The sequence below is a fragment of the Pseudoxanthomonas sp. PXM04 genome, assembly GCF_014851695.1.
Taxonomy (GTDB): domain Bacteria; phylum Pseudomonadota; class Gammaproteobacteria; order Xanthomonadales; family Xanthomonadaceae; genus Pseudoxanthomonas_A; species Pseudoxanthomonas_A beigongshangi.
Map to the genome: position 1 here is coordinate 57351 of NZ_JACVAG010000003.1, position 56299 is coordinate 113649.

Genomic DNA, 56299 nt, shown 5'->3' on the forward strand with positions numbered 1-56299 from the left:
CCCCATGGCAAAGAAGCTCTACAAGGTCACCTTCCTCAACCACAACAAGGTCTACGAGTTGTATGCGGGCCACGTGGGCGCCAGCGGTCTGTGGGGCTTCACCGAAGTGGGCGAGCTGGTCTTCGATCTGCACGACGGGCTGGTGGTGGATCCCACCGAGGAGCGCCTGCGCGACGAGTTCGGCGATACGCGTGTCCTGCACCTGCCGATGCAGAGCATCATCCGGGTCGAGGAAGTCGAGCGCAAAGGCCAGTCGGCCATCCGCGACGCCGCCACCGGCGAGAAGGTGGTCACCCCGTTCCCGCTGCCGGCCAAGCCGCGCTGACCGGCGCCGGCGGGTAACCGCCAGTACGCTCCGCCGTCCCCGCCGACCGCCTATGATGGCGCGTCGAGTCCCGGGGTTGTCTTGATGTCCACGCCGCAGTTGTCCGTCTACTTCTTCCTGCAGGCGGGCATCATCATCCTGGTCTGCCGCCTGGTCGGCCGCCTCGCGCAACGTTTCGGACAACCGCAGGTGGTCGGCGAGATGATCGCCGGCGTCACCCTGGGCCCCTCGCTGTTCGGCGCGCTGATGCCCGAGACCCAGCTGGCGCTGTTTCCCAAGCCGACCCTGGACATGCTGTATGTCGGCGGACAGGTCGGCGTGGGCATGTACATGTTCCTGGTCGGCACCGAGTTCCGCGCCGATCATTTCCGCGCGCGCTACCGCAGCGCGATGGCGGTGTCCTGGGCCGGCATCGCCGTGCCGTTCCTGCTCGCATTCGCGCTGGCGCCCTGGCTGCAGCACGTGCCGGGGCTGTTCTCGGACAAGACCCGCTTCCTGGAAGTCGCGTTGTTCCTCGGCGCGGCGATCGCGATCACCGCGTTCCCGATGCTGGCGCGCATCATCCACGAGCGCGGACTGACCGGAACGCCGCTGGGTACCCTGGCGCTCACCGCGGGCGCGATGGACGACGCCGCGGCCTGGTGCATCCTGGCGATCGTGCTGGCCAGTTTCGGCGGCAGTTGGGCGCAGGCATGGCTGGCGATCGGCGGCGGCATCGCCTACCTGAGCTTCATGTTGCTGGCGGGCCGGCGCCTGCTGGCACCGCTGGCCACGCGCGTGCCGGAGCAGGGACCGCTGCCGTCCTCGGTGTTGGCCTGGGTGATGGCCCTGTTCTTCCTGTGCGCATGGGCGATGGACGCCATCGGCATCCACGCGGTGTTCGGCGGCTTCATCCTCGGCGCCTGCCTGCCACGCGGCGTGCTCACCGAACGCCTGCGCGAACTGCTGCAGCCGATGGTGGTGGTGGTCCTGCTGCCGCTGTTCTTCACCTATTCCGGCCTGAAGACCCAACTGTCGGTGTTCATGGATCCGGCGATGCTGCTGCCGGCCATCGCGATCCTGCTGGCCTCGTTCGGCGGCAAGGCGATCGCCTGCTGGGCGGCGGCGCGATTGTCGGGCGAGCCGCCGCGTGACGCGATGGCGATCGGCGCCCTGATGAACGCCCGCGGCCTGATGGAACTGATCATCATCAACATCGGCCTGCAGGCCGGCGTCATCGAACCGGGCCTGTTCTCGATCCTGGTGATCATGGCGATCCTCACCACCCTGATGGCGACACCGTTGTTCAATCGGATCATGCGCGACCGCCGCGCCGCCAGCCCGCCGATGGCCGGGGATCCCTCGCTGCCCTGACCGTGCGGTTCGCGGGGATGGATGGCCTAGAATCGCCACTCCCTTCCCGCTCCCCGATCGGCCATGCGCAAGGATCTGCACGAAGGCAATCGCCATTCCTGGAATGCCGCCACCGTGGCGCACAACAGCCACAAGCGCGATCAGGCGTCGTTCTTCCGCGCCGGCGGCAGCACGCTGTTCCCGGAAGAGATCGCGCTGCTGGGTGACATCGCCGGCAGGAGGCTCATCCACCTGCAGTGCAACGCCGGCCAGGACAGCCTGAGCCTGGCCGGACTCGGTGCGCAGGTCACGGGCGTGGACATCAGCGATGCCGCGATCGAGTTCGCCCGCCAATTGGCGGGCGACGCGGGCATCCGTGCCGGGTTCGAGCGCGCCGATGTATACGATTGGTTCGAACGGGCACGGGCGGATGGACGGCGGTTCGACATCGCCTTCAGTTCCTACGGCGCGTTGTGCTGGCTGTCGGATCTGGATGCATGGGCAGGTGGATTGGCGGAAGTGCTGGAACCTGGCGGACGCTTCGTCTGCGTCGAGTTCCATCCGGTGGCGATGATTTTCGATCCGCAATGGCAGCCGAAGTATCCCTACTTCGCCCATGGCGAACCGCTGGTCTGGGAGGATGGCGTCAGCGACTACGTGGCACTGTCCGGCGAGGCGCTGGCGCCTTCCGGCAACCAGCCCGGCGTACGGGATTTCCGCAATCCGCATCCGAGCTACGAATTCCAGTGGAGCCTGGGCGAAGTCGTGGATGCGTTGTTGCGCGCGGGGCTGCGGCTGCGCCGGTTGCAGGAGTATCCCTACGCCAACGGCTGGCGTGGATTCGACGGCATGCGCGAAGCGCAGGGCCGGCGGATGTATCCGCCGGCGACGATGCCCAGCCTGCCATTGATGTACGGCCTGGTGGCGGAACGCTCCGCCTGACGCCGCCGGCTCAGCGGCGCGCCGGCGGTGCCTTCGCCGACGTGGCCGGTGCGGACGCGAGCTGCTTCTTCAACTCGGCCAGGGCGGCGGCGATCGGTTTCTCGCCGTCCAGCACTTCGCCCGCGGTATAGCCTTCCTGGCCCTCGTCATCGCCACGCAGGTGACCGGGCAGGGTGGCCTCGCTGTAGTCGATGATCCCGGGTTCGCCGTCTTTCGTTTCCGGATGCAGTTCCACATCCGGGACGATGCCGCGCGCCTGGATCGACTTGCCGCTGGGCGTGTAGTAGCGGGCGGTGGTGAGCTTCACCGAATCGCCGTTGTCCAGCGGCAGCACGGTCTGCACCGAACCCTTGCCGAAGGTGCGGCTGCCGACCACGCGCGCGCGCTGGTTGTCGCGCAACGCGCCCGCCAGCACTTCCGAGGCGCTGGCCGAACCGGCATCCACCAGCACCACCACCGGCACGCCTTCGAGCAAGTCGCCGGGCGTGGCGTCGAAGCGCGAATCGCTGACCACGATGCGCCCGCGGGTGGAAACGATGTTGCCCTTGTCCAGCAGATCGTCGGCGATCTGGACCGCCGCCAGCAGCAGGCCGCCCGGATTGCTGCGCAGATCCAGCACCAGCCCGCGCAGCTTGCCCTTCGCCTTCAGGTCGGCCACGTGCTTCTGGAAGTCCGCCGCGGTCTCAGTCTGGAACGCACTGATGCGCACGTAGCCGTAACCCGGTTCCAGCATCCGGCTGCGCACGCTGGCGATGCGAATGACGTCGCGCACCAGGCTGACGTCGAATGGCTTGGCGGTGCCTTCACGCACGAGCGTGAGGGTGACCTTGCTGCCGGGCTTGCCGCGCAGCGGTTCCATGCCATCGGTCTTCTCGATCGGCTTGCCGTCGATGGCCACGATCACGTCTCCGGCCTTGATCCCGGCCTTGGCCGCCGGCGTGTCGTCGATCGGCGAGACCACAAGCAGGGTATTGTCCGGCTGCTGCAGCAGGTCCACGCCGATGCCTTCATAGGCGCCGGAGGTCTGCTCGTCGTAGGCCTGCGCGTCTTCCTTGTCGAAATAGATGCTGTGCGGATCCAGATCCAGCAGCAGGCCACGGATGGCGGACTGCATCAGCTTGCGATCCTCGACCGGCTCGACATAGGCCTCCTTGACCGCATTGAACACGGCCACGTACCGGCGGATTTCCTCCAGCGGCACCTTCGAGGGCGCGGTCTCGGCGGCGGAGGGATCGTCGCTGGCGCCCACCTCCGGTTCCTTGGCGGTCTCTTGCGCGAACGCGGGCGCGCCGGCGAGGGCGAGCAACAGGGCCAGGGGCAGGAAAGAACGCATCGAAACTCCGTGGGAAAGCGGCGGAACCATGGACCCCGCGCGGTCCACGGAGTTCGCCCGATTATGCGCGAACCGGCGGTGAATGGCGTTCCGGTTCAGCGCCGCTGCAGCCAACTGCCCGGGTCCACCGGCTGGCCGTTGCGGCGCAGTTCGAAGTACAGCGCCGGCGTGCCCTGGCCGCCGGACGTGCCGACCTTGGCCACCGGATCACCACGCTTGACCTGGACGCCGGTGTCACGCAACAGGCTCTCGTTGTGGGCGTACAGGCTCATGTAGCCGTTGCCGTGGTCGATGATCAGGATCAGTCCGTAGCCGGTCATCCATTCGGAGAACACCACCGTGCCGTCGGCCACCGCTGTCACCGTGCTGCCGGCCGGCGCACCGATGAGCACGCCTGAACTGGTACGACCGTCCGGCATCCGCCCGCCATAGCGGGCCAACAGGTTTCCGGACAGCGGCCAGCCCAGCCCGCCAACCTTCAACGCGGGCGCGTTGGCCACTTCCGGCCGTGGGCGCGAAGGGGTTTGCGCGCCTTGCGTGGCGCCCTGGCGGGCCTGCGCGCGCGCGCGCTCCTCGGCCGCCTTGCGCGCGGCCGCACGGCGCTCGGCTTCGGCGCGCGCCGCCGCCGCCCGCAGGTTGGCGAGCAGGCGCTCCAGCGACCGCACATCCTGGCCGAGCGCCTTTTCGCGGTCGGCACGGTCCTGGTAGCGCTGATCGAGATCGGCCACCAGGCGGGCCCGGCTCTGCCGATCCTTCTGCAACTGGTTCATCTGTCCGCGCAGGCGCTGGCGATCGGTATCCAGTTGCGCGCGCCGGCTGGTGATGTCCTGTTCGACCTGCGCCAGCGCCCGCAGCTCGGTGGTCAGACCGTCGATGCGGGCGGCGCGATCCCGCTGCAGGTAGCGGTGATAGGCCAGGGTACGGCTGGCGTCGGCGGCGCTGTCCTGCGACAGCAACACCTTCAGCGGCGCGTCGCCGCCGGTCATGTAGGCCGAGCGCACCAGCGCGGCCAATTGTTCCCGCTGTCCACCCAGCCGCTTCAGCATGTCCTCGCGGCGTTGCTGCAGTTCGGCCAATGCGGCCTCCTCGCGCCGCAGCGAGGATTCGGTTTCGGACAGCGTGCGGCTGCTGCGGCCAACCTGCTCGTCGGCCTCGCGCAGCTTGCGCGAGGCATCGCCGCGTTCGCCCTCCAGCTTGCGCCGCTCCTGGGCGATCGATTTCAGTTCGCCGCGCGCCTTTTCCAATTTCTTCTGCGCGTCGCGCTGGCTCTGCGCCGACACGCCTCCGCTGATCACGCCCAGCGCGATCAGCAGGCCGAGGCCGGTGCGGAGCAGGCGACGCGTCATTGCGCGGCGGCGATCAGCGACTGGCCGGACATCTCGGCCGGTTGCGGCAGGCCCAGCAGATCCAGCAGGGTCGGGGCGACGTCGCGCAACGCGCCACCCGCGCGCAGCCTCGCCGCGCGCTCGCCGACGTAGACCAGCGGCACCGGCCCAACCGTATGCGCGGTGTGCGGCTGTCCGGTTTCCGGATCCCGCATCATCTCCAGGTTGCCGTGATCGGCGGTGATGATCAGCGCGCCGTGCGCGGCGCGCACCGCGGCGTCCACCGCACCAATGGCCTGGTCCACCGCCTGCGCGGCGAGGATGGCGGCCTGCAGATCGCCGCTGTGACCGACCATGTCCGGATTGGCGATATTGCAGATGATCACGTCGAAGCGGCCGGAACCGATCGCGTCGACCAGCTTGGCGGTCAGCTCGGGGCAGCTCATTTCCGGCTGCAGATCGTAGGTCGCGACCTTGGGGCTGGGCACCAGGATGCGCTCCTCGCCGGCGAAGGGATCCTCGCGCCCGCCGCTGAAGAAGAACGTCACGTGGGCGTACTTCTCGGTCTCGGCGATGCGCAGCTGGGTCAGGCCCTGCTCGGCCAGCAGTTCGCCCAGCGTGTGCCGCAGGTCATCCGGCGGGAACGCCACCGGCGCCGGCAGTTTCGCGTCGTACTCGGTCAGGCAGACGAAGCGCGACAGCCGTGGGCGGCGGGCCTGGAACCCGTCGAAATCCGGCGAGACGAACGCGGCCGTCAACTGGCGCGCGCGATCGGCGCGGAAGTTCATGAACACCACTGCGTCGCCATCGGCCATCGGCTGCGCGCCGTCGATCACCGTGGGCAGCACGAACTCGTCGTTCTCGCCGCGCGCGTAGGCCGCCTGCAACGCGGCCACCCCGTCGGCGGCACGGTATTCGCTCTGCGCCTCGACGATGGCATCCCACGCCTTGCGCAGGCGATCCCAGCGCTTGTCGCGATCCATGGCGTAGTAGCGGCCGCTGACCGTGGCCAGGCTGGCATTGCCCAGGCGTGCGCAGACATCCTGCAGCGCGCGCAGGCTGGGTTCGGCCGATTGCGGCGGGGTGTCGCGGCCGTCCAGGAAGGCATGCACGGCCACCTTCGGCACACCGCGGCGATGGGCCAGTTCCAGCATGGCGAAGATGTGGTTCTCGTGGCTGTGCACCCCGCCCGGCGAAAGCAGGCCGAACACGTGCAGGACATGCCCGCCGGCCTTGGCGGCATCGCAGGCCGCCGCCAGCTCCGCGGTGTCGAAGAAGCTGCCGTCCTCGATGGCGGCGTCGATGCGGGTCAGGTCCTGGTAGACGATGCGGCCGGCGCCCAGGTTCATGTGGCCCACCTCGGAATTGCCCATCTGGCCGTCGGGCAGGCCGACATGGCGGCCCTCGGTGTGGATGAGGGTGTGCGGCGCGGTCGCCAGCAGGCGGCGCCAGTTCGGCAGTTCCGCCTGTGCCAGCGCGTTGTCGGTGGGATCTTCACGGTGGCCCCAGCCATCGAGGATCAGCAGGACGACGGGCTTGGGACGCGGGGAGGCGGACGGCGTTGGGGACACGGTGGGGGTTCCGGTGACTTCAGGCAGGTGAAGATTGTAGCGAAGCGTGCTGCGATGGCGGCGTTACCCTGAACGCGGCGGGAGGTCCCGTCGCCAGGCCCGGTTAAACCCTTTGGGCGGCCCCGGCATCCAACCCGTACTTTCGACGAACAGGACTTCACCATGACCCGTACTTCCCCTGCCCTGCTGCTGACCCTGGCACTGGCGGCCACACCCGCCTTCGCCGGCAACGACATCTCCAAGGTCAACGGCTCCATCACCGCCCAGGCCGGCCAGAGCCACGGCGACCTCAGCACCGTGAACGGCTCCATCGTCGTCGAGGACAATGCCACGACGGGCTCGGTCGAAGCCGTCAACGGTTCGCTCAAGATCGGCGATGGCGCCCGCACCGGCGGCATGGGAACGGTCAACGGCGGCATCCGCGCCGGCAGCAAGGTCCAGGTGGACGGCGACGTGGAAACCGTCAACGGTCCGATCTTCCTGGATCGCGGCAGCCGCGTGCGCGAGGGCGTTTCCACGGTCAACGGCGGCATCGGCCTGGTCGGCACCGAAGTCGGCGGCAGCATCGAGACGGTCAACGGCGACGTCACCGTGGGCGTGGATTCGCACGTGCGCGGCGGGCTGAAGGTCGAAAAGCCCAAGGGCAACTTCAACATCGAGCGCAAGCGTCCGCCCCGCATCGTGATCGGCCCGAACGCAACCGTCGACGGCCCGCTGGTGTTCGAGCGCGAAGTGGTCCTCTACGTCCACCGTACGGCCAAGATCGGCCCGGTCACCGGCGCCACCGCACGCCCGTTCGATACGCCGACCGCGCCGGCCGACTGAGCGCCGGGCACATCGCGCGGGACGATCGCATACACTCGGGATTCCTGGATTTGAGGAATCCCGATGTCCCGCAAGCTCCCTCTGGCGGCGGCCGTGCTGGCCGCCACCACCCTGCTCGCCGCGTGCAAGAAGCCTGACGCCGAAGCACCGGCCGCCACCGCGCCCACCGCGCCGGCACCCGCGGATCACGCCTTCGCCCCGGCCATCAACGAGGCCGACTTCGCCCAACTGGTGAAGACGCTGTCTTCCGACGAATTCGAAGGCCGCGGTCCCGGTTCCACCGGCGAGGAGAAGACCGTCGCCTACCTGGAAGCGCAGATGAAGCGCATCGGCCTGCAGCCGGGCAACAACGGCAGCTTCTTCCAGGACGTGCCGATGGTGGAGACCACCGCCGACGAAGGCACCGTGCTGAAGCTGGAAAGCAACGGCAAGACGCGCGAGCTGAAGTTCGGCGTGGATTTCGTTGCCGGCACCCGCACCGGCGAGAAGGAAGTGAAGGTCGACGCCAGCGAGATGGTGTTCGTCGGCTACGGCGTGGACGCGCCGGAACAGCAGTGGAACGACTATGCCGGCCAGGACTGGAAGGGCAAGACGGTCGTCATGTTCGTCAACGATCCCGGCTTCCACACCGGCGACGAGAAGCTGTTCGAAGGCAAGCGCATGACCTATTACGGGCGCTGGACATACAAGTTCGAGGAGGCCGCGCGCAAGGGCGCCGCCGCCGCGTTCATCGTCCATGATACGCCCGGCGCCAGCTACGGCTGGGACGTGGTGAAGAATTCCTGGTCCGGCGCGCAGTACGACCTGCCGGCCAAGGACGATCCCGAGCGCCGCATCCCGGTGCAGGGCTGGCTGACCGCCGACGCCGCCCGCCAGTTGTTCGCTGACGCCGGCCTGGATCTGGACACCTCGTACAAGGCCGCCAATCAGCGCGGCTTCAAGCCGGTCACGCTGAAGACCAAGGCCTCCATCGATCTGAAGAGCACCATCAGCGAAAAGAACTCGCGCAACGTGGTCGGCGTGCTGCCGGGCACCGATCGCAAGGACGAGGCGGTGCTGTACATGGCGCACTGGGATCACCTGGGCAAGCATGAAGGCGAGACCGGCGACAACATCTACAACGGTGCGATCGACAACGCCACCGGCGTGGCGGGCATCCTGGAAATCGCCGACGCCTTCGCCCATCAGGAACCCAAGCCGAAGCGTTCGCTGGTGTTCCTGGCGGTGACCCTGGAGGAGTCCGGCCTGCTCGGCTCCAAGTACTACGTCGCCCATCCGACCTTCCCGCTCGCCAAGATCGCGGCGGTGATCAACATCGATGCGATGTCGGTGGCCGGCAAGGCAAAGGACATCACCGTGGTCGGCTTCGGCAGCTCGGAGCTGGAAGACGTGCTCAAGCCGATCGCCACCGCGCAGGGCCGCACCCTGCACGGCGAGACCTCGGTTCAGAGCGGCTTCTACTTCCGCTCGGATCATTTCAACTTCGCCAAGGCCGGCGTGCCGGCGTTGTATGCCGATGGCGGCGAGGATCTGGTCGAGGGCGGCACCGAGGCCGGCAAGAAGGCGGCCGAGGACTACGCCAGGCACTACCACTCGCCGAGCGATCAGTACTATCCGGAAACTTGGAAGCTGGATGGAACGGTGCAGGATCTGGAAGCGCTGTACGGCGTCGGCAAGGACATCGCCGGCGGCGACAAGTGGCCGAACTGGTATCCGGGCAATCCGTTCAAGGCGGCCCGCGACAAGATGATGCAACCGGCGGCGAAGTAAGCCTCCGCGGCATTGACGGCAACGGCGCTCCAGGGCGCCGTTGCTGTTTCCGGGGTGGGGTCCGACCGGCGAGTACTTCCGATCGGAACCTGTTTCCCACCGCGGCCCGTTCCGCCGCCGAAGCCGGGAAGTACATCGAAGCGCTCCATCGCGCGGGCTTCGGCTAGGCTATGCGGCAATCCAAGGAGGAATCCATGTCCATCGCTTACTGGTGCATCCTGATCACCGCCCTGCTGCCCTATCTGTGGGTCACCATCGCCAAGCGTTCGGGCGAGCGCTACAACAACCGCGCGCCGCGCGAGTGGCAGGCCAGGCAGGACAATCCGCGCTCGCATCGCGCCCACGCCGCGCACCTCAATGGTTTCGAATCCTTCCCGGCCTTCGTCGCCGGCGTGCTGATGGCGCAACTGGCCGGTGTCGATCCCGCCACCATCAACCTGCTGGCGATCGTCTTCACGGTAACGCGCGTGCTGCACGGCGTGCTTTACATCGCCAACCAGGCCGCGCTGCGCAGCCTGGTGTGGGCGGTCGGATTCGCCAGCGCACTGGCGCTGATCGTGATGGCGGCATTGAAGATCGCCTGACCGAACAGCAGCGGAGCGAGCTCGGCTGAAGGGATCGGTCAGCGCAGCGATTCGTCCCAGCCGAACAGCGCGAAGGCGCGGCGGAATTCGGCGTCCAGCGGCGCGATGGCTTCGATTCGCGCGCCACTGAGCGGATGCAGGAACGACAGCCGCACCGCATGCAGCAACATGCGATGCACGCCGTGCATGCGGAAATTGCGGTTGTGGCGGCCGTCGCCGTGGCTGCTGTCGCCTATCAGGTGGTGGGACAGGTGCTTGAGATGCCGGCGGATCTGGCGGAAGCGCCCGGTTTCCGGCCGGCAGCGCAGCAACGCGTAGCGTGAACTTGAGAACCCCGCGGACGGCAGGGGCAATTCGCCGGTCGCCAGCCGGGTAAACCGGGTCGACGCAGGTCGCTTCTCCGGCTTGCCGGGTCCGCCATCGAGCGCATAGTCGAGGTCGATCTGCGGTTCCGGCCACCCTCGGCAGATGGCCAGGTAGTCCTTTTCCACTTCGCGCGACATGAATGTCCGGCCCAGCGCCGAGGCGACATCGCGATCAAAGGCGATCAACAGGCAACCGCTGGTCGCGCGGTCAAGCCGGTGGATCAGGAAGATCGGCCTGCCGAAACGCTCGCGCAGGCGGTCGGCCAGGAACTCGGTCTCGCCGCGCGCCAGCTTGCTGTCATGGACCATCAGTCCCGCCGGCTTGTCGATGATGGCCAGGTCCGCGTCCTGGTACAGCACGCCGCCAATGTCGTGACCGCTCTCACTATCGCTCATGTAACGTCCGGCTCCCGCAAATCTGCGACACTGCGGGTTGCCGTTTACAGGGAGTCCTGCATGCAACCACGCCGCCTTATTCTCGCATTGGGCCTGGCATTGACGCTAAGCCTCGGCATGGCGCCGGCCTCCTTCGCGGATACCGCGCTGCCCCGCGGCGTGATCGCCGGTCCCAGCGTCGAAGGCATCAGCGAGTACCGGTTGGGCAATGGCCTGCGGGTGCTGCTGTTCCCGGATGCGAGCAAGCCCACGGTGACGGTGAACCTGGTCTACGGCGTCGGTTCGGTACACGAGAACTATGGCGAGACCGGCATGGCGCACCTGCTGGAGCACCTGCTGTTCAAGGGCACGCCCACCCACGCCGACATCAGCGGCGAGATGAAGAAGCGCGGCATCCAGTTCAATGCGACCACCGGGCTGGATCGCACCAATTACTTTGCGTCCTTCCCCGCCGACGACGCCACCCTCGACTGGGTGCTGGGACTGGAAGCCGATCGCATGGTCCACTCCAATGTCGCGCGCAAGGATCTGGACAGCGAGATGACCGTGGTCCGCAACGAACTGGAAGCGGGCGAGAACAATCCCGGCGGCGTGCTGTTCCAGCGCATCCGCTCGACCGCGTTTCTGTGGCACAACTACGGCAACAGCACGATCGGCGCGCGTTCGGACGTCGAAGGCGTGCCGATCGAACGCCTGCAGGGCTTCTATCGCACCTGGTACCAGCCGGACAACGCCACCCTGATCATCGCCGGCCGCATCGACCCGGCGGCGACGCTGGCGCGGGTCGCGGCCCATTTCGGTCCGCTGGAGAAACCCGCCCGCGCGCTGCCCGCCTTCCATACCGCCGAGCCCGCGCAGGACGGCGAACGCCAGGTCGATGTGCGCCGTGCCGGCGACGTGCGCATCGTCGCCGCGGCCTACCACATTCCCGCCGCCGGCCATCCGGACAGCCCCGCGTTGAGCGTGCTGGGCAATGTGCTGGGACACACGCCGGGCGGCCGCCTGCACAAGACGCTGGTGCAGCCGCGCCTCGCCGCCGGCAGCGGCGCCGGCAGCGAATCACTGCGCGATCCCGGTTTGTTCACCGCGTTGGCGGTGCTGCCGAAGGATGGCGACGCGGCCAAGGCCGAGCAGGAACTGCTGGCCCAGGTCGAAGGCGTGGCGCGCACGCCGGTGACCGAGGCGGAAGTCGAGGAAGCCAAGCAGCGCATCGCCAATGCCTACGAACTCTATTTCACCGACGTCAACGCGGTCGGCATGGGCCTGTCGGAGTTCCTGGCGGCCGGGGACTGGCGCCTGCTGTTCGTCACCCGCGACGCGATCGCCAAGGTCACCGCCGCCGACGTCAACCGGGTGGCCGCCGAATACCTGAAGACCAGCAACCGCACGCTCGGCCGCTTCATCCCCACCGATCCGCCGGAGCGCGTCACCATCACCCCGCGCCCGGAAATCGCCAAGCTGGTGGACGGCTATGTCGGGCGCCCCGCCGTCTCGGCCGGCGAACAGTTCGATCCCACGCCGCAGAACCTGGAGGCGCGCACCCAGCGTTTCATCCTCGGCAATGGCCTGCGGGTGGCCCTGCTGCCGCGCAAGACCCGCGGCGAGACGGTGGTGGTGGATGCCAACTTCCGCTTCGGCGACGTCGCTTCGCTGACCGGCCGGCAGGATGCCTCCGGCCTGGCCGGCGCCATGCTGATGCGTGGCAGCACCACGCTGAGCCGGGAACAGATCGATCAACGGTTCGAGGCGCTGAAGACCCAGGCCAGCGTCAGCGGCGGCCTGCAGGGCGCGGGGATTTCGCTGCTGAGCCGGCGCACCCAACTGGCCGACGCGCTGGCGCTGGCGGCGGACATCCTGCGCCACCCGGCCTTCCCCGAGAGCGAGTTCGAACAGTTGCGCCTGCAGGCGCTCACCGGCATGGAAGCCTCCCGCAAGGAGCCCGGCGCGGTCGCGGGCCAGGCGTTGGCGCATCATTTCGACCCCTGGCCGAAGGGCCATCCGTTGCACATCGAAACCCTCGACGAGGCCATCGCCGCGGTGAAGGCGCTCAAGCGCGAGGATCTGGCGGCGTTCCATCGTGACTTCTACGGCACCGCCGAGGGCGAAATCGCCGTGGTCGGCGACTTCGATCCGATGGCGGTGCGCGCGCAGCTGGAATCCCTGTTCGCGGGCTGGAACTCGCCGCATCCGTATGCGCCGATCAACACCCGTTACACGCCGGTCGCCGCGACCCACCAGCGCCTGTCCACGCCGGACAAACCCAACGCGGTATTGCTGGCACGCAGCAACCTGTCGCTCAAGGTCACCGACCCCGACTATCCGGCGATGCTGATCGCCAACCGTATCTTCGGCGGTGGCGCGCTCAAATCGCGACTCGGGGATCGCATCCGCCAGAAGGAAGGCCTGAGCTACGGCGTCTCCAGCGCGGTTCGCGCCGACGACAGCCGCGAAGGCACCGACGACAATGGCAGCTTCAATATCCAGGCCATCGCCGCGCCTGAAAACATGGCCAAGGTGGAAGCCGCCATCCGCGAGGAGCTGGCGCGGCTGGTCCGCGACGGCATCACCGGGGAGGAGCTGCGCGATGCCGTGTCCGGCACGCTGACCGAGCGGCGCCAGGGCCGCGCCGAAGACGGCGCCGTCGCCGGCATGCTGTCCGATCAGGCGTACTTCGGCCGCACCATGCAGTTCACCGCCGACCTGGATGCCGCCTACGCCGCACTGACGTTGGAACAGGTCAATGCCGCCATCCGCAAGCACCTCAAGCCGGAAACGCTGAGCGTGTACCTGGCCGGCGATTTCGCCAAGGCGGCCGCGACACAATCCGCCCAGTAGGACCGAAAGCCGGGACGGACGGGACCCTGCCCGGGTCCCTCCCCGCCCGTTCTGCCGTGGGCGGATTAAGACGGCTTTAAAGCGCGCGGTTTACCATCGGTTCCCCTGTTTTTCCGGAACCTCGCCGTGACCCCGATCCTGCTGGTGGAAGACGACCGCATGCTCGGCGACGCCGTGGCCGCCGCACTGCGCCAGGATGGCTGGGACGTCGCCCGCGCCGAGGACGCCGGCGCCGCCAAGACCGCGCTGATCGACCACGCCTTCGCCGCGGTCCTGCTGGATCTGGGCCTGCCGCGCGGATCCGGCCTGGATGTCCTGAACGCGCTGCGCCAGCGCTACGACACCACCCCGGTACTCATCGTCACCGCCCGCGACCAGCTCAGCGATCGCGTGCGCGGCCTGGACGCCGGTGCCGACGACTACATCGTCAAGCCGTTCCAGACCGACGAGCTGTGCGCGCGCCTGCGCGCGGTGGTGCGGCGCAGCCAGGGCCGGGTGGCGCCGGTGCTGTCCTACCGCGACGTGGTCCTGGATCCTGCCGCCCGCGCGGTCACCCGCGGCGGCCAGGCGGTGAAGCTGGGCGTGCACGAGTACCGCACGCTGATGGCACTCATGGAACGCCAGGGCCGGGTGGTGGCGCGCGACGCGCTGGAATCGCTGGTCTACGGCGGCGACGGCACCATCGAGAGCAACACCATCGCCGTCTACATCCACCAGTTGCGACGCAAGCTCGGCGACGACTTCATCACCACGGTGCATGGATTCGGCTACCGCGTCGGCGAGGTGGAATGAGGATGAGGCGCCACCATTCGCTCAAGGGCAAGCTGCTGGCCACGTTGATGGGTGTCAGCCTGATCGGCTGGCTGATCTGGCTGGGTTGCCAGTACGTGCAGGTCTCGCGGCAGCAGAACGGGCATTGGGATCAATCGCTGCGCGAAATCGGCCAGCAGATCCTGATGTCGATGCCGAGCGACGTGGACACCGTCGGTGGTCGTTCGCGCCTGCAACTGCCGGCGGATTTGCCCGCCCAGCCCAATTACAAGTTCGACAAGATCCGTTTCCAGGTCTGGAGCCTACAGCGCCGCGAGAGCATCGTGTCGTCCAATGGCGCGCCGAAGACCCCGCTGCAACCCAGTTTCCGGACCGGACTGGCCAACACCCGCACCGCGGGCGACAACTGGCGCGTCTACGCGGTCACCGACGCCAGCGGACGCGTGCAGGTGCAGGTCGGCATGTCGCGCAAGCAATTGCGGGCCGAGGTTGCCTGGTGGGTGAAGATCACCCTGCTGTCGGCGGTGGCGCTGATGGTGGGGCTGGCGCTGGCGATCTGGGCGGCGATCGGCTGGAGCCTGCGGCCGGTGAATCGCCTGCGCAATCTGATGTCGCAGCGCGATGCGCTGGACCTGGCCCCGCTGCCCACGGCCGGCATTCCGCGCGAGATCCAGCCGCTGGTGCAATCCTTCAATGGCCTGCTGTCCCGGCTGGCCGACGCGATGCACGGCGAGCGCCAATTCCTGGCCGACGCCGCGCATGAACTGCGCACGCCGCTGGCGGCGTTGCAGACCCAGACCCAGGTCGCGCTGCGCGCCGGCAGCGAGGCCGACGCCCGGCAGGCACTGGGCCAGCTCGCCCACGGCATCGAACGCACGTCGCGGCTGGCGCAGCAGTTGCTCGACTCGGCCCGCATCGATGCCTCGCAGCGTCGCCATGACCACGCGACGGTCGAACTCGCCGACGTGGTGACGATGGTGGTGCGCGAGTTCGAGATCATGGCCTCGCGCCGGCAGCAGACCATCGTGCTGAACACCGCCGTCGCGCCGGTGTCCGGTGATCTCGACGACCTGGGCGTGCTGGTGCGCAACCTGATCGACAACGCCATCCGCTACAGCGGCGAAGGCGGCCGGGTGGTGGTGGCCTGTGGTCGCGGCCTGGACGGCGCGTGCGTGGAATTGACCGTCACCGACAACGGCCCGGGCGTGCCGCGGGAAGAGCGCGCGCAGATCTTCGACCGGTTCTTCCGTGGCAGCAACGGCAATGGCGAGCGCGGCAGCGGCATCGGCCTGTCACTGGTCCGGCGCATCGCCCAGGCCTATGGCGCGGAAGTCACCCTGGACGACGGGCTCGACGGACGTGGCCTGTCGATCCGGGTGCGGTTCCCGGATCCGGGACGCTGACGCCTCCGCTCAACGCGGCAGGCGCCACCACGGCGTGAACGCCTGCGGCGCGTCGACCGCGACCGCCTGCCCGATCATCGGCGTGCTCAAGGCCACGCCACGCTCGGCGGCGATCGCGCTGACCGATTCCATCGGCGCGTTCCAGTCATGGAAGGCCAGATCGAAGGTGCCGTTGTGGATCGGCATCATCCAGCGACCGCGCAGATCCAGGTGCGCCTGCACGCTCTGCTCCGGCAGCATATGCACGCCTTCCCACAGCGGATCGTAGGCGCCGCATTCGAGCAGGGTCAGATCGAACGGTCCCAGCCGCTCGCCGATTTCGCGGAAGCCGGCGAAGTAGCCGGTGTCACCACTGAAGAAGATCCGTTGGCGCGGCGTCTCGATGACCCAGGAGGCCCACAGGGTGGGATTGCGCTGGAACGGCGCGCGTCCGGAGAAATGCTGCGCGGGGGTGGCAGTCAAGTGCAGGCCACCCACCCGCACCGACTGCCACCAGTCCAGTTGCGTGATCCGATCCTTGGGCACGCCCCAGCGCGCCAGCAGATCACCCACGCCCAGCGGCGTGATGAAGCGTTCGGCACGCGCGGCCAGTGCCCGGATCGTCGCCTTGTCCAGGTGATCATAGTGATCGTGCGACAGGATGACCCCGGCGAGCGGCGGAAGCTCGGACAGTGCGATCGCCGGCGCGTGAAAGCGCCTGGGTCCCGCCCATTGCACGGGCGAGGCACGCTCGGAGAACACCGGATCGGTGATCCAGTAGCCGCCTTCGAGCTTCAGCAGGATGGTTGAATGGCCGATGCGATAGAGCGTGCCATCCGCGGCCGCGTCCAGTTCCGCACGGGTGATTTTCCGGACCGGCAATGCGGCGGGCGGCACGGTGCGATCGGATTTTCCGAACATGAAGCGCCACCACAGACCGGGGATTTCCCGCGTGGCCGGCTGGCGTGGTTCGACCGGATTGTGGAACGCGCGCTCGCGGTACTGCGGTGACTGCGGATAGGGGACGGTGCTGCAGGCGGACAGGGACATGTAGAGCATTCCGGCGATCAGGAACAGGAAGAAGGCGGCGACGCGCCGGCCGGGGCGCCGCCGGGGGGAGGAACGGCGGCGCCCGCGGCTCATGATGCGGTCGGAGTGGACAGGCGGAGCATGCCGCAGCGGCCGTCGCCGATGCTGGCGCCGCTGAGCTGCAGCGGCGGCAGGCCAGCGCCCTGTTGCCACTGCACGGCGAAGCATCCCAGTTGCACCGCCGTCGCGCTCGCCGAGGCCAGCAGGCGTGCTTCCACGTCGCGGCCATGATGCGCCGGATCCACGTACAGCGATTCCAGTCGCAGGTAGTAGCCGCGCTCCAGCAACGAGAAACCGACGGTGGCGGCGGCATAACCGACCGCGGCCTCGCCGTCGCGCGCGATCCAGGCCCAGGCGCGCAGCGGTGGATCGAACAGCGCTTCCATCAGTTCGAGCAGGCCCGCGGACGTCTCCCGGTCGTCCGCCGCCGGACTCCGGCCGCGGTCGCGCTGCAGGTCGCACAACGCCATCAGCACCTCGATATCGCGACGGGAAACCCGGGCGACGGTGTAACCGGCCGTGGCGGGAAAGGTGGGTGGCGATACACGACCGCGTGGCACGAGAGCGGGGAACAGGTTCACGGGATTCCTCCGGGTGGGGGCTGCACTGCGTCGCGGCGCATCCTGCGCCGGCGGCATTAAAAGGGCTTTAAGTCACCCGCTTCCCGTCGGCACCGGCATGCCGGCGTTCATGAAGTCGGCCGGCTGAACACGCGGCTGGCGCGAATGCGCTTAGGATTCCGGCCTCCCCTCTTCCGGAGCGCCTCCATGCCTGGTCGTGTCGCATCTGCCGGAGGGTGCCTCCTGGCCTGCCTGTTCGCCGTCGCGCCCGCGCATGCCCAGGTGCTCGGCATCGCCCTGGACGGCAAGGCGCGGATGAACAACGGCGAGGTGGAAATACTCGGGACACCCGCACCGGATCGCGCGGCGTTCTACGACACCACCAACGGACAACTGCGCCTGCTCGGCGAAGTCGAGGTGCCGATCAGTTTCCAGGGACCGCCCTCCAGCATCGCGATCAGTGCGGACGGGCGCGAGGCGCTGGTCACCGCCTTCACCCGCGCCGATCCCGAACGCGCCGGCGCCTTCACCGCCAATCCCGCGATGGCGGTGATCGATCTGGCCTCGACACCGATGCGTGTGTCGCAGACGCTGACCCTGGTGGCGGCCCCTTCGTCGGTGAGCCTGCATCCGGATGGCCGCCATGCCTGGGTGCCGCATACCGGCGCCGACAGCGTCAGCGTGCTGGAGAAACGCGCCGGCATCTGGGAAGTCGTCGAGGTGGTGCGCTTCGAAGCGGGCAGCGCGCCAATCGCGACGGCGTTCAGCGCCGATGGCGCGCATGCGCTGGCAAGCCTGCCAGGCAGCCAGCGGATCGCCTGGCTCGCGACGGACCAGGGCCGACCGGTCCTCCCCGCCCGCCACGAAATGAGCGCCGGCGTCGGCCCCACCGCGCTGTCGTTCTGCGGCGACACCGGACTTGCGGTGGTCGCGAATTACGGCAAGGTGACCGGCGATGTCGACACGATCAGCCTGATCGACACGCGCGGCGCGTTGCCGCGGGTCATCGACACCGCCTCCGTCGGCATGTCACCGGAAGGCGTGGCTTGCGCGCCCGATGGCCGCCATGCGGCCGCCGCCCTGCAGAACATGAGCACGCTCCCGCGCTCGCATCCGCTGTATTCGCCGGACAGCCGGCTGGTGGTGCTGGCCATCGAGTCGGGACGGCTGCGACGCGTGGCGGAAACCGGATTCGGCGGTTGGGCGCAGGGCGTCGGATTCCTTGATGATGCACGCACGGTGTTCGCGCAGAGCATGATCGATCGCCGCGTGCACGTGTTCCGGCTGGACGGTGAGACGCTGGTCGCGCAGCCGGGATTGACGTTCACGTCCGGCTCGCCGGCCGCCTATGGCCTGTCCGGCCGCTAGCGCGGATCTTCCGCGCGGGCGGCGACCCGCTTACTCGCCCGTGGACTGTCGCACCAACGACGCCAGGATGCGCAGATCCTCATCGTCCAGCACGTCGGTCTCGGTGCCGCGGAAGCGCCGATGGAAGGCGCGCACGGTGGCGGCGCGATCGGTCAGCGGATAGCCGATCAGGCGCAGCGCGTTCCAGGGATCGAATCCCGCCGGCGCCGGTGGCGCGTCGGCGGCCGGCCAGATGCCGAAGCCGGCTTCGGCCAGCCGCTTCCACGGGAAGCGCGTGCCCGGATCCTGCTTGCGGGTGGGCGCGAAATCGGCATGCGCGACGATCTGCGTGCGCGGGATGTACAGCCGCTCGCACAGATCCTCCAGCAGCACGATCAGGCTGTCGATCTGCCCGGCGGGAAACTCGGATCGCCCGTCGTTGTCCAGCTCGATGCCGATGGACACGTTGTTGACGTCGGTGATCGTGCCCCAGCGTCCGCCACCCGCGTGCCAGGCGCGCAGTTCATCGGCGACCAACTGGTAGCGTTCGCCGTCGCGGCCGATCAGGTAGTGCGCGCTCACCGGCCCGCCGGAATTCTCCGTCCGCAGGGTCTCCAGGCTCTCGGCCACCGAGTTCTGCTCGGTGGCGTGGATGACGATCAGGATCGGTCTGCGCGCTTCATGGTTCGGCGAGGGCGCCCAGTGCGCGAGCGGATTGTGTTCCGGTTTCGGTACGTGCGTGCAGGCGCTGAGCGCCAGGACCGTCATCGCCAGCAATACTTTCAGGAATACCGGTTTCCGCATCGGGTCATCACTCGCTGATTGCCAAGATCGTCATGGAGCAGTTGTAGGAGCGAAGTGAGTCGCGAAAGCGCGGCGGGCATCCGGTCGCGACTTGCGCCGCTCCTACAGGAGAGCCGGTTTCCGGTCACCGGCGCGGCCAGGCCGCCAGCAGCGCCCACAGGCCGCCGATGCCGGCGATCCAGGCCGAGGCCGGCACCGAGAAGATACGCGGGCCACCGGCTTCCAGTCCGTACAGCACCGCCGCCACCAGCAGCAGGCCCACGCCGAGGATGGCGGCGACGATCCGGCGCTGCATGCCGCGCAGTGTCGTCGCCAGATCGGCGAGATCGCGCGAGCGCATCGACAGCTCATGCCTGCCCTCGACCTGCTGGGTCAGCCAGGCGTGCACCAGCCGCGGCATGTCCGGCGCGTGGGTCATGATTTCCGGCAACCGCTTGCGGAATTCCTGCACCGCGCGCTGCGGGCTGTAGCGCTCCAGCAGGATCTTCTCCAGCACCGGCCGCGCCACCGCCCAGATATCCAGGCGCGGATCCAGCTGGCGGCCGACGCCCTCGATGTTGAGCAGGGTCTTCTGCAACAGGATCAACTGCGGTTGCAGGGTCAGCTCGTACTTCTGCGCGGTGCGGAACAGCTTGAGCAGCACCTCGGCCAGCGAGATTTCCGACAGCGGCCGGGTGAAGTAGGGCTCGCACACCGCGCGCGCGGCCGCTTCCAGTTCGTCGATGCGCACGGTCGCCGGCATCCAGCCGGCCTCGACATGCAGCTCGGCGATGCGCCGGTAGTCCTTGTTGAAGATGGCCATGAAGTTCTCGGCCAGGTAGTACTGGTCCTCCGGCGAGAGCTGCCCGGTGATGCCGAAGTCCAGGGCGATGAAGCGCGGATTGGCGCGGCGCGCCGGATCGCTGTCGACCCAGATGTTGCCGGCATGCGCATCGGCGTGGAAGAAGTTGTCGCGGAACACCTGGGTGTAGAACACCCGCACGCCCTTGGCCGCCAGCGCGCGTCGATCCACGCCGGCCGCGTCGAGCGCGGCCACGTCGTCGGACGGGATGCCGTGCACGCGCTCCATGGTCAGCACGCGCTCGCTGGTGTGCGTCCAGATGATTTCCGGTACGTACAGATCGTCGGAATCCTTCCAGAAACGCCGCATCACGCTGGCGTTGGCGCCCTCGCGCTGCAGATCCAGTTCGGCGGCCAGGGTGGATTCGATTTCCGCGACGATCTCGCGCGGGCGGATCTTGTCGGCGCTCGGATGAGCGCGCTCGACCAGCGCGGCGACCGACTTGAGCAGGGAGATGTCGGCGGCGATCTGCCTCTCGATGTCCGGACGCAGCACCTTGACCACGACTTCGCGGCCATCCGGCAGGGTCGCCGCATGCACCTGGGCAATCGAGGCCGACGCCAGCGGCGAGGTATCGAAGTGGGCGAAGGCCTCGCCGATCGGCCGGCCCAGCACCTGTTCGACGATGGCGCGCGCGGCGTCCCCGTCGAAGGGCTTGACCCGGTCCTGCAGCAGCGACAGTTCCTCGGCCACGTCCGGCGGCACCAGGTCGCGGCGGGTGGACAGGATCTGGCCGAACTTGACGAAGATCGGCCCCAGTTCCTGCAGCGCCAGCCGCAGGCGCGCGCCGCGCGGCTGCGCGGCGATCTCGGCGGAGGCGCGCGGCACGAACGGGCGCGCCAGTTTCAGCCAGCGCTCGGCGGGCGTGTCGTCGAGCAGATCATCGAGTCGGTAGCGCAGCAGTACCCGTCCAATCTTGCTGGCGCGCAGCACCGGCCTCATGCGGCGCCTCCGCGCCGGGCCGCCAGCCGCTGCACGCGCGCGGCCAGCCGTTCGACGTCGTCGCGCAGCGCGTCGACATCATCGTGGAAGGCATTCAGTTCCGCGCGCGCGACGACATCGCGCGATTCCTCGGTGAGGTACTCGGCGGTGTTTTCGGCGAATCCGCGCGCGGCGGTGCGCGCCTGGCGCAGTCCGGTGCGAAGGGCGTTGGCGATCTGCACGCCCAGGATGTCGCCGAATACGGCCGTGAAAGGTTGCTGCCAGTCCGGGTCGAAACGCTCGGCCAGCGTCTGCAGGCGGCGCGCCAGATCGGCATCGCCGGAAATGCGCATGCGCCCCACCGGTGCGGCGTTGTCGCGGCGCAGGAACGGCAGCTGCGATAGGACGCCACCGAGGGTGGCGCGCACGGCCAGGTCGGGTTCGTGGACCTCATGGACCGGGCCGACCTGCAGTTCGCCGCCGCCGACCCGGATTTCCATCGCCACCGCGGGCGACTCCAGCGCCAGCGCCACGCGCCGGCCCTCCAGTGGCGCCAGGCCGGCGCGGGTATCGGGATCCAGGGCCAGCGCGCGATTGAGCGCGGCTTCCAGCGCGCGGCCGGCGAAGGGCTTGAGCAGGTCGAAGGGCGAGGCGGACATGCCGCCATTCTACCCATACGCCCGCGCCCGGCCGCGCGCGGGACCGGCGTGCTACACGCTGCGGCCGCGGAACAGGGAGATGATGGCCAGGATCAGGAAGACGACGAACAGGATCCAGGCGATATTGCTGGCGGCGCCGGCGATACCGCTGAAACCCAGCACCGCCGCAATCAGGGCGATAACGAAGAAGATGACGGCATAGCGCAGCATGGGATCTCCTGAAACACGGGCGCGCTCCATTCGGCGCACGTCCATGCTGGAGTCCGCGGAGTCACGGAGAAGTGATGGCGGCGTTGTCGCGGAGTGATGACTTCAGCCGGGTGATGCCTTCGTTAAAAGACACCCTCGGCACATAGCCGAAGTCCTCGCGCGCGGGCGTCATGTCGTACCAGTGGGTGGTGCTGAGCTGCTCGGCCAGGAAGCGGGTCATCGGTGGTTCGCCCTTCAGCGGCAGCACCGTCCACAGTGCTTCGCAGACCCCGCCGATGCGGTAGGCGGCCTTGAACGACAGGTGCCTGTCCACGCCCGGCGCGCCCGCCGCGGCGAGCAGGGTGTTGAGCAGTTCACCCATCGGCTTGGGTTCGCCATTGGAAATGAAGTAGGCCTTGCCGGCGCAGCGTGCACCCGGCGCCAGGTGTTCGAAGGCATCGAAATGCGCCTGCGCGGCGTTGTCGATGTAGGTGGTGTCCACCCGGTTGCTGCCGTCGCCGACGATGCGCAGGCGCCCGGATTTCGCGCGTTCCACCAACCGCGGCAGGATCTGCTGATCGCCCGGCCCCCAGATCAGCCGCGGGCGCAGCGCCACCGTCGCCAGCGCCGGACCGTTCGCCGCCAGCACCGCCTTCTCGGCGATCAGCTTGGTGGTGGCGTAGGGTGCCTTGAAGCCTTCGCCATACGGCACGCTGTCGGCGGTGCCGCCTTCGACCGGATGGGTGGCGCGATGGGTCACGCTGGGTGTGGAGGTGTAGACCAGCCGGCCGATGCCATGATGGCGGCAGGCGGCCAGCACGTTCTCGGTGCCGACCACGTTGGCCTGGTGATAGAGCCGGTAGGCGCCCCAGGCACCGGCCTTGGCAGCGTTGTGGAAGATCGCGTCGACGCCGGCGGCCGCGTGCATCACCGCGTGCGCATCGGCCAGATCGCCCTGCACCTGGCCCACCCCCAGCGCGGCCAGTGCGGGATAGTGGCCTCGGTTGAAGCTGATGACGTGGTGGCCGCGTTCGACCAGCCCCCGGCACAGGGCCTGGCCGAGGAATCCACCGCCGCCGGTGACCAGGATCTTCATGCGCGCTGCTCCAGCTGCTGGGTCGCCCAGACCGCCAGTTTCTCGCGGCCGATCTTGGCGTTGTGGCGGATGTCCACCGGGAAGCCCGGATGGCAGAGGAAGGTCTCGATGCCCGCCGTGTGCGGATGGCGCTGCGCGAGCGTGCGCAGATCGGCGGCCACGACGTCGCGGCGCATCGCCGCGACTTCCGGCAGCAGTTCGAAACACAGCACCGGTCGCTGGCGTCCCGGTTCGCCCACGCCGACCAGCGCGGTGCGACGCACGTCCGGGTGGGTGTTGAAAATCGGTTCGGCCTGTTCGGTGTAGCGCGGTCCCTGGGCGGTTTCCACCCGCTGGGTCTTGCGGCCGCAGAACCACAGCCGGCCCTCGCCGTCGAAATAGCCGACATCGCCCATGCGATGGACGATGCGTTCGCCGCCATCGCCCAGGCGCTCGCGGATCTTGGCATTCCGGGTGGCGGCGTCGCGGTTGAAGTAGGTGTCGGTGGCGGTCGGACCGGCGACGGTGATCTCGCCCACTTCACCTGTGGGCAACACCCGCGCCGCGTCCCAGTCGGCGACGACGCCATCGTCGATGCCGATGATGCGCACCTGGTTGGGCGGCACCGGCCGGCCCACGCAGGTGCCGGCGCCAGCCTCGGTGGCCTCGCGCGTGGCTTCCAGCTCGCGCCCTTCGATGACCGCCACCGGCAGGCATTCGGTCGCGCCGTAGGGTGTCCAGAACTGCGCGTCGTCCGGCAGCAACGCGCGCATGCGCGCCACCGTGTCCGGCGGCACCGGCGCGCCCGCGGAGGTCACCCGGCGCACCGTCGGCAAGGGCTGGCCATGGTCGGCGAGCACCTTCATCAACGCCGGCGAACCGAACAGCTGGGTCACGCCGAACCGCGCGATCGCCGCGTGCAGTTTTTCCGGATCGGCATTGGCCGGCCGGGTCGGATCCATGTCCGGGATGATCGAGGTCAGGCCCAGCGCCGGATCGAACAGCGCGAACGGCGGGAAGGTCGGCAGGTCCACGCCGCCGGGCTGCATCGCGAAGGCCTCGCGCAGCAGTTCGATCTGGGCGACGAAATGGCGATGGCGGTACACCACGCCCTTGGGCACGCCGGTCGAGCCGCTGGTGAACAGGATGCCGGCCACGTCGTCGGGCGCGGTCGCCGCCAATTGCGGACCGGCGCCCCGCCCCGCGCGTTCCAGCCGGGCCAGGGTGGTGCCGCCCCAGCCCCAGCGCGTGCCGACGGTGACGATCCGGCGCGCGCTTCGCGCCCAGCCCAGCAGCAGGCGCGCGAGCTGGGCGAGCGGGATGCCGATGAAGGCTTCCGGCGCCGCCTCGTCCAGGCATTGCTTCAGCGCGCGCTTGTCGATGCCCGGATCCACCAGCACCGGCACCGCGCCGGCCTTGAACAGGGCGAACATCAGCAGGAAGAACTCCGGCGTGGGCCGGACCATGACCACGCTGCGGGTGCCGCGGCCGATGCCGTGGCGGCCCAGGCCGGCGGCGAGGGCATCGCTGCGGGCATCCAGTTGGGCATAGGTGAGTTCGGTGGCATAGCGGCCATCGCGGCCCGGGCAGCGCATCGCGACGCGGTCGGGCTGCTCGCGCGCCAGCCGCGGCAGGGAGGCGGCGATGTTGCAGGGTTCGGTCATCCGCCCATTGTCGCCGCTGGACGGTACTTGCGTCAGCCGAGAGAGGCCTCACAATTCCGCACCCCCTGCCCCCTCCTCGCGCACCGCCCGAGCCTTTCCCATGCATCCCTGCCTGACCTGCGGCGCCTGCTGCGCCTATTTCCGCGTCAGTTTCCACTGGAGCGAAACCGACCCGGCCCTCGGCGGCCCCGTGCCGTCCGAACTGACCGAGCCGTTCGACCCGCATCGCGTGGTCATGCGGGGCACCTGGGAGCAGAAGCCACGCTGCGTGGCGCTGGACGCGGAGATCGGCGTACGTTCGCGCTGCAGCATCCATCCGCAGCGACCGACCGTCTGCCGCGATGTGCCGGCGTCATGGGAATTCGGCGAAGCCAGTCCGCAGTGCGACAAGGCCCGCATCGCCTGGGGCCTGCCGGCGCTGACTGCGGCGGACTGGCGCTGGCGCGACGGCGCGGCCAACGACGACGACAGCAATCCGGACGATCACGACAACGATCCCTCGACGCCGCTGCCGCCGATACGGGCGGCCTGAGGCGGACAGCGGCGCGTAGCCGGCGCTCAGCCGGCCAGCGGGTGCCGTTCCAGGAAGTCGCGGATCAGCGGCACCAGCTCGGCCGCCTTGTCTTCCAGCACGTAATGGCCGGCGTCGTCCCAGACGTGCGCCTCCGCCCGCGGCAGCGCCGCGCGAAAGCCGGCCAGGAAATGCTGGTCGAACACGAAATCCTTCAGGCCCCAACCCAGCAGCGCGGGCCGGTCGGCGAACTCCGGCAGGCGCCGGCCGGCTTCTTCCAGCAACGCCCAGGCCTTGTCGCCGGGACCAAGCGGAATGTCCTGCATGAAGCGGACCGTGGAAATGCGGTTGGCCCAACTGTCGTAGGGCGAGACATAGGCGCGGCGCACCTCGGCCGGCATCTTCTTCTCAACGCCCAGGTAGGACGCGCCGCCGGAGAAGGCGTTGAACGCGCGGATGATGAACGCGCCGAATTTCCAGTCGCGGCCCAGCGCGATCTGCCAGGGCATCGGCTTGGCCTTGGGCAGCGGGAAGGCCGCGGTGTTGGTGATCACCAGCCGCTTGACCTGATCCGCGTGCGAGAGGGCCCAGCCGAAACCGATCATGCCGCCCCAGTCGTGCACGGCCAGCGTCACCGGACCGGTAACGCCCAGGTGATCCAGCAGCGACGCCACATCGTCCACGCGCGATTGCAGGGTGTAGTCGTAGCGCTCGTCGGACGGCTTGTCGGACAGGCCCATGCCGATGTGGTCCGGCACGATGCAGCGGTAGCGATCGCTGAGCCCCGACACCAGATTCCGCCAGTAATAGCTCCACGACGGATTGCCGTGCAGCATCACCACCACCTCGCCATCGCGCGGGCCTTCGTCCAGATAGCTCATGGACAGGCCGGGACGGACTTCGAAGCGCTGGGGAGTGAAGGGGTAGCCGGGAAGATTCATCGCACGGTGCCGCGGTAAACAAAAGGGCCGGCGAACCGGCCCTCGGGAAAGGTCAGTGGGCCGGTGTTACCAGACCACTTCGGCCATCGAGCAGTTCAGCCCGGAACCGATGCCCAGCAGGGCGATGCGATCGCCCTTCTTCAGCCGGCCCAGTTCCTTCAGCTTGCTCAACACGATGGGCACGCTGGCCGGGCCGATGTTGCCGTGCTCGCCGAAGATGGTCAGCACCTTCTTCGGATCGATGCCGAACGCCTTGATGAAGGCGGCGGTGTGCACCTGGCTGACCTGGTGGATGACGAACTGATCCAGTTCGTCCACCGCCCAGCCCAGCGCTTGCTTGGCGGCGATGAAGGTCTTCTGCGCCAGCTTGATGCCCTCGATCAGCAGCATGCGGGTGTCGGTGACCATGCGGTCCAGGTTGCCGCGGCAGAGCTTGTTCCACTCGGTCGCCGAACGGGTCACGCCGCCCTTGTAGCGCGGCGCTTCCGGCACCAGCTCGGCGCGCGCCATCACCATCGCGGCGGCGCCGCAGCCCAGGGTCAGGGTAGCGAGCTCGTTGCGGAACTGTTCCTCGGTGATGTCCGGCGCGACCATCCGCTCAAGGGTCTTCTTGTAGGCCAGGTTGGCGGTCTCGCCGTCCACGACCAGGGCGTAGTCGATCTCGCCGCGCTCGAGCATGCGGGCGGCGATGTCCATGCCGTTGATGAAGGCCAGGCAGGCGTTGGCGACGTCGAAGTTCTGGCAGTTCTCGCTCAGGCCCAGGTTGCCGGACACGATGCTGGCGGTGGACGGCTCCAGGTAGTCGCGGCTGACCGAGGTGTTGACCAGCAGGCCGATGCGATCGGCGGACACGCCGGCGTCGTCCAGCGCCTTCCTCGCCGCCAGCGTCGCCACGTCGGACGCCTGCTGCTCGTCGTCCCACAGGCGGCGTGCGTGGATGCCGGCGATGTCGCCGAGCACATCCGTGCGGATGCCCAGGCGCTCAAGCGTGGGCTTGAGCTGCTCGTTGATTTCCTTGGAAGTCAGCGTGTGCGGCGCATCAACGTGCGCCAGTCCCGCGATGGAGACGTTCTTGAAGAGCATCGAAAGTAGCGCCAAGGCTCAGGCCGAAGGGGGCGACAAGGTTACCGGCTTCCGGACTTCACCGCATCTTTATGCAGGTTCTGACAGTAGGCCGAACGGGCAATTTACGTGATGATTATCACATTTTCCGTACGCTGCCGTTTGGGCGGGCCGCGCCAAGGGTGGCAGCAGCCCCATTCCGACCCGCCGACCGGCACTGCAGGTGCCGGGGCGGCCCTTGCCGGAGCGGGCATCGGCGATGGCCACCGGCGGCTTCATCCGGATGCCGCGCAGCGCCGGCGGCACGGCAAACCGTTGTTCCTTTCAGGAACTTCAGCGTCCGCAGCGATACGCCGCGAAGCGCTGTTCGCCATTGGCGGGGTCGCCCAGCGGCTGGATGGTGTCGGCCTGGATGCCCGGTGCCTCGTTGCGCGCCAGGGTTTCCAGCTCATCGCGCACGCGCAGGTTGTTGCGTTCGTAGAAGGCCACCTTGTCCTTGACCGAGACCGAGACCTCGCCCTGCTTCTGGCAGTTGGCGGGGGCGGCGCCGGCCGCGACGACCCGGATCCCCTTGGCGTTCGGCGCCAGCGGCACCCAGGTGCAGGCCGCCAGGGTGGTGACGGCGGCGAGGAGAATGAAAGTGCGCATGGATTCGCCTCTGTGCGGGAACGGCGGGCATTCTCGCCCAGCCGGGATGAATCATGGGTGGCTTCCGCCGCACGGGCGGCGGAAGCGTGCGGAACATCCTGCAACCACGCGCCCCTCCCCAGGAGGAAGGGGCGCGAAGGAGCTTACTTCCTGGCGGCCGTCACCGGCTTGCCATCGGCATCGAGCACGGTGACCTCGCCGATCTTCAGATCCCGGATCGGCTGCTGGATCTTGGCCAGATCGCCGACCACCACGTAGGTCAGCGCGTTGGGTTCCAGGGTCTTCGCCGCCGCGGTCACGTCCTTGGAGGCGATCGCCTCGTTGCGCGCCTTGTAGGTCAGGATGTAGTCGTCCGGACGGCCGTAGCGCAGGTTGCTGGTCACCTGGCCCATCACCGCGGCCGCGGTTTCATAGGCACCCGGCAGCTCCAGCGTGTTGCTGGCGCGGATCTTGGTGACTTCGGCGTCGGAGGCCGGCGCCTCGCCGGTGGCGAAACGGGTGATCTCGGCCTTCAGTTCCTTCACCGAATCCACGGTCTTGTCGCTCTGCACCGCCGCCTGCGCGAACCACGGACGCTGGCCCAGGGTGTTGGTGGCGCCGCTGTAGGAACCATAAGCCCAGTGCTTGTCCTCGCGCAGGTTCATGTTGAGGCGCGAGCTGAACTGGCCGCCGAGCACGCCGTTGGCGAAGTCGAAATCGATCGTGCCCTTGTCGCCGGTCGGCGGAATCAACTGGCCGACATAGATGTTGGACTGGATCGCGCCGGGCTGGTCGATCAGGAACACGCGCGGCGCGCCCGGCTTGGCCACGGCCGGCACCGCCGGCAGCGCCGGCGCGTTGGGCGCGGTCTTCCAGTCACCCAGGCGGGCGTCCAGCAGCGGCACGATCTGGGCCAGGGTGGTGTCGCCCACCACGATCACGCGGGCCTTGTCCGGCTGCAGCCAGTCGCGCTGGAACGCGACCAGATCATCGCGGGTCAGCGACGCGATCGATGCCTCGGTGCCGCTGCCGGTGAACGGAATCGCGTACGGATGGCCCTGGCCGTACAGCAACGGCGGCATCACCCGCAGCGCGGCGGTCTGCGGACGCGCCTTCTCCTGCTTGATGCCGGCGATCCAGGTCGCGCGCACCCGCTCGAGTTCGCCCGCGTCGAAGGTCGGACGACGCAGCACGTCGGCCAGCAGATCCAGCGATTCGGGCAGCTTGTCGCTCAGCGCCGACAGGCCGACCGAGGCGCTGTCCAGGCCGGCGCCGGTGGTCAACTCGGCGCCCAGCGCCTCCTTGCGTGCGGCGAACTGCAGCGCGCTGTAGTCGCCCGCGCCCTCGTCCAGCATCTGCATGGTGAAGCTGGCGGTGCCGAGCTTCTTGCCCACGTCCGCGGTGTAGCCGCCGGGGAACTGCACCGACAGTTGCACGACCGGCGTTTCATGGCGCTCGGCCAGCACGACTTCCATGCCGTTGGACAGCTTGGCGCGGTGCAGGGCCGGGAACTTCAGATCCGGGAACGAAGTGGTCTTGGGCACGCCCTGGCTGCGATCGACGTCGGTCTTGACCGTCTTGAACTTCGGATCCACCGCCGGGATTTCCGCCGGCCGGGTCGCCGGTGCGGCCAGCACGGTTTCCGGCAGCGAGGACAGCGGCTTGTCGCTGGGCTGCACCACCAGCGTGTGCGAACCCGCGCCCAGCCATTTGCGCGCGGCGGCCTGGATGCTGGCCGGGGTGGCCTTCATCAATTCATCGAGTTCGTCGCGGTAGCAATCCGGCTTGCCCTGGTAGACCGTGCAGGAGGCCAGCACGTCGGACTTGCCGCCGAATCCGCCGATGCGCTCGATGCCGCGCACGAAACCGGCGCGGCTGTAGGTGCGCGCCTGCTCGACTTCGGCGGCGGTCGGGCCTTCGCTGATCAGGCGCTGGATTTCCTCGTCCAGCACCTTCTCGACCTTGGCCGGATCCACGCCATCCTTGACGGTGGCGCTGACGATGAAGGTACCGGCAATCTCGCTCATCCACGGCGAGGTGCTGACCTGGTCGGCGATCTTGTCGCCATGCACCAGCCGGGCATCCAGGCGCGAGGAAGCGCTGCCGCCGAGGATCTGCGAGAACAACTCCAGCTGGGTCGCGTCCGGCGTGCCCATTTCGGCGACCGGCCAGGCGCGATAGATGCGTACCTGCGGCACGCGATCGGGCACCGTCTCGCGGGTGTCCTGCGCGCGCTTGGGAATGTTGGACTTCATGTCGGCCAGCGTCGCGCTGGCCGGGATGTCGCCAAAGTAGCGGGTGACCTTTTCCTTGGCGGTCTTCAGGTCGATGTCGCCGGCCAGCACCAGCACCGCGTTGTTCGGGCCGTACCAGCTGCGGAACCAGGTTTTCACGTCGTCCAGGGTGGCGGCGTCCAGATCCGCCATCGAGCCGATGGTCTGCCAGCTGTAGGGGTGACCCGGCGGATACAGGGCCTCGAAGATCTTGGTGTAGATGCGGCGACCGTAGGGCTGGTTCTCGCCCTGGCGCTTCTCGTTCTGGACCACGCCACGCTGCTCGTCCAGCGCCTTCTGGTCGATCGCGCCGAGCAGGTGGCCCATGCGGTCCGATTCCATCCACAGCGCCATGTCGAGCGCGGTGGTCGGCACGTTCTGGAAGTAGTTGGTGCGGTCCTGGTTGGTGGTGCCGTTCTGATCGGTGGCGCCGACCAGCTCGAAGGGCTCGAAGAACTCGCCCTTGTGGTTCTCGCTGCCCTGGAACATCAGGTGTTCGAACAGGTGGGCGAAGCCGGTGCGGCCGGGCTGCTCGTTCTTGCTGCCGACGTGGTACCAGACGTTGACCGCGACGATCGGCGCCTTGCGATCGGTGTGCACGATCACCCGCAGGCCGTTGGGCAGGGTGAACTCCTCGTAGGGGATGACGATGTCGGTGCCGGCCGGTTTGGCCTGGGCCAGGGCGGGGACCGGCGCGTAGGCCAGGCCGCCAAGGGCGGTGCCGAGGGCGACGGCAAGCAGCGCGGCGCGCGGCCGACGGGATGCGATCATCGTGTGACTCCTTGTATACAGGTACGGGATTCCCCAAGAACCCCGGATGCTAACCCGGTCGCGGGGGCCATACACTAGGCCTCATGGCACGTGCCCCTCAAAGCGAGGTGTCTCATGGATCGTCGCCACTGCCTGGTCACCGGCGCCAATCGCGGGCTGGGGCTGGAGTTCGTCCGCCAGTTGCTGGCCCGCGGCGACCATGTCATCGCCGCCTGCCGCCATCCCGGCAAGGCGAATGCGCTCAACCTGCTGGCTGGGGAGCACCCCGGCCGCCTGCAGGTACTGCCGCTGGATCTGGCCGAGCCGCGCACGCATGCCGCACTCGCCAACGAAATCGCCCTGGTGACCGACGAGCAGCCGCTGGATCTGCTGATCAACAATGCCGGCGTCCTGCGTGGCGGCGAGCGCTTCGGTCAGGTCCATGCTTCGGATCTGGAAACCAGCTTCCGCACCAATGCCGCCGGCCCGTTCCTGCTGACCCAGACGTTGGCCCCGCAATTGGCCGACGGCGCGACCGTGGCCAACATTTCCTCGGAAGTCGGTTCCATCGCGCTGCGGCAGGAATTCCGCACGCCCAGCTACGCGATGGGCAAGGCCGCGCAGAACATGGCGACCTCGCTGCTGGCCCAGGCGCTGGCGGCGCGGGGCATCACGGTGGTCGCGCTGCACCCGGGCTGGGTCCGCACCGACATGGGCGGTGCGCAGGCCGCGCTTTCCGCGCAGGAATCGGTCGCCGGCCTGCTGCACGTGATCCATCAACTGTCGCCCGGGCAATCCGGCGGCTTCTTCGACTGGCAGGGCCAGCCGCTGCCGTGGTGAACGTGCCCTGATGAATGTGCCCGGGTGAACCTGTGCCAACGGAACCGGCCCCAGCGCAACCGTTTCCGCCTAAACGGCATCCAAACCAGCAAGTCCCGGAAATGACCGGATGACGGTGGGAAGGGCGTGTTGGAGGTCACATCCCGCCGCCAGGCACGTCCTGATAACCAGAAAACGGACGGCGCCACCCGGACACTGGCCGGACACGGACACGAAGAAAGAAACGAATTTCCTTTTGAATCAATAATTTGCAGTTGGCACGAGTCCTGCTTTACTTCAACTGCGAACAGCAGCAACCCAAGCAATCCTGACTAAACGCTGAACAAAGGAACTCCAAACACAAGTTCCGCTTGATCTGTCTGATTAGGTGTACTACCTTACTACCACACCACCCCACAACATCACTACAGAGGCAAAACAATGAACACCAAGACCCTGCTCCCGCTGACCGCCGCCGCCGTGTTCGCGCTGTGTGCCGGTTCCATGGTCCTGTCGGCCAACAGCTACGCCGACAACAACCTCCAGGCGCAGTCCGCCACTCCGGCCAGCACCCACGTGGTCGACCTGCCGGCCGTGACCGTCAAGCCCGAAGCCGCCGACCTGGCGCACTACCTGACCTACAAGGATGCGAAGGTGGTGAACCTGCCGGCCGTGACCGTGACGCCTGATGCGCGCGACCTGGCGTACTACCTGGCCACCCAGACCGCCAGCATCGTCGACATGCCGACCATCACCGTGCGCCCGTCGGCGGAAGATCTGCAGCAGTTCGCCGTGCAGGCGGGTGTACTGGCCCAGCAGCTGGCCGCGCGCTGATTACCGGATTGATTCACGCAACCGCTTCAAGCTTCCACCTGCTTCATCGCTCCATCCTCCGGTAAAGCGCGTTCCAGCCGCTGCAGTACCCGCACTTCCGCCGCGCACCGTCCCGCGACGCGCGCGCAGGCCGCACCACCGAAGCCGTCGATTCCCGTTGAATCCGGCCACGAAGATTTCCACGATCCCCCGGTCGCCAGGACAAGGAAGCCGCATCCCGCGATGCGGCTTCCCTCCAAAGCATGACAGGCACCCACCGGATCGCGGCCGGCTCCCTTCCGCTCGCCGCATCCATGGGAACCTTCCGGTCCGGCCCGTAGAATCCGCGCATGACCGCGCTTTCCCTCGATGTCCTGCTCTACCAGCCGGAAATTCCTCCCAACACCGGCAATGTCATCCGCCTGTGCGCCAACACCGGTGCGCGACTGCACCTGATCCGGCCGCTGGGTTTCGATCTGGACGATCGGCAGTTGCGCCGCGCCGGCCTGGATTACCACGAATACGCCAACCTGCAGGTCCACGATTCGCTCGACGCCGCATTGGCCGCGCTCGCGCCGGCGCGACTGTTCGCATTGAGCACCCGCGGCACGGTCCGGTTCGACCAGCCCCGCTATCAGCCGGGCGACGCGTTCCTGTTCGGTCCGGAGACCCGCGGACTGCCGCAGGACGTGTTGGACGCGCTACCGGCCGAACACCGCCTGCGCCTGCCGATGCGTCCGGACAACCGCAGCCTGAATCTGTCCAACACGGTCGCGGTAATGGTGTTCGAAGCCTGGCGCCAGCAGGGATTTCCGGGCGGTGCCTGATTCGGTGATTCAGTGGCGCGCGTACGATCCGAAACGCGCCAGGCGGTAGGGCGCCAGCGCAATCGCATTCACCTCGCCCGTCATCATCCGCGCCATCAATTGGCCGCTGATCGGTCCCTGGGTCAATCCCAGGTGGCCGTGTCCGGTGGCGATGAAGATGCGCTCGTCATCCACGCGGTCCAGGATGGGCAGCGAATCCGGCGTGCAGGGCCGCAGTCCGGACCAATCCGAGGTGGGTTCTCCGACCAATGCCGGAAACAACCGACGCGCCTGCGGCGCCAGGCCGTGGATCAGGGCCGGGCGAGGCGGACGCCCCGGCGCGGTCATCTCCTTGAATCCGGTGACCCGCACGCCAGAGCGCATCGGCGACACCACCATGTAGCGTTCCGCCCACAGCGTGGGACGGCGCACGCCCACATCCTGTCGCGGATAGGTGGCGTGGTAACCGCGCGCGGCCGCCAATGGCAGGCGCAAGCCGAACGTCTGCAGCAGCGTCCCGCTCCACGCGCCGGCGGCGACCACGACCTGATCGGCATGGAGGTCACCGCCCGAGGTACGCACGCGGTAGCCCGCGCCTTCCCGCTCGATGGCCCGTGCGCTGGCGATCAGGATGTCGGCACCGCGGGCGCTCAGCCAGTTGAACAATCGGCGACAGAACTCGCCTGGCTCGCGCACGAACAGCGAATCGCGTTGCAGGACACCATGGCGCACGAAATCGGCCAGGCCAGGTTCGAGCGCACGCAGTTGCGCGGCGTCCAGCACATCGAACGTGACACCGTGCCGCTGCATGTGGGCGCGCCCGCCGGCGGCGCGCTCGAACGTCGCATCCTCGCTGTAGACATGCAGGTAACCCGTATGGCCGACCAGATCCGTCGCGCCGATGGCTTCGGCCAGATCCAGCCACGCGCCACGCGCGCCCTGGTTGAGTGCCTGGGTCGCGTCGATGATCGCCGGCAGTTGTTGCGCGCGGCCCGCCCGCAGGAACCGCCATAGCCAGCCGGCGTAGTGTGGCCACGCACCCGCGTCGAGCTTGAAGGGCGCCAGTGGATCGCCCAGCCCGCGCAGCGCTGGCCCAAGCATGCCGGGCATCGATTGCGGCATCAGGTTGCCGACCGATACCGCACCGGCGTTGCCATGGGAGGCATCGCCCGCCGGTCCGCGCGGATCGATGAGCAGGCAGGACAGGCCGCGGCGCTGCAACTGGAATGCCACCGACAGGCCAACGATGCCGCACCCGATCACCGCGACGTCGATGACGCGCGGCGGGGGCCGCCAGGAATCGGAACTCATTGCACCGGTATGTCGTAGGCGGTGGTGGGCGTGGGTTCCGGCTGGAAGGTGTAGTGCCACCATTCCAGCGGGTAATTGCGGAAACCGCGCCGCTCCATTGCCGCACGCAGGCGCTGGCGGTTGGCTTTCTGCTCACCATCGATGCGCGGGTCGTCGGTGTTGGCCAGGGTATCGAAGCGATCGAATCCGGTCCCCATGTCCAGCAACTCGCAGCGCGCGCCGTCGCACCGTTCCAGGCCCAGATCCACCGTGGCGCCGCGGCTGTGGCCGGAACTCTCGGCGATGTAGCCATCCAGCAGCTTCGACTTGTCCAGGTTCGGATAGAAGCGCGCCTTGGTACGCTGATCCGCCGGATCCCGCGCCCAGCGCACGAAATCCTTCACCGCGCGCACCGGCCTGTAGCAATCGAACAGGCGCAGGCGATAGCCGTCGGCGGCCAGATCCGTCGCCACCTGTTGCAGCGCTTCGGCCGCCGGCCGCAGCAGATAGCACTTCGGCGCCTGGTAACCGTCCACGGTCCGGCCAACGAAGTTGTCGTCACCTGCATAGCGGATTTCCAGGGTCGCCAGCGGGATCCGCTCGCCCACGTCGACCAGATCGACCTGGTCGAAGCGCGTCGCCGTCGACACCGTCACCTCGCCGGCCCGGGCGGAAGCCACGCCCGCGATCACCAGCAGGCCCACACACAACGACTTGCCGAGACGCATCATGTCAATCGCATCCGCCGGTCCGCTGGAAATCCAGGTCCGCATAGTCATAGCTGAAATCGGCGTCAGGATCGACGTGGGACAGGGTCATGCGTGGCGGCGTCCCCGCCGTGGCAGGATGAAACGCCAGCCAGGGCTCGGCGTCGACGCTGTCATCGTCCCAGTCCACCAGCCAACGGTCACCGACCTTCATCACCCGGCCCGCCAGCATCGGCGAACGCGCCGACTGGAATCTCACACCGTCGTCCTTCATGCACAGGGCTACTTCGCCGAACCACGGATCACGGTATCGCCCCGTCTGTCCCGCCAGTTCCGTTCCGGTCGCGGGTCGACGCGCGGAGGTGTCCGGTTTGCGTTTCTGCGCCGGTATCGCCGCGTCCTCGCGCGCGATGGCCTCGGCGTAGTGGGCCACCGACACCTTCTGCGTGGGTGCGGTGTAGTGCTTGGTCAATACTTCGCCCAACACGGAGCGGGCGTCCTCGCCTTCGCCATTGATCAGGATGACGATGCCGACTTTCCTGTCCGGCAGCAGGATGACCGAGGAATACATGCCGGCCAGCGTGCCGGTGTGTGCGACCTTCCAGACGCCGTCGACATCGGACAGGCGCCAGCCATAGCCGTAGGCGGAGAAGTGGCTGTTGTCCCACTCCCGCATCCGCGCGGAAACCGGCATCGGCATGTGCGCCGTCCACACCGCGCGGCGCTGTTCGGCGCCGAGCCAGGCCGGCTGCCGTTCCGGCGACAGCCACATGCGCATCCAGGTCAGCATGTCGTTGAGGCTGCAGCGGATGCCGCCGGCGGCCATCGAGGTGATGTCGGGAACGATGGCGCCGTCTTCGCGAATCGGCACATTGCCCGCGGCGGTGCGCATATGCGGCTGGGCGACGTTGCCAACCTTTTCGCGGTTCCACTCGCCGACCTGGCAGCGGGTCATTCCCAGTGGTTCGAAAAGCTCCTTCCGCACCAGAACATCATAAGGCGCACCGCCCGCCGCCGCCGCCACTTCGCCAGCGACCACGTACAGCAGATTGTCGTATGCATAGTGCGAACGGAAGCCGTGGGTCGGCTTGAGATGTTGCAGCCCGGCGACGATGTCCTGACGGGTGAAGTCATTGGGCTCCGGCCACAGCATCAAATCCCCGGCGCCAAGACCCAGGCCGCTGTTGTGGATCAGCAGATCCCGCACCTGCATGTTCCGCGTCACCCACGGATCGTTCATGCGGAACTGCGGCAGGTACTTGGTGACCGGATCGTTCCATTCCAGCTTTCCCTGATCGACCAACCGGGCCAGCACGGCGGCGGTCATGGCCTTGGTGTTGGACGCGATCTTGAAGAGGGTGTCGGGGTTGATGTGCTGGCCAGTACCCACGGCCAGTTCGCCTTCGGTGCGCTGGTAGACGACCTCGCCGTCTTCGATTATCGCCACTGCCATGCCAGGCAACGCATAGCGCGCATAGGTGTCCGAAAAGGCATGCTCGAACAGGTCGGAAGCCTTCGTGGTCGAACACAAGAAAAGGCCCGCCAGCACCAGGTAGGGAAGCGAGCGAAGCTTCCGGTTGTGAGATGGGAATATGGCCATCGGGCATGCGGCCGGCCCGCGATCGCGGGCCGGCCGGCTCCTTCGTCAGTAGCTCAGCGAAACGGTCAACTGGCCATAGCGAGGAGATTGCAGGAAGCGTTCCTTGCCGAAGAAAGGATCCCGATCGCCAATGCCGGGTTCGAGCTCTTGGTAGACCCAAATCGGCTGCTGCTTGTTGAATACATTGAAAAACGCCAGCTTAGCCTTGAACTTGGCTGCTCCGAAAGATCGTTCGTAGGCTACGTTTGCTCCCACATCGAATGTCCACGGCATGCGGCCCGCTCCACCACGCGGCGAATACTGGTAGACCCGGTCCTGCGACACCTCCGAATCACAATTCGCCACACAGATGTAGTAGCTGTGATAGGGGGTGGCGTCATACGGATTTCCCACACCGAATGCGGTGATTGGACCACCGGAACGGGCATCCAGAGTAGCGCCTACCTGCCAGTAGTCATTCAATGCGTAGACACCACGCAGTTTGATCTGGTGGCGATGATCATTGGCCAATGGTCCGTAGCCTCCAAAGTTCACCCAGGGATCATCAAAGTTTTCGGTACGACCGGTATCACCGAAGTTGGTGTCTGTGTTGACCGGCCCTTCTGCATTGCCCTGGCTCCAGGACATGGTGTACGACGCATTGAACGCCCACTTGCCATCCCACGCCCGATCGAACTGCAGCTCGAGTGCCTTGTAGGTGCGCTTGGGTTCCACCCAGCCGCGCTGGCCGAGGTAGTTGCCATCCGCATCGTACATGGCCCAGCCTTCACGCTTGGTATCCACCGTCACCCAACCATCGGCGTCGCCGTCACAGTTAGTATCTCCCCAGACGGTGACTTCCTTGCCGGGGTTCGCCATTACCCAACCGATGTAGCCATCTCCGCCGCACGCACCCGTCGCGGAGATCTCCATATCGTCGATGGCGTTGTTGAGGCGACGATACACACCGCGCAAGGCCCAGGACCAGGTTTCGCTGATCTGCTGCTGGAAACCCATGATCAGTTCGTCCTGGTACACCTGATCCATGTCACGGTCGACTTCTGCACGGAGATCGCCCACGGTGCCGTTGCCCTGTCCGTCATAGAAGCCAAACTGCGGGCCGAGGATCGGAACCGCGTACTGGCTGCCGCCCTGATCGCGGATTTCCCACCCATCGAAGCCATAATAAGTGCGCGCATCCAGCAATGCACCCGCCTGCTTGATGTTGATCACATTGGCAACCGGCAGGAAGTAGCGTCCGACATTGCCGAACAACTTGGTCGTCCCATCCCCCTTGACGTCGAACGAGAAGCCGAACCGCGGCGCCCACATGTTGTCCATCTTAATGTAACTGCGCCCTTCCGCGTCCTTGTTGTCGAAGGCTTCATTGCGGATTCCGAGATTCAGCATCAGGCGATCAGTGACCTGCCAGTTGTCCTCCAGATAGAACGCGGTATTGATGGTCTCGAAATTACCGGACACCGAATACTGGCGCGTGCGGACGTAGGCTGTATAGCCTGGCGGAACGACACCACCACCAGAGTTCGGAATGGTTGCCCCCGGCGTGGTGGTGTAGACGTTGTATTGAAGCCCACCGGGGCCGGGATAGTACTGATCGAGTTCGGAAACATTCTCCTCCCGGTCATATCCGAAGCGCAGCAGGTGATCACCCAGTTGCCATTCGAAGTCGGCGCGCATCTGCTTGCGGGTATCTCCGCGGTCATAGACCGAGGAGTTGGTGGTACACCCCACCGGCACGCCTGGATTCGGCACCCCTCCCGCCCGGGTCACGTAATTGCACGAGGCATCCAATGGCGACCCCTGCTTGCTTTGCCGCTCATTGCGGCCATACATCAGCTTCATCGAGAGGTCGTCTGTCAGGGAGGAAGACCAGGTCGCGGCCCAGTTGCGGCCACCGGTCTCCTCATAGATCTCGTTTATCTTTTCTCCCTTTCCATTCCCGTCGAAGTCGTAGTCATAGACCTCGCTGTCGACCCGATTCTGGTTGGAGAATGCCATCAGACTCAGTCGGTTCCGGTCGGTGATCTGCCAGTCGATGGTCGTACCCCAGAAACCGTCGTTGCCATCGCCTTCCGTGAGAGTGGCGCCGGCATCATCCGTGTTGACGGGTTCCTGCTTGCGGCCCTCGTACATGGCGAAGAAGAACAGGCGATCTTGGATGATGGGTCCCGATGCCCACACGTTGAGCTTGGTGGAATCAGACTTGTCGCGGCTGCGTGTCAGGTAGCGTTCGCCGTCAAAGTAACTGTCGCGTGCCGACGCCTGCCACTGTTCCGGCGTCCATACCAATTCCGCTCCATAATGGAACTCGTTGCCGCCAGACTTGGCTACCGCATTGACGACACCACCGGTGGTCCGGCCGAACTCTACGGAATAGCCCCCCGTCTTGACCTCGAACTGGTCGTAGAACGAGAACGGCGCTTCGGAGAATCCCACGCGATTGTAGAAATCGGTGACGTTCAGGCCGTTGACGTAGAAGGCGTTCTCCGCGACCGAGGACCCGCCGAATGAAATACCGCCAAAACCGGCATTGCCCTTGCCCACGCCCGGCGCGAGCAATGCCACCGACGCAACATCGCGGTCCACTGGCAGGCGGGACAACTCCTCCGCGCTGATATTCAGTGCGGACTCGGTCGATCGGACGTCCACGGGCGTGATGATGCGCGATCCAACCACCTGCACGGCAGCCATGTCGATGGCGCCTTCGTTATTCAGGTTGATGGTCGTCGCACTGCCCAGGTTGACGGAGATTTGCACGGGCTCCCCAACCGGCCGCCCGCCGCGGACGACCTGCAGAGAGTAATTTCCCACCGGCAATTGGGCGAGGCGATATTCACCGTTTTCGCCTGCAGTGACCGTTCGTGTCAGGCCGGTCGCGGTGTTGGTCACCGTGATCTGATCCCCGGCCGTGGTGCGGCCCACCACCGAACCATTCACGGCCTGCGCCATCACCATCGGCGCCATCGACGCGATGCACGTGCCCAGCGCGATACACAGCGCTGCTTTCTTCAAGGTCTTGCCATTCATCCCCGCTCTCTCCTGCTAGGTGTTGAAGTGATCCCGCCCGGTTTACTGGTCACTGCCCGCGATGGGCAGCATGGTCCATTCGAACTGGTAGTCCCATTGATCGAAATAGAGGTTGCCTCCGCGCCACTCGGCCTCGCCTCGCTGCGAATCCACCGTTTCCGAGCGGAAATGCTGCTTGGCCGGCACCAGCGGCTGCGAGAAGTCGTTGTTGAAGCTGATGCGGTAGGCGTCCAGGCCGCCGAAGTAGAAGTCGCGCAGGCCCGCGTCGTCGCTCTGCAACGCGCCGGTGGTGACGTCCATCGGTACCCAGCCATAGGGCGCCAGGTACATCCAGCCCCAGTCATGCATGTTGTCGTAGCCGACCTCCTCGTCCGAGTAGGTCCAGCCCGACTGCCAGCGCGCGGGGATGCCGTTGTAGCGCAGCAGCGTCATCAGCAGCAGGGTCTGCTGGCCGCAGTCGGCGTGATCCGAATGCAGGGCGTAGTCGCTGATGTTGGAAATGGTCGAGTATTCGCGCGCGCCGCCCCAGGGGATCCGGTCCACCGCGTCGAACAGCTTCCTGGCGATGCGGTAGGGGTTCTTCTCGTCTCCGACCACCTGTGCGGAGAAGCGCTTGATGTCGTCCGTGAATGCGATGTGCGGCCCGCGTTCGCCCAGGTAGGGCGCGAGTTCCGGTGTCGCGGCGGTCGCTACGACCTTTTCCGGATCGAGATCGAAGTGGCGCGCGTGGATGGTCAGTTCATAGCTGATGGAGAACCGCGTCGGCTGCCCGGCCCGTGCGGTCTGCTCCATATAGACGGTACGTTGCGGCGTGCCTTCGGGCGCGATCCGCGATTTCTCCGGCGTGCTGCCGATGAAACGGATGTGTTCCTGCTGTCCCGCAATCGCCTGCGGATATGGAATCCAGGCGCGCACCGTTTCGCCGGCCGGAACGGCATCCGGTTTCACCACCAGTGATTGGGTGACCCGCAAGCGGCGCGGCGCGATGCTGTTGGCACCAGTGGCGCGTGCCTGTTCCAGCGCCTCGCGATGATGCGGGTGCAGGCGTTCGAAGGGGCCCTCGGAGAACGGCTTGACCGGCGGCGCGCGACGCGCGGCGACGTCCGGATACAGGCGGAACAGGTTCGACACCGAGCGGCTGAAGTAGCGCTTCTCGCCGTCGATGGTGAGCCGCTCGATCCGGTTGGCCTGATCCCAGTTGGCGAATTCCTCCGGCTTCAGATCCGGAATCTGCTTGCGCAGCTGTGCCAGTACATCCGCTTCGGTGAGCCGGAAATCCAGCCGGATCCGGCGCATGCGCTCGCGTTCGTATTGCAGCGCGTCACGCTGTTCATCGTCCAGGCCGGGCTGGGCGAGCGCACGCGCGATGGCCTGTTCGGCCTCGGCGAAACGGCCCGCATCCACCTGGGCGACGATGGCCGGTGGCGCCGGCGGCGGCAATTCGCCGGCAGCGCTGGACGCGACGAGGGCCATCAGGAGTAATATCGGCCATGCAGTCGCACGCACGCGCACGGAACGCCCGGCACTCCGGTGCTCCCTTCGAATGGAACGGTTTCGCTGGCCCCCGCTGGCGTCCACGTCGATCACTTGCCCCTCAGCCGACTGGTCACCGTTGTGTAACACGACCGGAGAACCCGGTCAATAATTTATTCTTGAATCTTTCAGAAAAAGAAGTAAATATTCCTCGGAATCGACCCGGTCGTTTGCCGTCCGTGCAACACCAGGCCGTCGCATCCGTTCCGAGGGGAGGCAAATGAAACAAGACACCGGTGGTCCGGCCCGGCGACATGCCGCGCCAACATTCGCCTCGCGGGTTGCGCACCCGGCCTCCGGAATGCGGGGCCGTCGCATGCCTGGCCTGCTCCTTTCCGCCCTGTTGGTCCTGCCGGCGGGCGGATTGCTGGCCCGCGAACCGGCACCCGCGCTGCCGGTTCCCGCGCACGCCGTCATTGGAGTGGAGGACCGGCACCTGGATCCGCAGTACTGGATCGACAAGCTCGCGCAGCCGGATCGCGTCGTCCTGGAGCCGCGGGCGATCGCCGCCCAGAACGAGCGCCTGCACGAGCTGGACCGCTCGGTCCACGACATCGAGGAATTGCCCGCGCATTTCAGCGCCGAGGAATTGCGCGAATGGGTGGGCAAGCTGTCCAGCCCGCCCACCCGAACGCTGTATGACGCGAAGGGACAGCCGGTCGACAAGGCCGCGCTTGACGCCATCGTCGCCAATGCCGCGCTCGACTCGGTGCCGGCGCGGACCGACGTGCGCTACGCGCTGGTGGTCAGGCGCGCCGACCTGCGTACCTTCCCGACCCGGCTGCGGGTCTTCCGCGAGCCGGGCGACACGGACATCGATCGCTTCCAGGAAAGCGCGCTGTTCCCGGGCACGCCGGTGGTGGTCCTGCACGAAAGCCGCGATCGCCAGTGGTCGTTCGTGATCAGCCCGCTGTATGCGGCCTGGATTGAAAACGCCTACCTGGCCGAAGGCGCGCGCGAACAGGTGTTCGGCTACGCCCATCGCACGCCGACGCTGATCGTCACCGGTCCGACGGTGCATACGGTGCATACGCCGGAACAACCCGGCGTGTCCGAACTGCAACTGGACATGGGCGTGCGCGTGCCGCTGTTGAGTGACTGGCCGGCCGACAAGCCGGTGAATGGCCAGCATCCGTACACGTCCTGGGTCATCCAGCTGCCGGTGCGCGGCACGGACGGCAGACTGGAGCTGGTCCCGGCGCTGCTGCCGAAGAACGCCGACGTCGGCACCGAGTACCTTCCACTTACCCCGGCGCGACTGTTGCGGCAAGGTTTCAAGTTCCTCGGCGAACGCTACGGCTGGGGCCACTCCTACAACACCCGCGACTGCAGCGGCTTCGTGTCCGAGGTCTACCGCAGCTTCGGGGTGGAACTGCCGCGCAACACCAGCGACCAGGGCGTGAGCCCGGCGCTCAACCGCATCGCCTTCACCGACAAGGATGATCGCGAAGCGCGCATGAAGGTCATCCGCGATCTGCAGGTGGGCGATCTGATCTACATCCCTGGCCACGTGATGATGGTGATCGGCAAGGAGAACGGCCAGACCTACCTGATCCACGACACCACCGGCATCACCTACAAGGATGGCCGCGGCCAGCTGGTCCGCGCCTCGCTCAACGCCGTGTCGGTGACTCCGCTGGAGCCACTGCTGGCCGGTGGTGACAAGACCTTCATCGATCGCATCTACAGCATCCAGAGAATCCGCCCCTAAGGCCCCCATGAAAATCACCGACATCCAGTTCGGCATGCTGCGCGTGCCGCTGAAAACCGCCTTCAAGACGGCCCTGCGCACGGTCGATATGGTGGAGGACATCGTGGTCATCGTGCGCACCGATACCGGCCATGTCGGCTACGGCGAAGCGCCGGCCACCGCGGTGATCACAGGCGATACCCATGGTTCGATCATCGAGGCCATCGCGCGTTTCATCAAACCGCGCCTGATCGGCCAGGAAATCGCCAACCTCAACCACATCACCCACCTCATCCAGACCGCGCTGGAGCGCAACACCAGCGCCAAGGCCGCGGTCGAAATCGCCGTCTACGATCTGTTCGGCCAGCTGTATGGCGCGCCGCTCTACAAGATACTCGGCGGCGGCGATCCGGTGATCACCACGGACATCACCATCAGCGTCGACTACATCGACAAGATGGTGGCCGACTCGATCAACGCGGTCGAGCGTGGTTTCGAATCGCTGAAGATCAAGGTGGGCAAGGACATCGGCCTGGACATCGAGCGGGTCAAGGCAATCTATTCGGCGGTGGAAGGACGCGCGCTGCTGCGTCTGGACGCCAACCAGGGCTGGACCGCCAAGCAGGCGGTCTTCGCCATGCACAACCTGGAAGACGCCGGCGTGGTGCTCGAACTGCTGGAACAGCCGGTCAAGGCGCAGGACATCGATGGCCTGAAGTACGTCACCGACCGGGTACATACACCGGTGATGGCCGACGAGAGCGTGTTCGGCCCCACCGAGGTCATCGACCTGATCAAGATGCGCGCGGCCGACATCATCAACATCAAGCTGATGAAGACCGGCGGTATTTCCAACGCGGTGCGCATCGCCGACATCGCCTCGCTGTACGGCGTGGAATGCATGATCGGCTGCATGCTGGAAACCAGCATCAGCGTTGCCGCGGCGGTGCACCTGGCGGTCGCCAAATCGCAATCGATCACCAAAGTGGACCTGGACGGCCCCTCGCTGTGCCAGTTCAACCCGGTGGAGGGCGGGGTCATCTTCAACGAATCGGAGATCTCCATCACCGACGCGCCGGGGCTGGGCATCCAGACCATCCATGGCCTGGAACTGATTTCGGTCTGACCCCTGGACCGACCCGACACAGGATGGGATAAAGAGCGCACATGCCGCCCCTGGTCAAAATCCGATCCGAACGCGACCACATGTCGGCGATCGAACGCCGCATCGCCGACTTCATCCTCGAGAACGCCCACCTGCTGCGCGACTACTCCTCGCAGCAACTGGCCAGCGCGCTGGGCATCAGCCAGTCCAGCGTGGTGAAGTTCGCGCAGAAGTTCGGCTTCAAGGGTTATCCGGATCTCAAGTTCTCCATCGGCGAGGCCGTGGCCCGCAATGGCGGCGCGCCACAGCCGCGGCAGGCCGAAGACGCGGGCGACGCGGAAGGCGAAAACAGCGCCTACCAGCGCCTTGAAGCCGGCCTGCGCCGTGGCAAGGCCGCCGCCGAGGAAGAAACCCGGCTGCTCAATCCGCCAGCCAACATCGAACACATCGCCGGCCTGATCCATGGCGCGGGCAAGGTGTTCGTCTACGGCCTGGGCGACGACGGCCTGTTCGCGCGCGAATTCGCGATGCGCCTGTCGCTGCTGGGCGTGCTGACCGTGCACCATGCCGATCCCATCCTGATGATGGCCAACCTGTCGGCGGCCCGTCCCGGCGATGTGCTGCTGGTGTTCTCCGAGTTCGGCAAGCTGCCCACGCTCTCGCAGATCAGCCGGCAGTTCCAGGACGCCGAAGGCAAGGTGGTGTCGATCACCCGGCATACGTCCAACCCGCTGCGGGCGCATGCCGACACATCGCTGGTGGTATCGGCGCATGATTCCGCCCCACACGTCGAAGCGCTGCTCTATCGTTCCTCGCTGCAGTACCTGCTGGACGTGTTGTTCGTCCTGCTGTGCCACAACCACGACGACCGCCATCGGCAGTTGAACATCAATCTGGAAAGGATCCAGCACCTGCTGGATTCCTGATCCCCGTCCCGGAGCCGCCATGGCCTCTGTGTTCCGCTTCGCGCTGTCGAACCTCGTGCTGGCCACCGCCCTGGCGGCCAGCCTTCCGGCCCATGCGGCGTCCTCCCCGGCGACGGCGCAGGTGGCATCGGCCTGGCGGCAGGCGCAACAACTGATCCTGGTCGTAACGCCAGGCTGGGACGCCAGTGGCGGGAGGATGCAGACGTTCGAACGCCTCGGCGAGGGCTGGCGTGCCACGGAATCGCCGGTACCGGTCACCATCGGCCGCAGCGGTGCCGCGTGGGGACGTGGCCTGCATCCCGCGCAGGCGGACGGCCCGCAGAAACGGGAAGGCGACGGCAGGGCGCCAGCCGGCGTGTTCACCCTGGGCGAAGCCTTCGGCTATGCCGCCCAGCGCGACACCGGGCTAGCCTATGCGTCCATGCGCGCGTCGCATTACTGCATCGACGTGCCCGCCTCGCCGCTCTACAACCGCATCGTCGACCGCGACGCGGTCGGCGCGGCCGCGGTCGAAGGATCGACCGAACCGATGCGCCGCGACCTGCACGCCGATGGCGATGTCCGCTACAAGGAAGGCTTCGTGATCCAGCACAATCCCGACAACGTCAGTGGCGCCGGCAGTTGCATCTTCGCCCATCTGTGGAAGGCGTCCGACGAACCGACCGCAGGCTGCACCGCCATGGCCGAGCCGATGATGGATCGCCTGCTCGCCTGGCTGGATGACAAGCGGCATCCGGTGTTCGTGTTGCTGCCCGAGGCCGAGTACCGGCGCCTGCGCGCCGACTGGCAATTGCCCGCGATCACGGAGGCCGCCCCATGAGCGACGCCACCCCCAATCCCGGCTTCGTGCGCGCGGTCAGCCGCTGGCAGATCGTCGGACTATCGATCAATGACGTCATCGGCAGCGGCATCTATCTGCTGCCGGCCGCCACCGCGGTGCTGCTGGGTCCGGCCAGTGTATGGGCGGTGCTGCTGGCAGGCCTCGCGGTTGCCCTGCTCGTGCTGTGCTACGCGCAGGCAGCCAGCTATTTCGATCAGCCCGGCGGCAGCTACCTGTATGCGCGGGAAGCGTTCGGCCCGTTCGTCGGCTTCGAGATCGGCTGGATGGTCTGGCTGACCCGCATCGCCTCGGCCGCGGCGCTCAGCAACGGCCTGGCGGATGCGACCGCGCGGTTCTGGGCGCCAGCCGCGTCCGGTGGCGGACGCCTGGCGGTCGTGGTGGGCTCGCTGGGCCTGCTGACCCTGATCAACGTCATCGGCGTGAAGTCGGCCGCACGCACCGGCGTGGCGCTGGTCATCGGCAAGCTGCTCCCGCTGGCGCTGTTCATCCTCATCGGCGTGTTCTACGTCGATATCGATCTGCTTCGCAGCGGGGAACTGCCGCCGATGCGCAATCTGGGCGAGGCGGCATTGCTGTTGCTGTTCGCCTATGCCGGTTTCGAGAACATCCCCGCGGCGGCCGGCGAGTTCAAGAATCCGCGGCGCGATGTACCGTTTGCGCTGCTCACGATGATCGCCACCGTCACCCTGATCTATGCGGCGGTGCAACTGGTCGCGCAAGGCACCCTGGCGGGATTGGCCCTGTCGAAGACGCCGCTGGCGGATGCCGCCGCCAGTTTCAGCGGCGAGGGCCTGGCCCTGATCCTGACCGTCGGCGCGACCATTTCCATCCTCGGTACGAACAGCAACACCATGCTGTTCGGTCCCCGCGTGCTGTACTCGCTGGCGGAAGACGGCTTCGGCCCGCGCGCGCTCGCCAGCATCCACCCGCGCTTCCATACCCCCGCGGTGGCGATCGTGACCCAGGGCGTGCTCGCTCTGGCCCTGGCGCTGTCCGGCTCTTTCGTGCAGCTCGCGCTGCTGTCGGTGGTGGCACGCCTGTGTGCCTACATCGGCACCACACTGTCGGTGCTCGTGCTGCAGCGCCGCTACGCCGACCATCCAGGCGCGCTGAAGTTGCCCGGTGGCCCGCTGATTCCGCTGGCCGCGCTGATCCTGTCGCTCGGCCTGCTCGCCAGCGCCAACATCGGCAACCTGCTTGCCGCCGCGGTCGCATTGGTGATCGGTGCGGTGCTGTATCTGTTCCGGCGCAGGGTGCCGGCGAACGCCTGACGCGGTTCCGGCACAAGCAGGGTCGCCGACGCCCTCATTCCAGCCGGGATTTCATCTGCGTGATCTCGGCTTCCTGGCCGCGGATGATGCCGTCGCACAGGCGGCGCAGATCCGGCGCATCCAGTTCCGCCTTCCGGCACATCAGGACGGCGCCCGCATGGTGGGGAATCATCGAGCGCAGGAACTGCTGGTCACCGATGGCCCACTGTCCGCGGATTCCCAGCCAGCACACCAGTGCGACGACAAGTGCGCAAAAAGCCAACAGCAGGTTGAGCCGGCGATCCGGATACATGCTCCGCATCAGCAGAACCTCGATCAGCAGCATCGGCGCCGCCATCAAGCCGGCCATGTAGATTTGGTTGAGATTGTGGAAGACGTTGCCGGGACGATCGACCATCGCATACATCAACAGGTACATGACCGCGAAGGACAGCGCGATCATCACCAGCAGGCGCCGGTAGTGACCCGATGCCCGATGATTGCCGTCGTGCGCTTTTTCGTGCGGGGATGCGGCCATGACCTGCTCCTCGTTTCCTTTCCTCGACACCCGCAACGCTAGGTCGTCGCCGGTGTGGGATGCGTGCAGGAATCCCGCACGTGATGAAAGGCTGACTTTGCACGCCGACCTGCGTTTTTCGGCCGCCTGCTCATGTGCCGAAAGTTCCGCAAATCACTCTTCAATTTATGTACTGCTCAGTTTGATATTCAGGGCACATTGAGGGCGCTAACGGATAATTCACATCACCAGCAGCGAACGGATCACTTCCTCAGCGCTGGATACCAACTAAAAAAATAGAGGTTTGAGCGTATGAAGAAGTCCTTGCTTGCCCTGACCCTGCTGGCCGCCCTGCCGTTCGCCGCCTCCGCGGCCGATGGCGTCTCCTACAACTACGTGGAAGGCGGCTACACCAAGACGAACATCGATGGTCCGGATTCCGACGGCTGGGCGCTGAAGGGCTCGGTGGCCATCCACCCGAACTTCCACCTGTTCGCTGATTACAGCCAGCAGGAAGTGGACGACGTGAAGGTCGACTTCGACCAGTGGCGCGTCGGCGTCGGCTACAACCACGAGCTGTCCAAGCGCGTGGACCTGCTGACCCGCGTGGCCTACGAGAAGGTCAAGACCGATCGCTTCACCACGCCGTCCGGCATCCGCGTTCCCGGTTTCAGCGCCGATGGCTACAGCGTCGAAGTCGGCGTGAACAGCGCACTGACCAACCGCCTGAACGGTTATGCCCTGGCCGGTTACGAAGACGGCGACGACTATGACGGTGACTTCTACGGCCGCCTCGGCGCGCAGGTGAAGTTCACCCCGAACTGGAGCGCCTCGGCCGACGTGAAGGTCGTCGACGGTGGTGATACCCAGTGGTTCGTCGGTCCGCGCTTCAGCTGGTAATCCAGGAAGCCACACCGCCTCCCGCGACGTGTCTCTCTCTCCCCGCGTCGCGACCCGAAGCCCGGCCACAAGCCGGGCTTCTCTTTTCTGGTCCAAGCGGCGCGAATGCCGTTTCTCCGGCCTCGAAGATGGAGATGGCCCGCCATCCGGTGGTTGAGGAGCGGCTACATTTCGCGCCAAGAGCAAATCCCCCTCGGTCCCCCTTCTTCGAAGGGGGAGGCGAAGCGGGTTTCCCTAGGCGGTCGAGTCGTTGATAGCCCCCTTGACCAGTCATTCGGCTGTTGAAAGCGAAAAAGGGGGCGGGCACCTGCGCAGCAGGTAAAGGAGGATTTGCTCTTGGTAGAAGAGCAAATGCTCCTCAACCACCGAATGGCGAGTCCACTTCCCGGCAACCATAAAAAAGCCCGGCCAATGACCGGGCTTTCTGCATTCTCGATCCGCTCGACGGCTTACTTGAAGAGCGTCTCCGGATATTCCGGTTTCTGTTCGCGCGCCAGCAGTTGCTGCAGGCCCAGCGTGGGCGTTATCTCGCCATGCAACACGGCACGGACCGCGCTGGAGATCGGCAGGTCGATGCCGTGCCGCTCCGCCTGGCGCATCACTTCGTCGGCGGCCTGCATGGATTCGACCACCTGGCCGATTTCGCGGATCGCTTCCTGGATCGGCTGGCCACGTCCCAGCGCCAGGCCCAACCGCCGGTTGCGCGAGAGATCGCCGGTGGCGGTGAGCACCAGATCGCCCAGGCCAGCCAGGCCCATCAGGGTTTCCGGCTTGCCGCCGATTGCCGCGGCCAGCCGCAACATCTCGTTGAGGCCGCGGGTAATCAGGCCGGCGCGCGCATTCAGTCCCAACTGCATGCCATCGGCGACGCCGGTGGCCACGGCCAGCACGTTCTTCATCGCGCCGCCCAATTCGGCGCCGACCATGTCGTCGCCGGTGTAGGCGCGGAACGCCGGGCCATGCAGCACTTCGGCCATCAGCTGGGCGAAGCCGGCGTCATGTCCATGCACGGTGACCGCGGTCGGCAGGCCGAGTGCGACTTCCTTGGCGAAGGACGGGCCGGTGACGACGGCCAGCGGCACGTCCGCGCCCAGGATTTCCTCGGCGACCTCATGCAGGAAGCGTCCCGAACCGGGCTCGAAGCCCTTGGTGGCCCAGGCGACGCCGGCGCCGGCCGGCCGCAGCGGGGCGACCAGCTTCAGCGTTTCGGTGAACGCATGCGACGGCACCACCACCAGCACCAGTTCGGCGCCTTGCATGGCGGTGGCGAGATCGGTGGTGGCGCGCAGGCTTTCCGGCAACGCGATGCCCGGCAGGTAGCGCGGGTTCTCGTGCTGCGCATCGATCGCGGCCGCGACTTTTTCGTCGCGGCCCCACAGCACGACCTGATGGCCGTTGCGGGCCATCAGGGTCGCCAGCGCGGTGCCCCAGGAGCCCGCGCCGAGGACGGCGATCCTCAACGAATCAGCCATGCGTCACCCCCATCGGCGCGGTTCGCGCCACGACGGGATTGTGCCTCATGAATCAGGCGTTGCCCGCCGGTTCCGTGTTGGCCAGTTCGCCGTCGCCACCCTGCTGCGCGGCGCGCTGGCGCAGGGTTTCGGCGTACAGGGCGTCAAAGTTGATCGGCTGCAGGAAGAACGGCGGGAAGCCGCCGGACTGGACCAGGTCGCTGACCAGCTGGCGCACGTACGGGAACAGGATGTTCGGGCACTGGGTGCCGAGCAGCACGTCGACCGCCTGCGGCTCCAGGCCGACCAGGCCGAAGATGCCGGCCTGCTGGACTTCGGCCACGTACGCGGTCTTGTCGCCGGCCTTGCAGGTCAGGGTGACGCCGAGCACGACTTCGAACGCGTTCTCGTTCAGGCGCTGCACGCGCTGGTTGAGGTTGAGCTGCAGGTCCGGCTGCACGTTCTCGGTGAAGATGGCCGGCGCACCCGGGACTTCGAACGAAACGTCCTTGACGTAGATCTTCTCGACGGTGAACGCGGCGCCAGCTTCGGCCGGCGCGACGGCGCCGTTGTTGGTTTCTTCGGACATTTCGAAACTCCGGGAATTCGGTTGAACGGAAAGTAAAGAGGGTGATTATGGCATGTCTTGGCGACGCACCCGCCCGGAATCAAGGGCGGCTCAGCGGCCCTTGATCAGCGGCAGGTCGGCCTGCTGCCAGGCGGCGATGCCGCCATCCAGCCAGTACACCTGGGTGAAGCCGGCCTTCTTCAGGCGCTTGGCCGCGTCCGCGGACGCCTGGCCATTGCGGCACACCATCACCACCGGCAGCGCCTTGGCCGGGGACAGCAGCTTGCTCTCCGGGTCGAACTGGCTGGGCGCGACGTTGCGGCTGCCGGCGATGTGCCCCTTCTCGAAATCGCCGGTGGCCGACAGATCCACCACCAACGCGTTCTCACGGTTGATGAGACCAGTGAGCTCGGCCGGGCGCAGGGCCTTGTAGCCGCGGAACAGGCGGGCGATTTCGGTGTAGATGATCACCGCGGTCAGGCCGACGAGCAGCAGCGACAGGACCGGGCTATGGGCGACGAACGCCTGCAGTTTTTCGAAACTCACGGGAATACGCGGGTCTGGGCAAACCGCGATTGTCGCATAGCGGCGCGGACTGCGGCGGGGGCGCTATTCGCCTCCCCAGAAGTCCGGCAGGCCACCGACCAGCCACCAGCGCTTGCCCTCGGCGTCCCAGCGCCAGCGCTCGCGGTAGCGCAGGGTTCGCTCGGCCTGGGTATGGCGGTTGATCACCCGGACCTCGATCAGGCGCACGACCACCTCGTCCGGTTCCACCAGGCTGGACAGGTCGCGATAGCCGGATACCTGGACCTGCTCGTAGCGCCGCAGCTCGAATTCGCCCATCGGGTGCGCCGCGGCGTAGGCGGGCTCGACGAAGGTCCATGCGCCTTCGAAATCGCCCCAGCGAATCGCCGCCGCGTAGGCGTTCTGGGCCTGTTCCAGCTTGGCCCGCTGCCGCCCTCCCGCGGCCTGCACACCGAACGCGGCGATCGCCAGGAACACCAGCAGTACCCAGCGCAGGCTCATCGGCATCGGTTCCCCTCCCCCACAGGTGCCTCCATCCTACCGCCTCGCGATGGCGACGAAACGACCGCTCAAGGTGGTGGCCGCGCCGCCATCGGGCAGGTACACCACCGCCTCGACCTGGATCCGCGCCCGCCCGCGCTGGCGCAGGGTGACCAGGAAGGTCTCCCAGGACTCGCCCGGCGCCAGCCGGGCTTCTGCCTGCAGATCCGAACGCAGCGGCGCGAGATAGCGGATGTTGCTGTCCGCCACATACACTTCGGCGGATTCGCCGGCCAGATCCAGGCCGAGCGTGACCCGTCCCCAGCCGGCCACCGTCATCAGCGAAGTCAGGCTGCCGCCGAACGCAGTGCCCTTGTCATTGACGTTCCGCGCCAGCGGAGCCGTCAGGCGCAATACGCCATCCGCATAGCCGGCAACTTCCACCTGCATGGCGGCGACCGGCGGCATCCCGCGACAATACGCACGCAGGCGATCCAGCGCGGCTTCGGCATTCATCACGGATAATCCGCCCATGGCTTCGGATAAAGACGCAGGATGGTACGTGATCTCGCTGCGGCCGCAGGGCGGGCATGAAGCGCTGCGCCGCGCGGCGGCGCGGCGCGGCGCCGGGCTGCTGGCGTTGTCGCCGTGGCGGGTCGCCGTGCGCGGGGACGAAGCCGCGCGCGCAGCGCTGGCGCGTGCCCTGCAAGGCGACCTCGTGCTGTTCACCAGCCCGGCGGCCGTTGCCGCCGCCGCGAGCCTGCAGCATCTGCAGGCCGCGCCGGGACAGACATGGCTCGCCGTGGGCAGTGGCACCGCGCACGCGCTGCGTCGCCAGGGCGTCGCTCGGGTCTCGGCGCCTGCGCGGATGGACAGCGAAGGCCTGCTGGCCTTGCCCGAACTGCAAGCGATCGCGGGCAAACGGATCGGCTTCGTGACCGCGCCGGCCGGCCGCAACCTGCTGGCGCCCGGCCTGGCGGAGCGCGGTGCCCGCCTGGAACGCGCCGACGTTTATGAACGAACGGACGTGGCCGTGTCGGCGCGCAGCCTGCGGGCGCTGGAACAGTTGCGCGCGCCGGCCTGCGTGTTGATCAGCAGCGGCGGTGCGCTCGAACGGCTGGTGGCGCAACTGCCGTCGACCGCACTCGAAACGCTGCGGCGCCTGCCGGCGATCGCTGCCAGCGAACGACTCGCGACGCAGGCATCGCAAACCGGTTTCGCGCGCGTGCTGCAGGCCGCCGGACCTCGCAACGCGCACATGCTGGACGCCGCGGAAACCGCCCTGTCGCGGCCCGATCCGCTAGCATGAGCCCACGACGCCCGCCAGAACGACAACAAGGACGGTCGAGTGAACGACGAAAACCCTTCCCCTTCTCCTTCCGGTAACCGGGATCGCCGCGGCGGCCGCGGTGCGTTCATCTGGCTGCTGGCGCTGATCGCGCTGGCCGCCGTCGCTGCGCTGGGCTGGCGCGGCTGGAAGGCGCGCGACGCGCAGGCACAGGCGCAAGCCGCCGATGCCGCGCAGCGCCTGGGCGCCATCGAACAGCGGCTGGAATCGGTGCGTCGCGATCAACGCACGCTGACCCAGCGTGTCCAGGACGCGGCCGCGACCAACCGCGTGTTGCGCGATGAAGTGCTGGGCCTGGGCCAGCGCGGCGCCCTGCTCGAGGAAAGCGTCGCCAAGCTGTCCGACCCGAGCCGCCACGGCGCGCAGGCCCTGCGCCTGGACGAAGTGGAGATGCTGCTGTCGCTGGCCGGGCAGCGGCTGAGCGTGGCCGATGATCGCGACGGTGCCCGTCGTGCCTACGCATTGGCTGCCGGCGCGCTGGAAGGCATCGACGATCATCGTCTGCTCAATCTGAAGCAGACCCTCGCGCAGGAGCGCCAGGCATTGGAGGCGCAGGGTGCGGGACCACGCGCGCGCCTGAGCCGGCAGTTGGACACTTTCGCCGCGGGCCTGGCGGGGTTGCCGCAGCGCACGGCAGCGGCATCGGCAGTGACCGAGCAACGCCGCTGGCAGCGCTGGCTGGCGCCGCTGGTGGATGTGCGGCCGAGCCGCCAGGCGGCGTTCGTCGCTCCCTCCGATCGCAATGCCGGCGAAGCCGCGCTGCGCATCGAGATCAGCCTGGCGCACGCGGCACTGGAACGCGGCGACGCGGCCGGCTTCCTGGCCTCGCTGAACCGCATCGATCAATGGATCACCCGGTTGTGGCCGGATTCACCGGCACTGCGTCAGGGTCGCCAGCAGTTGGCGGCGATGCGGCGGCTACCGCTGCGCGACGACGTGCTGCTGCTGGGCAGTACCCTGGAACAGCTGCGCAGCCTGCGCTCCGCGCGTTTCACCGCGCCGCCTCCCGCTGCCACGGCGACCCGACTGGAGGAGGAGACCGTGCCATGAAGGTGTTCCGCACCACCGTCATCCTGCTGATCCTGCTGGCCGTCGGCGTGTTCGCCGCGCAATGGTTGGCGCAGGAACACACTCGTGATTTTGGCCGGGTATTCGTGGAGTTCGGCGGCAACGACTGGGAAACCGACGTGCCGCGCGCGCTGCTGTCGCTGCTGCTGGTCGCCGGCGTCATCTGGCTGCTGCTCAAACTGCTGACCCTGCCGTTCCGCGCCTGGGCTCGGCATCGCCGGAAGCAGGCGCGCGCGCGCCTGATCGAGGGCCTGGACAACCTGCATGGCGGCCACTGGAACCGTGCGGAAAAGTTGCTGGAACGCGCCGCCGAGGATGATGAAGTGGGCGCAATCGCGCGGATCGCCGCGGTGCGCGCGGCCGATGCCCGCGAGGACGAGGCCGCCGCCCGCCGCCATCTGGAAGCGCTCGCGCAGCGCAGCGCGGCGGCCCATGCGTTGACCACCGCCGATCGCGCGCTGGCCCGCCAATCCCCGATCGAAGCGCTGACCGCGCTGGAATCCCCTGCCGCGCAGCCGCTGCCGCCGCGCGGACTGTCGCTGCGCGCGCAGGCGCTCGCCCAGCTCAATCGCAGTGGCGAAGCCTATGGCCTGCTGGGCGCGATGAAGCAACAACAGTCACTGTCGGGCGGTCGGCTCGATACGCTGGAAAAGGAACTGGCTGCCCGCGCGGTGCGCGAGGCCGGCGACGCCAACGTGCTGGCGGAGCGCTGGGAAACCCTGTCCAAGCCGCTGCGCAACGATCCCGCGGTGGTCGCCGCCTATGCCGAGCGCGCGGCCGCGATGCGCTGGGAAGATGCCGCCATTCGCAGCCTGGAGTCGGCCATCGACGTACGTTGGGACGAATCCCTGGTCGCGCTGTATGGACGGCTGCCGGTGGGCAAGGCCGATTCGCGCCGGGCGAGCGCGCAGCGCTGGCTGCAGGCGCACCCGGCCAGTCCCGCGCTGCTGGTCACGCTGGCGCGGCTTGCCCGCCAGCAGGGACAGTGGCCGCAGGCGCAGGAATTCCTGCACCGCGCGCTGGCGCAGGGAGCCGGGGCGGACGCATGGGAAGAACTGGGTGAAGGTTTCGCCGCCGTTGGCGACGAAGCCAGCGCGCGGCGCAGTTTCGCCAACGCGTTGCGTGCGCTGCGCGGCGAGCCGGCGATCGAACTGCCGGGGCGCGACATGAAGCAGAAGATTTTCGATGCGGCCGTGGTCGAGGAACGCGACGAACACGGCCTGCCGCGCCTGCGCGGCTGACAAACCGCGCATCCCGCACACCGGGTGGGATAGAGGTAGGAGCGGCCTCCGGCCGCGAGCTGTTCCGCGGGCTCGTCCCCGATTGCCTCGCGCGTCCACGAGAAGGAGCTCGCGCCGGGACGGCGCTCCTACCCGGTCGTGTATGTGCGAATCAGCGCTCGATGATCGCGACCACGCCCATGCCGCCGGCGGTGCAGATCGACACCAGGCAACGGCCGCCACCACGCTGCTTCAGTTCCTTGGCGGCGGTGGCGACGATGCGCGCACCGGTCGCGGCGAACGGATGGCCGGTGGCGAGCGAGGAACCATTCGGGTTCATCTTCTCCGGATCGATCCGGCCCAGCGGCGCGTCCAGGCCCAGCCGGTTGCGGCAGTAGTCCTCGCTCTCCCACGCGCGCAGCGTGCACAGCACCTGCGCGGCGAAGGCTTCGTGGATTTCATAGAAATCGAAATCCTGCAGCGTCAGGCCGTGGCGCTTGAGCATTTCCGGCACCGCGACGGTCGGCGCCATCAGCAGGCCCTCGCCGTGCACGAAATCGACCGCTGCCACCTGCGCGTCGCGCAGGTAGGCCAGCGGTTCGTGCCCGTGCGTGCGTGCCCATTCCTCGCTGGACAGCAGCACCGCGGCCGCGCCGTCGGTCAGCGGCGTGGAGTTGGCCGCGGTCAAGGTGCCGCGCCCGGAAGTCTTGTCGAACGCCGGCTTGAGCGTGGCGAGCTTTTCCAGC

General features: G+C 67.3%; 50 protein-coding genes and 1 pseudogene (1 of these 51 running past the window's edge). 23 read left to right on the plus strand and 28 right to left on the minus strand.

Annotation, left to right across the window (positions count from 1 at the left end):
* Positions 1 to 4: 4 nt before the first annotated feature.
* The 3 genes from IB228_RS08740 to IB228_RS08750 all read left to right on the plus strand — a co-directional run bounded on the left by IB228_RS08740 (position 5) and on the right by IB228_RS08750 (position 2599).
* Positions 5 to 325, plus strand: a complete 321-nt coding sequence (locus tag IB228_RS08740) for a DUF1820 family protein (RefSeq protein WP_183640377.1) — start codon at positions 5 to 7, stop codon at positions 323 to 325.
* An 84-nt stretch (positions 326 to 409) separates the two neighbouring features.
* Positions 410 to 1678, plus strand: coding sequence for a cation:proton antiporter (locus IB228_RS08745; RefSeq protein ID WP_192198134.1), 1269 nt, complete (start codon positions 410 to 412; stop codon positions 1676 to 1678).
* A 63-nt stretch (positions 1679 to 1741) separates the two neighbouring features.
* Positions 1742 to 2599: a class I SAM-dependent methyltransferase gene (locus IB228_RS08750; RefSeq protein ID WP_183640372.1), complete on the plus strand. Its 858-nt coding sequence runs from the start codon at positions 1742 to 1744 to the stop codon at positions 2597 to 2599.
* Between the two features lie 13 nt (positions 2600 to 2612).
* On the opposite strand, the pseudogene IB228_RS08755 reads toward IB228_RS08750, so the two are convergent.
* The 3 genes and pseudogenes from IB228_RS08755 to gpmI form a co-directional block, all read right to left on the minus strand.
* Positions 2613 to 3932 (minus strand): annotated as a pseudogene (locus IB228_RS08755) (S41 family peptidase); the annotation flags it as partial.
* Positions 3933 to 4027: 95 nt separating this feature from the next.
* Positions 4028 to 5278: a peptidoglycan DD-metalloendopeptidase family protein gene (locus tag IB228_RS08760; RefSeq protein ID WP_192198135.1), complete on the minus strand. Its 1251-nt coding sequence runs from the start codon at positions 5276 to 5278 to the stop codon at positions 4028 to 4030.
* Complete coding sequence (gene gpmI, locus IB228_RS08765; protein ID WP_183640364.1) at positions 5275 to 6828, minus strand: 2,3-bisphosphoglycerate-independent phosphoglycerate mutase; 1554 nt, start codon at positions 6826 to 6828, stop codon at positions 5275 to 5277. The genes IB228_RS08760 and gpmI overlap by 4 nt, the downstream gene beginning before the upstream one ends.
* 162 nt (positions 6829 to 6990) lie before the next feature.
* On the opposite strand from gpmI, the gene IB228_RS08770 reads away from it, so the two are divergent.
* The 3 genes from IB228_RS08770 (at position 6991) to IB228_RS08780 (ending at position 10007) form a co-directional block, all read left to right on the plus strand.
* A complete protein-coding gene (locus tag IB228_RS08770) occupies positions 6991 to 7653 on the plus strand; it encodes a hypothetical protein (RefSeq protein WP_192198136.1) in 663 nt (220 codons plus the stop codon).
* Positions 7654 to 7716: 63 nt separating this feature from the next.
* Positions 7717 to 9423, plus strand: a complete 1707-nt coding sequence (locus IB228_RS08775) for a M28 family metallopeptidase (protein ID WP_192198137.1) — start codon at positions 7717 to 7719, stop codon at positions 9421 to 9423.
* A 194-nt stretch (positions 9424 to 9617) separates the two neighbouring features.
* Positions 9618 to 10007, plus strand: a complete 390-nt coding sequence (locus tag IB228_RS08780; RefSeq protein WP_183640356.1) for an MAPEG family protein — start codon at positions 9618 to 9620, stop codon at positions 10005 to 10007.
* Between the two features lie 38 nt (positions 10008 to 10045).
* Here the strand turns inward: IB228_RS08780 and IB228_RS08785 are convergent, their stop codons facing one another.
* The gene (locus IB228_RS08785; RefSeq protein WP_183640349.1) at positions 10046 to 10768 is read right to left on the minus strand and encodes a pseudouridine synthase; all 723 of its coding nucleotides are present in this window, start codon (positions 10766 to 10768) and stop codon (positions 10046 to 10048) included.
* Positions 10769 to 10828: 60 nt separating this feature from the next.
* Here IB228_RS08785 and IB228_RS08790 point away from each other — a divergent pair, with 60 nt between their 5' ends.
* From IB228_RS08790 to IB228_RS08800, 3 genes are all read left to right on the plus strand, one after another.
* Positions 10829 to 13603 (plus strand): pitrilysin family protein, encoded by a 2775-nt coding sequence (locus tag IB228_RS08790; protein WP_192198138.1) that lies wholly within the window; start codon positions 10829 to 10831, stop codon positions 13601 to 13603.
* Between the two features lie 126 nt (positions 13604 to 13729).
* Entirely contained in the window at positions 13730 to 14395 is a 666-nt protein-coding gene (locus IB228_RS08795) for a response regulator transcription factor (protein WP_183640344.1), read from the plus strand.
* A 2-nt stretch (positions 14396 to 14397) separates the two neighbouring features.
* Positions 14398 to 15777: an ATP-binding protein gene (locus IB228_RS08800; protein ID WP_183640342.1), complete on the plus strand. Its 1380-nt coding sequence runs from the start codon at positions 14398 to 14400 to the stop codon at positions 15775 to 15777.
* A gap of 9 nt (positions 15778 to 15786) precedes the next feature.
* Here IB228_RS08800 and IB228_RS08805 read toward each other — a convergent pair whose 3' ends face one another.
* Together IB228_RS08805 and IB228_RS08810 are read right to left on the minus strand one after the other, a co-directional pair.
* Positions 15787 to 16806 (minus strand): MBL fold metallo-hydrolase, encoded by a 1020-nt coding sequence (locus IB228_RS08805; RefSeq protein ID WP_203322264.1) that lies wholly within the window; start codon positions 16804 to 16806, stop codon positions 15787 to 15789.
* Between the two features lie 89 nt (positions 16807 to 16895).
* On the minus strand, positions 16896 to 17426 hold the full coding sequence (locus IB228_RS08810; RefSeq protein ID WP_183640340.1) for a GNAT family N-acetyltransferase: 531 nt from the start codon (positions 17424 to 17426) through the stop codon (positions 16896 to 16898).
* Between the two features lie 186 nt (positions 17427 to 17612).
* On the opposite strand from IB228_RS08810, the gene IB228_RS08815 reads away from it, so the two are divergent.
* Positions 17613 to 18773: a hypothetical protein gene (locus IB228_RS08815; RefSeq protein ID WP_183640338.1), complete on the plus strand. Its 1161-nt coding sequence runs from the start codon at positions 17613 to 17615 to the stop codon at positions 18771 to 18773.
* Between the two features lie 30 nt (positions 18774 to 18803).
* Here the strand turns inward: IB228_RS08815 and IB228_RS08820 are convergent, their stop codons facing one another.
* The 6 genes from IB228_RS08820 to oleC form a co-directional block, all read right to left on the minus strand.
* Entirely contained in the window at positions 18804 to 19556 is a 753-nt protein-coding gene (locus IB228_RS08820) for an N-acetylmuramoyl-L-alanine amidase (protein ID WP_183640334.1), read from the minus strand.
* A gap of 124 nt (positions 19557 to 19680) precedes the next feature.
* On the minus strand, positions 19681 to 21339 hold the full coding sequence (ubiB, locus tag IB228_RS08825) for a ubiquinone biosynthesis regulatory protein kinase UbiB (RefSeq protein ID WP_183640331.1): 1659 nt from the start codon (positions 21337 to 21339) through the stop codon (positions 19681 to 19683).
* Entirely contained in the window at positions 21336 to 21977 is a 642-nt protein-coding gene (locus IB228_RS08830; protein ID WP_183640322.1) for an SCP2 sterol-binding domain-containing protein, read from the minus strand. Before IB228_RS08830 ends, ubiB begins: the two co-directional genes overlap by 4 nt.
* A gap of 51 nt (positions 21978 to 22028) precedes the next feature.
* Positions 22029 to 22187, minus strand: coding sequence for a DUF1328 domain-containing protein (locus IB228_RS08835; RefSeq protein ID WP_141454537.1), 159 nt, complete (start codon positions 22185 to 22187; stop codon positions 22029 to 22031).
* Between the two features lie 61 nt (positions 22188 to 22248).
* Positions 22249 to 23262 carry a 2-alkyl-3-oxoalkanoate reductase gene (oleD, locus tag IB228_RS08840; RefSeq protein WP_192198139.1) on the minus strand — a complete coding sequence of 338 codons (1014 nt, stop codon included), beginning with the start codon at positions 23260 to 23262 and terminating at the stop codon, positions 22249 to 22251.
* Complete coding sequence (gene oleC / locus IB228_RS08845; RefSeq protein WP_192198140.1) at positions 23259 to 24905, minus strand: olefin beta-lactone synthetase; 1647 nt, start codon at positions 24903 to 24905, stop codon at positions 23259 to 23261. Before oleC ends, oleD begins: the two co-directional genes overlap by 4 nt.
* Before the next feature lie 100 nt (positions 24906 to 25005).
* Between oleC and IB228_RS08850 the strand changes: the two genes are divergently transcribed.
* Positions 25006 to 25437, plus strand: a complete 432-nt coding sequence (locus IB228_RS08850; RefSeq protein WP_183640309.1) for a YkgJ family cysteine cluster protein — start codon at positions 25006 to 25008, stop codon at positions 25435 to 25437.
* A 26-nt stretch (positions 25438 to 25463) separates the two neighbouring features.
* Here the strand turns inward: IB228_RS08850 and IB228_RS08855 are convergent, their stop codons facing one another.
* The 4 genes from IB228_RS08855 to IB228_RS08870 form a co-directional block, all read right to left on the minus strand.
* A complete protein-coding gene (locus tag IB228_RS08855) occupies positions 25464 to 26357 on the minus strand; it encodes an alpha/beta fold hydrolase (RefSeq protein WP_192198141.1) in 894 nt (297 codons plus the stop codon).
* A gap of 66 nt (positions 26358 to 26423) precedes the next feature.
* Positions 26424 to 27440, minus strand: coding sequence for a 3-oxoacyl-ACP synthase III (locus IB228_RS08860; protein ID WP_183640303.1), 1017 nt, complete (start codon positions 27438 to 27440; stop codon positions 26424 to 26426).
* Positions 27441 to 27752: 312 nt separating this feature from the next.
* Complete coding sequence (locus IB228_RS08865) at positions 27753 to 28067, minus strand: DUF4156 domain-containing protein (RefSeq protein WP_183640300.1); 315 nt, start codon at positions 28065 to 28067, stop codon at positions 27753 to 27755.
* A gap of 143 nt (positions 28068 to 28210) precedes the next feature.
* Positions 28211 to 31090, minus strand: a complete 2880-nt coding sequence (locus tag IB228_RS08870; RefSeq protein WP_192198142.1) for a pitrilysin family protein — start codon at positions 31088 to 31090, stop codon at positions 28211 to 28213.
* 114 nt (positions 31091 to 31204) lie between these two features.
* Between IB228_RS08870 and IB228_RS08875 the strand changes: the two genes are divergently transcribed.
* From IB228_RS08875 to trmL, 3 genes are all read left to right on the plus strand, one after another.
* Positions 31205 to 31909 carry an SDR family oxidoreductase gene (locus IB228_RS08875; RefSeq protein WP_192198143.1) on the plus strand — a complete coding sequence of 235 codons (705 nt, stop codon included), beginning with the start codon at positions 31205 to 31207 and terminating at the stop codon, positions 31907 to 31909.
* 420 nt (positions 31910 to 32329) lie between these two features.
* Positions 32330 to 32722 carry a hypothetical protein gene (locus tag IB228_RS08880; RefSeq protein ID WP_183640293.1) on the plus strand — a complete coding sequence of 131 codons (393 nt, stop codon included), beginning with the start codon at positions 32330 to 32332 and terminating at the stop codon, positions 32720 to 32722.
* A 329-nt stretch (positions 32723 to 33051) separates the two neighbouring features.
* Positions 33052 to 33528 carry a tRNA (uridine(34)/cytosine(34)/5-carboxymethylaminomethyluridine(34)-2'-O)-methyltransferase TrmL gene (gene trmL, locus IB228_RS08885; RefSeq protein WP_192198144.1) on the plus strand — a complete coding sequence of 159 codons (477 nt, stop codon included), beginning with the start codon at positions 33052 to 33054 and terminating at the stop codon, positions 33526 to 33528.
* A gap of 9 nt (positions 33529 to 33537) precedes the next feature.
* Here trmL and IB228_RS08890 read toward each other — a convergent pair whose 3' ends face one another.
* From IB228_RS08890 to IB228_RS08910, 5 genes are read right to left on the minus strand one after another with little or no spacing between them, the layout of a single operon-like run.
* Positions 33538 to 34818, minus strand: coding sequence for an FAD-dependent oxidoreductase (locus tag IB228_RS08890; protein ID WP_192198145.1), 1281 nt, complete (start codon positions 34816 to 34818; stop codon positions 33538 to 33540).
* A complete protein-coding gene (locus IB228_RS08895) occupies positions 34815 to 35525 on the minus strand; it encodes a M15 family metallopeptidase (protein ID WP_192198376.1) in 711 nt (236 codons plus the stop codon). The genes IB228_RS08890 and IB228_RS08895 overlap by 4 nt, the downstream gene beginning before the upstream one ends.
* A 4-nt stretch (positions 35526 to 35529) precedes the next feature.
* Positions 35530 to 37104 carry a serine hydrolase gene (locus tag IB228_RS08900; protein ID WP_192198146.1) on the minus strand — a complete coding sequence of 525 codons (1575 nt, stop codon included), beginning with the start codon at positions 37102 to 37104 and terminating at the stop codon, positions 35530 to 35532.
* 45 nt (positions 37105 to 37149) lie between these two features.
* The gene (locus IB228_RS08905) at positions 37150 to 40131 is read right to left on the minus strand and encodes a TonB-dependent receptor (protein WP_192198147.1); all 2982 of its coding nucleotides are present in this window, start codon (positions 40129 to 40131) and stop codon (positions 37150 to 37152) included.
* Between the two features lie 42 nt (positions 40132 to 40173).
* Positions 40174 to 41604 (minus strand): transglutaminase-like domain-containing protein, encoded by a 1431-nt coding sequence (locus IB228_RS08910; RefSeq protein WP_192198148.1) that lies wholly within the window; start codon positions 41602 to 41604, stop codon positions 40174 to 40176.
* A gap of 376 nt (positions 41605 to 41980) precedes the next feature.
* On the opposite strand from IB228_RS08910, the gene IB228_RS08915 reads away from it, so the two are divergent.
* The 5 genes from IB228_RS08915 to IB228_RS08935 are packed head-to-tail and all read left to right on the plus strand — an operon-like array spanning position 41981 to position 47497.
* Positions 41981 to 43375, plus strand: coding sequence for an SH3 domain-containing protein (locus IB228_RS08915; RefSeq protein WP_192198149.1), 1395 nt, complete (start codon positions 41981 to 41983; stop codon positions 43373 to 43375).
* A gap of 7 nt (positions 43376 to 43382) precedes the next feature.
* Complete coding sequence (locus IB228_RS08920; RefSeq protein ID WP_192198150.1) at positions 43383 to 44480, plus strand: dipeptide epimerase; 1098 nt, start codon at positions 43383 to 43385, stop codon at positions 44478 to 44480.
* A gap of 41 nt (positions 44481 to 44521) precedes the next feature.
* The gene (locus tag IB228_RS08925) at positions 44522 to 45385 is read left to right on the plus strand and encodes a MurR/RpiR family transcriptional regulator (RefSeq protein WP_183640259.1); all 864 of its coding nucleotides are present in this window, start codon (positions 44522 to 44524) and stop codon (positions 45383 to 45385) included.
* Positions 45386 to 45404: 19 nt separating this feature from the next.
* Entirely contained in the window at positions 45405 to 46205 is an 801-nt protein-coding gene (locus IB228_RS08930) for a hypothetical protein (protein ID WP_225562362.1), read from the plus strand.
* The gene (locus IB228_RS08935) at positions 46202 to 47497 is read left to right on the plus strand and encodes an APC family permease (protein ID WP_192198151.1); all 1296 of its coding nucleotides are present in this window, start codon (positions 46202 to 46204) and stop codon (positions 47495 to 47497) included. The genes IB228_RS08930 and IB228_RS08935 overlap by 4 nt, the downstream gene beginning before the upstream one ends.
* A gap of 34 nt (positions 47498 to 47531) precedes the next feature.
* Here IB228_RS08935 and IB228_RS08940 read toward each other — a convergent pair whose 3' ends face one another.
* Positions 47532 to 48014 carry a DUF305 domain-containing protein gene (locus IB228_RS08940; RefSeq protein ID WP_192198152.1) on the minus strand — a complete coding sequence of 161 codons (483 nt, stop codon included), beginning with the start codon at positions 48012 to 48014 and terminating at the stop codon, positions 47532 to 47534.
* A gap of 291 nt (positions 48015 to 48305) precedes the next feature.
* Between IB228_RS08940 and IB228_RS08945 the strand changes: the two genes are divergently transcribed.
* Positions 48306 to 48893, plus strand: coding sequence for an Ax21 family protein (locus IB228_RS08945; RefSeq protein ID WP_183640254.1), 588 nt, complete (start codon positions 48306 to 48308; stop codon positions 48891 to 48893).
* Positions 48894 to 49342: 449 nt separating this feature from the next.
* Here the strand turns inward: IB228_RS08945 and IB228_RS08950 are convergent, their stop codons facing one another.
* The 5 genes from IB228_RS08950 to IB228_RS08970 all read right to left on the minus strand — a co-directional run bounded on the left by IB228_RS08950 (position 49343) and on the right by IB228_RS08970 (position 52433).
* On the minus strand, positions 49343 to 50365 hold the full coding sequence (locus tag IB228_RS08950; protein WP_183640251.1) for an NAD(P)H-dependent glycerol-3-phosphate dehydrogenase: 1023 nt from the start codon (positions 50363 to 50365) through the stop codon (positions 49343 to 49345).
* 52 nt (positions 50366 to 50417) lie between these two features.
* The gene (gene secB, locus IB228_RS08955; protein ID WP_183640248.1) at positions 50418 to 50933 is read right to left on the minus strand and encodes a protein-export chaperone SecB; all 516 of its coding nucleotides are present in this window, start codon (positions 50931 to 50933) and stop codon (positions 50418 to 50420) included.
* A 90-nt stretch (positions 50934 to 51023) separates the two neighbouring features.
* Positions 51024 to 51458, minus strand: coding sequence for a rhodanese-like domain-containing protein (locus tag IB228_RS08960; protein WP_183640245.1), 435 nt, complete (start codon positions 51456 to 51458; stop codon positions 51024 to 51026).
* A 63-nt stretch (positions 51459 to 51521) separates the two neighbouring features.
* A complete protein-coding gene (locus IB228_RS08965; protein ID WP_192198153.1) occupies positions 51522 to 51938 on the minus strand; it encodes a hypothetical protein in 417 nt (138 codons plus the stop codon).
* A 36-nt stretch (positions 51939 to 51974) separates the two neighbouring features.
* Complete coding sequence (locus tag IB228_RS08970) at positions 51975 to 52433, minus strand: YiiD C-terminal domain-containing protein (RefSeq protein ID WP_225562363.1); 459 nt, start codon at positions 52431 to 52433, stop codon at positions 51975 to 51977.
* Positions 52434 to 52449: 16 nt separating this feature from the next.
* Here IB228_RS08970 and IB228_RS08975 point away from each other — a divergent pair, with 16 nt between their 5' ends.
* From IB228_RS08975 to IB228_RS08985, 3 genes are all read left to right on the plus strand, one after another.
* The gene (locus IB228_RS08975) at positions 52450 to 53226 is read left to right on the plus strand and encodes a uroporphyrinogen-III synthase (protein ID WP_192198155.1); all 777 of its coding nucleotides are present in this window, start codon (positions 52450 to 52452) and stop codon (positions 53224 to 53226) included.
* 108 nt (positions 53227 to 53334) lie between these two features.
* Entirely contained in the window at positions 53335 to 54315 is a 981-nt protein-coding gene (locus IB228_RS08980; protein WP_192198380.1) for a uroporphyrinogen-III C-methyltransferase, read from the plus strand.
* Positions 54312 to 55574, plus strand: a complete 1263-nt coding sequence (locus IB228_RS08985; protein WP_183640235.1) for a heme biosynthesis HemY N-terminal domain-containing protein — start codon at positions 54312 to 54314, stop codon at positions 55572 to 55574. Before IB228_RS08980 ends, IB228_RS08985 begins: the two co-directional genes overlap by 4 nt.
* A 151-nt stretch (positions 55575 to 55725) precedes the next feature.
* Here IB228_RS08985 and IB228_RS08990 read toward each other — a convergent pair whose 3' ends face one another.
* Positions 55726 to 56299, minus strand: the 3' portion of a protein-coding gene (locus IB228_RS08990; protein WP_183640232.1) for an acetyl-CoA C-acetyltransferase. Its footprint extends 707 nt past the window's final position; only the last 574 of its 1281 coding nucleotides appear in the window; its start codon lies off the right edge, out of view — the gene reads right to left on this strand; it ends in the stop codon at positions 55726 to 55728.

Bases quoted from the DNA above. Each gene is read 5' to 3' on its own strand.
- IB228_RS08740 (WP_183640377.1), top strand. From the start codon at position 5: ATGGCAAAGAAGCTCTACAAGGTCACCTTCCTCAACCACAACAAGGTC.
- IB228_RS08745 (WP_192198134.1), top strand. From the start codon at position 410: ATGTCCACGCCGCAGTTGTCCGTCTACTTCTTCCTGCAGGCGGGCATC.
- IB228_RS08750 (WP_183640372.1), top strand. From the start codon at position 1,742: ATGCGCAAGGATCTGCACGAAGGCAATCGCCATTCCTGGAATGCCGCC.
- IB228_RS08760 (WP_192198135.1), bottom strand. From the start codon at position 5,278: ATGACGCGTCGCCTGCTCCGCACCGGCCTCGGCCTGCTGATCGCGCTG.
- IB228_RS08770 (WP_192198136.1), top strand. From the start codon at position 6,991: ATGACCCGTACTTCCCCTGCCCTGCTGCTGACCCTGGCACTGGCGGCC.
- IB228_RS08775 (WP_192198137.1), top strand. From the start codon at position 7,717: ATGTCCCGCAAGCTCCCTCTGGCGGCGGCCGTGCTGGCCGCCACCACC.
- IB228_RS08780 (WP_183640356.1), top strand. From the start codon at position 9,618: ATGTCCATCGCTTACTGGTGCATCCTGATCACCGCCCTGCTGCCCTAT.
- IB228_RS08785 (WP_183640349.1), bottom strand. From the start codon at position 10,768: ATGAGCGATAGTGAGAGCGGTCACGACATTGGCGGCGTGCTGTACCAG.
- IB228_RS08790 (WP_192198138.1), top strand. From the start codon at position 10,829: ATGCAACCACGCCGCCTTATTCTCGCATTGGGCCTGGCATTGACGCTA.
- IB228_RS08800 (WP_183640342.1), top strand. From the start codon at position 14,398: ATGAGGCGCCACCATTCGCTCAAGGGCAAGCTGCTGGCCACGTTGATG.
- IB228_RS08805 (WP_203322264.1), bottom strand. From the start codon at position 16,806: ATGTCCCTGTCCGCCTGCAGCACCGTCCCCTATCCGCAGTCACCGCAG.
- IB228_RS08815 (WP_183640338.1), top strand. From the start codon at position 17,613: ATGCCTGGTCGTGTCGCATCTGCCGGAGGGTGCCTCCTGGCCTGCCTG.
- IB228_RS08820 (WP_183640334.1), bottom strand. From the start codon at position 19,556: ATGCGGAAACCGGTATTCCTGAAAGTATTGCTGGCGATGACGGTCCTG.
- ubiB (WP_183640331.1), bottom strand. From the start codon at position 21,339: ATGAGGCCGGTGCTGCGCGCCAGCAAGATTGGACGGGTACTGCTGCGC.
- IB228_RS08830 (WP_183640322.1), bottom strand. From the start codon at position 21,977: ATGTCCGCCTCGCCCTTCGACCTGCTCAAGCCCTTCGCCGGCCGCGCG.
- IB228_RS08835 (WP_141454537.1), bottom strand. From the start codon at position 22,187: ATGCTGCGCTATGCCGTCATCTTCTTCGTTATCGCCCTGATTGCGGCG.
- oleD (WP_192198139.1), bottom strand. From the start codon at position 23,262: ATGAAGATCCTGGTCACCGGCGGCGGTGGATTCCTCGGCCAGGCCCTG.
- oleC (WP_192198140.1), bottom strand. From the start codon at position 24,905: ATGACCGAACCCTGCAACATCGCCGCCTCCCTGCCGCGGCTGGCGCGC.
- IB228_RS08850 (WP_183640309.1), top strand. From the start codon at position 25,006: ATGCATCCCTGCCTGACCTGCGGCGCCTGCTGCGCCTATTTCCGCGTC.
- IB228_RS08855 (WP_192198141.1), bottom strand. From the start codon at position 26,357: ATGAATCTTCCCGGCTACCCCTTCACTCCCCAGCGCTTCGAAGTCCGT.
- IB228_RS08860 (WP_183640303.1), bottom strand. From the start codon at position 27,440: ATGCTCTTCAAGAACGTCTCCATCGCGGGACTGGCGCACGTTGATGCG.
- IB228_RS08865 (WP_183640300.1), bottom strand. From the start codon at position 28,067: ATGCGCACTTTCATTCTCCTCGCCGCCGTCACCACCCTGGCGGCCTGC.
- IB228_RS08870 (WP_192198142.1), bottom strand. From the start codon at position 31,090: ATGATCGCATCCCGTCGGCCGCGCGCCGCGCTGCTTGCCGTCGCCCTC.
- IB228_RS08875 (WP_192198143.1), top strand. From the start codon at position 31,205: ATGGATCGTCGCCACTGCCTGGTCACCGGCGCCAATCGCGGGCTGGGG.
- IB228_RS08880 (WP_183640293.1), top strand. From the start codon at position 32,330: ATGAACACCAAGACCCTGCTCCCGCTGACCGCCGCCGCCGTGTTCGCG.
- trmL (WP_192198144.1), top strand. From the start codon at position 33,052: ATGACCGCGCTTTCCCTCGATGTCCTGCTCTACCAGCCGGAAATTCCT.
- IB228_RS08890 (WP_192198145.1), bottom strand. From the start codon at position 34,818: ATGAGTTCCGATTCCTGGCGGCCCCCGCCGCGCGTCATCGACGTCGCG.
- IB228_RS08895 (WP_192198376.1), bottom strand. From the start codon at position 35,525: ATGCGTCTCGGCAAGTCGTTGTGTGTGGGCCTGCTGGTGATCGCGGGC.
- IB228_RS08900 (WP_192198146.1), bottom strand. From the start codon at position 37,104: ATGGCCATATTCCCATCTCACAACCGGAAGCTTCGCTCGCTTCCCTAC.
- IB228_RS08905 (WP_192198147.1), bottom strand. From the start codon at position 40,131: ATGAATGGCAAGACCTTGAAGAAAGCAGCGCTGTGTATCGCGCTGGGC.
- IB228_RS08910 (WP_192198148.1), bottom strand. From the start codon at position 41,604: ATGGCCCTCGTCGCGTCCAGCGCTGCCGGCGAATTGCCGCCGCCGGCG.
- IB228_RS08915 (WP_192198149.1), top strand. From the start codon at position 41,981: ATGCCTGGCCTGCTCCTTTCCGCCCTGTTGGTCCTGCCGGCGGGCGGA.
- IB228_RS08920 (WP_192198150.1), top strand. From the start codon at position 43,383: ATGAAAATCACCGACATCCAGTTCGGCATGCTGCGCGTGCCGCTGAAA.
- IB228_RS08925 (WP_183640259.1), top strand. From the start codon at position 44,522: ATGCCGCCCCTGGTCAAAATCCGATCCGAACGCGACCACATGTCGGCG.
- IB228_RS08930 (WP_225562362.1), top strand. From the start codon at position 45,405: ATGGCCTCTGTGTTCCGCTTCGCGCTGTCGAACCTCGTGCTGGCCACC.
- IB228_RS08935 (WP_192198151.1), top strand. From the start codon at position 46,202: ATGAGCGACGCCACCCCCAATCCCGGCTTCGTGCGCGCGGTCAGCCGC.
- IB228_RS08940 (WP_192198152.1), bottom strand. From the start codon at position 48,014: ATGGCCGCATCCCCGCACGAAAAAGCGCACGACGGCAATCATCGGGCA.
- IB228_RS08945 (WP_183640254.1), top strand. From the start codon at position 48,306: ATGAAGAAGTCCTTGCTTGCCCTGACCCTGCTGGCCGCCCTGCCGTTC.
- IB228_RS08950 (WP_183640251.1), bottom strand. From the start codon at position 50,365: ATGGCTGATTCGTTGAGGATCGCCGTCCTCGGCGCGGGCTCCTGGGGC.
- secB (WP_183640248.1), bottom strand. From the start codon at position 50,933: ATGTCCGAAGAAACCAACAACGGCGCCGTCGCGCCGGCCGAAGCTGGC.
- IB228_RS08965 (WP_192198153.1), bottom strand. From the start codon at position 51,938: ATGAGCCTGCGCTGGGTACTGCTGGTGTTCCTGGCGATCGCCGCGTTC.
- IB228_RS08970 (WP_225562363.1), bottom strand. From the start codon at position 52,433: ATGAATGCCGAAGCCGCGCTGGATCGCCTGCGTGCGTATTGTCGCGGG.
- IB228_RS08975 (WP_192198155.1), top strand. From the start codon at position 52,450: ATGGCTTCGGATAAAGACGCAGGATGGTACGTGATCTCGCTGCGGCCG.
- IB228_RS08985 (WP_183640235.1), top strand. From the start codon at position 54,312: ATGAAGGTGTTCCGCACCACCGTCATCCTGCTGATCCTGCTGGCCGTC.